The sequence below is a fragment of the Flavobacterium sp. R1_16 genome (assembly GCF_057652095.1).
Genome location: NZ_JBYFCG010000007.1, coordinates 1 through 57,671 on the forward strand (window position 1 = coordinate 1; position 57,671 = coordinate 57,671).

General features: G+C 32.7%; 57 protein-coding genes and 1 rRNA gene (1 of these 58 running past the window's edge). 23 read left to right on the forward strand and 35 right to left on the reverse strand.

What is annotated here, in order from left to right; all coding sequences use genetic code 11:
- Positions 1–74 (forward strand): 5S ribosomal RNA (rrf, locus tag AC23L6_RS11035); the annotation flags it as partial.
- 135 nt (positions 75–209) lie between these two features.
- On the opposite strand, the gene AC23L6_RS11040 is transcribed toward rrf, so the two are convergent.
- A complete protein-coding gene (locus AC23L6_RS11040; protein WP_487562959.1) occupies positions 210–566 on the reverse strand; it encodes a helix-turn-helix domain-containing protein in 357 nt (118 codons plus the stop codon).
- 665 nt (positions 567–1,231) lie between these two features.
- Between AC23L6_RS11040 and AC23L6_RS11045 the strand changes: the two genes are divergently transcribed.
- The gene (locus AC23L6_RS11045) at positions 1,232–3,379 is read left to right on the forward strand and encodes a type I restriction-modification system subunit M (protein WP_487565532.1); all 2,148 of its coding nucleotides are present in this window, start codon (positions 1,232–1,234) and stop codon (positions 3,377–3,379) included.
- A gap of 62 nt (positions 3,380–3,441) precedes the next feature.
- The gene (locus AC23L6_RS11050) at positions 3,442–4,899 is read left to right on the forward strand and encodes a restriction endonuclease subunit S (protein WP_487562596.1); all 1,458 of its coding nucleotides are present in this window, start codon (positions 3,442–3,444) and stop codon (positions 4,897–4,899) included.
- A gap of 55 nt (positions 4,900–4,954) precedes the next feature.
- On the opposite strand, the gene AC23L6_RS11055 is transcribed toward AC23L6_RS11050, so the two are convergent.
- Positions 4,955–5,389 carry a DUF4268 domain-containing protein gene (locus AC23L6_RS11055; RefSeq protein ID WP_487562595.1) on the reverse strand — a complete coding sequence of 145 codons (435 nt, stop codon included), beginning with the start codon at positions 5,387–5,389 and terminating at the stop codon, positions 4,955–4,957.
- Positions 5,390–5,467: 78 nt separating this feature from the next.
- On the opposite strand from AC23L6_RS11055, the gene AC23L6_RS11060 reads away from it, so the two are divergent.
- A complete protein-coding gene (locus AC23L6_RS11060) occupies positions 5,468–6,106 on the forward strand; it encodes an NUDIX hydrolase (RefSeq protein WP_487562594.1) in 639 nt (212 codons plus the stop codon).
- Between the two features lie 49 nt (positions 6,107–6,155).
- Complete coding sequence (locus AC23L6_RS11065) at positions 6,156–6,968, forward strand: lysophospholipid acyltransferase family protein (RefSeq protein ID WP_487562593.1); 813 nt, start codon at positions 6,156–6,158, stop codon at positions 6,966–6,968.
- 8 nt (positions 6,969–6,976) lie between these two features.
- On the opposite strand, the gene AC23L6_RS11070 is transcribed toward AC23L6_RS11065, so the two are convergent.
- Positions 6,977–7,615 carry a hypothetical protein gene (locus tag AC23L6_RS11070; RefSeq protein ID WP_487562592.1) on the reverse strand — a complete coding sequence of 213 codons (639 nt, stop codon included), beginning with the start codon at positions 7,613–7,615 and terminating at the stop codon, positions 6,977–6,979.
- Positions 7,616–7,621: 6 nt separating this feature from the next.
- A complete protein-coding gene (locus tag AC23L6_RS11075; protein ID WP_487562597.1) occupies positions 7,622–8,116 on the reverse strand; it encodes an RNA polymerase sigma factor in 495 nt (164 codons plus the stop codon).
- A 264-nt stretch (positions 8,117–8,380) separates the two neighbouring features.
- Between AC23L6_RS11075 and AC23L6_RS11080 the strand changes: the two genes are divergently transcribed.
- Positions 8,381–9,685: an NAD(P)/FAD-dependent oxidoreductase gene (locus AC23L6_RS11080; RefSeq protein WP_487562591.1), complete on the forward strand. Its 1,305-nt coding sequence runs from the start codon at positions 8,381–8,383 to the stop codon at positions 9,683–9,685.
- A 9-nt stretch (positions 9,686–9,694) separates the two neighbouring features.
- Here the strand turns inward: AC23L6_RS11080 and AC23L6_RS11085 are convergent, their stop codons facing one another.
- Positions 9,695–10,756: a DUF3810 domain-containing protein gene (locus AC23L6_RS11085; protein WP_487562590.1), complete on the reverse strand. Its 1,062-nt coding sequence runs from the start codon at positions 10,754–10,756 to the stop codon at positions 9,695–9,697.
- Positions 10,757–10,854: 98 nt separating this feature from the next.
- Here AC23L6_RS11085 and AC23L6_RS11090 point away from each other — a divergent pair, with 98 nt between their 5' ends.
- Complete coding sequence (locus AC23L6_RS11090; protein WP_487562589.1) at positions 10,855–12,318, forward strand: aminoacyl-histidine dipeptidase; 1,464 nt, start codon at positions 10,855–10,857, stop codon at positions 12,316–12,318.
- Positions 12,319–12,359: 41 nt separating this feature from the next.
- On the opposite strand, the gene AC23L6_RS11095 is transcribed toward AC23L6_RS11090, so the two are convergent.
- From AC23L6_RS11095 to AC23L6_RS11110, 4 genes are all read right to left on the reverse strand, one after another.
- The gene (locus tag AC23L6_RS11095; RefSeq protein ID WP_487562588.1) at positions 12,360–13,490 is read right to left on the reverse strand and encodes a hypothetical protein; all 1,131 of its coding nucleotides are present in this window, start codon (positions 13,488–13,490) and stop codon (positions 12,360–12,362) included.
- Positions 13,491–13,563: 73 nt separating this feature from the next.
- A complete protein-coding gene (locus AC23L6_RS11100) occupies positions 13,564–14,112 on the reverse strand; it encodes a PepSY-associated TM helix domain-containing protein (protein WP_487562587.1) in 549 nt (182 codons plus the stop codon).
- A 4-nt stretch (positions 14,113–14,116) separates the two neighbouring features.
- A complete protein-coding gene (locus AC23L6_RS11105) occupies positions 14,117–16,315 on the reverse strand; it encodes a TonB-dependent siderophore receptor (RefSeq protein WP_487562586.1) in 2,199 nt (732 codons plus the stop codon).
- A gap of 184 nt (positions 16,316–16,499) precedes the next feature.
- A complete protein-coding gene (locus tag AC23L6_RS11110; RefSeq protein ID WP_487562585.1) occupies positions 16,500–17,000 on the reverse strand; it encodes a DUF6265 family protein in 501 nt (166 codons plus the stop codon).
- Positions 17,001–17,106: 106 nt separating this feature from the next.
- On the opposite strand from AC23L6_RS11110, the gene prfA reads away from it, so the two are divergent.
- Entirely contained in the window at positions 17,107–18,180 is a 1,074-nt protein-coding gene (gene prfA, locus AC23L6_RS11115) for a peptide chain release factor 1 (protein WP_487562584.1), read from the forward strand.
- Positions 18,181–18,378: 198 nt separating this feature from the next.
- Here prfA and AC23L6_RS11120 read toward each other — a convergent pair whose 3' ends face one another.
- The 7 genes from AC23L6_RS11120 to AC23L6_RS11150 all read right to left on the reverse strand — a co-directional run bounded on the left by AC23L6_RS11120 (position 18,379) and on the right by AC23L6_RS11150 (position 23,694).
- The gene (locus AC23L6_RS11120) at positions 18,379–18,531 is read right to left on the reverse strand and encodes a lmo0937 family membrane protein (protein ID WP_487562583.1); all 153 of its coding nucleotides are present in this window, start codon (positions 18,529–18,531) and stop codon (positions 18,379–18,381) included.
- Between the two features lie 146 nt (positions 18,532–18,677).
- On the reverse strand, positions 18,678–20,465 hold the full coding sequence (locus AC23L6_RS11125) for a sensor histidine kinase (RefSeq protein WP_487562582.1): 1,788 nt from the start codon (positions 20,463–20,465) through the stop codon (positions 18,678–18,680).
- Between the two features lie 7 nt (positions 20,466–20,472).
- Positions 20,473–20,919: a response regulator gene (locus tag AC23L6_RS11130; RefSeq protein ID WP_487562581.1), complete on the reverse strand. Its 447-nt coding sequence runs from the start codon at positions 20,917–20,919 to the stop codon at positions 20,473–20,475.
- Between the two features lie 8 nt (positions 20,920–20,927).
- Positions 20,928–21,485: a helix-turn-helix domain-containing protein gene (locus AC23L6_RS11135; protein ID WP_487562580.1), complete on the reverse strand. Its 558-nt coding sequence runs from the start codon at positions 21,483–21,485 to the stop codon at positions 20,928–20,930.
- An 89-nt stretch (positions 21,486–21,574) separates the two neighbouring features.
- On the reverse strand, positions 21,575–22,021 hold the full coding sequence (locus tag AC23L6_RS11140) for a hypothetical protein (protein ID WP_487562579.1): 447 nt from the start codon (positions 22,019–22,021) through the stop codon (positions 21,575–21,577).
- Positions 22,022–22,191: 170 nt separating this feature from the next.
- Positions 22,192–22,833 carry a porin family protein gene (locus AC23L6_RS11145; protein ID WP_487562578.1) on the reverse strand — a complete coding sequence of 214 codons (642 nt, stop codon included), beginning with the start codon at positions 22,831–22,833 and terminating at the stop codon, positions 22,192–22,194.
- Between the two features lie 396 nt (positions 22,834–23,229).
- Positions 23,230–23,694 (reverse strand): hypothetical protein, encoded by a 465-nt coding sequence (locus tag AC23L6_RS11150; protein WP_487562577.1) that lies wholly within the window; start codon positions 23,692–23,694, stop codon positions 23,230–23,232.
- Positions 23,695–23,834: 140 nt separating this feature from the next.
- Between AC23L6_RS11150 and pyrF the strand changes: the two genes are divergently transcribed.
- Together pyrF and AC23L6_RS11160 are read left to right on the forward strand one after the other, a co-directional pair.
- Positions 23,835–24,659, forward strand: a complete 825-nt coding sequence (pyrF, locus tag AC23L6_RS11155; RefSeq protein WP_487562576.1) for an orotidine-5'-phosphate decarboxylase — start codon at positions 23,835–23,837, stop codon at positions 24,657–24,659.
- A gap of 9 nt (positions 24,660–24,668) precedes the next feature.
- A complete protein-coding gene (locus tag AC23L6_RS11160; RefSeq protein WP_487562575.1) occupies positions 24,669–25,454 on the forward strand; it encodes an alpha/beta fold hydrolase in 786 nt (261 codons plus the stop codon).
- A 147-nt stretch (positions 25,455–25,601) separates the two neighbouring features.
- Here the strand turns inward: AC23L6_RS11160 and AC23L6_RS11165 are convergent, their stop codons facing one another.
- Together AC23L6_RS11165 and purU are read right to left on the reverse strand one after the other, a co-directional pair.
- Positions 25,602–26,324, reverse strand: a complete 723-nt coding sequence (locus AC23L6_RS11165) for a DUF4197 domain-containing protein (RefSeq protein WP_487562574.1) — start codon at positions 26,322–26,324, stop codon at positions 25,602–25,604.
- A gap of 43 nt (positions 26,325–26,367) precedes the next feature.
- Entirely contained in the window at positions 26,368–27,222 is an 855-nt protein-coding gene (gene purU, locus AC23L6_RS11170) for a formyltetrahydrofolate deformylase (RefSeq protein WP_487562573.1), read from the reverse strand.
- A gap of 220 nt (positions 27,223–27,442) precedes the next feature.
- On the opposite strand from purU, the gene AC23L6_RS11175 reads away from it, so the two are divergent.
- The 3 genes from AC23L6_RS11175 to AC23L6_RS11185 are packed head-to-tail and all read left to right on the forward strand — an operon-like array spanning position 27,443 to position 32,370.
- The gene (locus AC23L6_RS11175) at positions 27,443–30,871 is read left to right on the forward strand and encodes a methylmalonyl-CoA mutase family protein (protein WP_487562572.1); all 3,429 of its coding nucleotides are present in this window, start codon (positions 27,443–27,445) and stop codon (positions 30,869–30,871) included.
- 27 nt (positions 30,872–30,898) lie between these two features.
- A complete protein-coding gene (locus AC23L6_RS11180; RefSeq protein ID WP_487562571.1) occupies positions 30,899–31,375 on the forward strand; it encodes a GyrI-like domain-containing protein in 477 nt (158 codons plus the stop codon).
- Positions 31,376–31,380: 5 nt separating this feature from the next.
- Positions 31,381–32,370, forward strand: coding sequence for a T9SS C-terminal target domain-containing protein (locus tag AC23L6_RS11185; protein ID WP_487562570.1), 990 nt, complete (start codon positions 31,381–31,383; stop codon positions 32,368–32,370).
- Between the two features lie 61 nt (positions 32,371–32,431).
- Here the strand turns inward: AC23L6_RS11185 and AC23L6_RS11190 are convergent, their stop codons facing one another.
- The gene (locus AC23L6_RS11190) at positions 32,432–32,833 is read right to left on the reverse strand and encodes a T9SS type A sorting domain-containing protein (RefSeq protein WP_487562569.1); all 402 of its coding nucleotides are present in this window, start codon (positions 32,831–32,833) and stop codon (positions 32,432–32,434) included.
- 183 nt (positions 32,834–33,016) lie between these two features.
- On the opposite strand from AC23L6_RS11190, the gene AC23L6_RS11195 reads away from it, so the two are divergent.
- Positions 33,017–33,889 (forward strand): AraC family transcriptional regulator, encoded by an 873-nt coding sequence (locus AC23L6_RS11195; protein ID WP_487562568.1) that lies wholly within the window; start codon positions 33,017–33,019, stop codon positions 33,887–33,889.
- Positions 33,890–33,894: 5 nt separating this feature from the next.
- Here AC23L6_RS11195 and AC23L6_RS11200 read toward each other — a convergent pair whose 3' ends face one another.
- Positions 33,895–34,212 (reverse strand): hypothetical protein, encoded by a 318-nt coding sequence (locus tag AC23L6_RS11200; protein ID WP_487562567.1) that lies wholly within the window; start codon positions 34,210–34,212, stop codon positions 33,895–33,897.
- 181 nt (positions 34,213–34,393) lie between these two features.
- Positions 34,394–34,951: a DUF1543 domain-containing protein gene (locus AC23L6_RS11205; protein WP_487562566.1), complete on the reverse strand. Its 558-nt coding sequence runs from the start codon at positions 34,949–34,951 to the stop codon at positions 34,394–34,396.
- 105 nt (positions 34,952–35,056) lie between these two features.
- On the opposite strand from AC23L6_RS11205, the gene AC23L6_RS11210 reads away from it, so the two are divergent.
- Positions 35,057–35,575, forward strand: coding sequence for a hypothetical protein (locus AC23L6_RS11210; protein ID WP_487562565.1), 519 nt, complete (start codon positions 35,057–35,059; stop codon positions 35,573–35,575).
- A 60-nt stretch (positions 35,576–35,635) separates the two neighbouring features.
- Here AC23L6_RS11210 and AC23L6_RS11215 read toward each other — a convergent pair whose 3' ends face one another.
- Positions 35,636–36,577 carry a TerC family protein gene (locus AC23L6_RS11215; RefSeq protein WP_487562564.1) on the reverse strand — a complete coding sequence of 314 codons (942 nt, stop codon included), beginning with the start codon at positions 36,575–36,577 and terminating at the stop codon, positions 35,636–35,638.
- A gap of 128 nt (positions 36,578–36,705) precedes the next feature.
- The gene (locus tag AC23L6_RS11220; protein ID WP_487562563.1) at positions 36,706–37,722 is read right to left on the reverse strand and encodes a glutamine synthetase beta-grasp domain-containing protein; all 1,017 of its coding nucleotides are present in this window, start codon (positions 37,720–37,722) and stop codon (positions 36,706–36,708) included.
- 266 nt (positions 37,723–37,988) lie between these two features.
- Here AC23L6_RS11220 and AC23L6_RS11225 point away from each other — a divergent pair, with 266 nt between their 5' ends.
- From AC23L6_RS11225 to AC23L6_RS11245, 5 genes are all read left to right on the forward strand, one after another.
- Positions 37,989–40,178, forward strand: a complete 2,190-nt coding sequence (locus AC23L6_RS11225) for a glutamine synthetase III family protein (RefSeq protein WP_487562562.1) — start codon at positions 37,989–37,991, stop codon at positions 40,176–40,178.
- Between the two features lie 96 nt (positions 40,179–40,274).
- Positions 40,275–41,159 (forward strand): OmpA family protein, encoded by an 885-nt coding sequence (locus AC23L6_RS11230; protein WP_487562561.1) that lies wholly within the window; start codon positions 40,275–40,277, stop codon positions 41,157–41,159.
- 10 nt (positions 41,160–41,169) lie between these two features.
- The gene (locus AC23L6_RS11235) at positions 41,170–41,958 is read left to right on the forward strand and encodes an OmpA family protein (RefSeq protein ID WP_487562560.1); all 789 of its coding nucleotides are present in this window, start codon (positions 41,170–41,172) and stop codon (positions 41,956–41,958) included.
- A 105-nt stretch (positions 41,959–42,063) separates the two neighbouring features.
- Positions 42,064–43,242: an AIR synthase related protein gene (locus AC23L6_RS11240; protein ID WP_487562559.1), complete on the forward strand. Its 1,179-nt coding sequence runs from the start codon at positions 42,064–42,066 to the stop codon at positions 43,240–43,242.
- 11 nt (positions 43,243–43,253) lie between these two features.
- Positions 43,254–43,847: a GNAT family N-acetyltransferase gene (locus tag AC23L6_RS11245; RefSeq protein ID WP_487562558.1), complete on the forward strand. Its 594-nt coding sequence runs from the start codon at positions 43,254–43,256 to the stop codon at positions 43,845–43,847.
- 29 nt (positions 43,848–43,876) lie between these two features.
- On the opposite strand, the gene AC23L6_RS11250 is transcribed toward AC23L6_RS11245, so the two are convergent.
- The 3 genes from AC23L6_RS11250 to AC23L6_RS11260 all read right to left on the reverse strand — a co-directional run bounded on the left by AC23L6_RS11250 (position 43,877) and on the right by AC23L6_RS11260 (position 45,768).
- Entirely contained in the window at positions 43,877–44,704 is an 828-nt protein-coding gene (locus tag AC23L6_RS11250) for a hypothetical protein (protein WP_487562557.1), read from the reverse strand.
- A 42-nt stretch (positions 44,705–44,746) separates the two neighbouring features.
- Positions 44,747–45,073, reverse strand: coding sequence for a hypothetical protein (locus tag AC23L6_RS11255; RefSeq protein WP_487562556.1), 327 nt, complete (start codon positions 45,071–45,073; stop codon positions 44,747–44,749).
- A gap of 62 nt (positions 45,074–45,135) precedes the next feature.
- A complete protein-coding gene (locus AC23L6_RS11260; protein ID WP_487562555.1) occupies positions 45,136–45,768 on the reverse strand; it encodes a hypothetical protein in 633 nt (210 codons plus the stop codon).
- 276 nt (positions 45,769–46,044) lie between these two features.
- Between AC23L6_RS11260 and AC23L6_RS11265 the strand changes: the two genes are divergently transcribed.
- Entirely contained in the window at positions 46,045–46,476 is a 432-nt protein-coding gene (locus AC23L6_RS11265; protein WP_487562554.1) for a hypothetical protein, read from the forward strand.
- Between the two features lie 285 nt (positions 46,477–46,761).
- Here AC23L6_RS11265 and AC23L6_RS11270 read toward each other — a convergent pair whose 3' ends face one another.
- From AC23L6_RS11270 to AC23L6_RS11305, 8 genes are all read right to left on the reverse strand, one after another.
- Positions 46,762–47,982 (reverse strand): peptidylprolyl isomerase, encoded by a 1,221-nt coding sequence (locus AC23L6_RS11270; RefSeq protein ID WP_487562553.1) that lies wholly within the window; start codon positions 47,980–47,982, stop codon positions 46,762–46,764.
- Between the two features lie 73 nt (positions 47,983–48,055).
- Positions 48,056–49,180, reverse strand: coding sequence for a peptidylprolyl isomerase (locus AC23L6_RS11275; RefSeq protein WP_487562552.1), 1,125 nt, complete (start codon positions 49,178–49,180; stop codon positions 48,056–48,058).
- A 4-nt stretch (positions 49,181–49,184) separates the two neighbouring features.
- Positions 49,185–49,784, reverse strand: coding sequence for a gliding motility-associated peptidyl-prolyl isomerase GldI (gene gldI, locus AC23L6_RS11280; RefSeq protein ID WP_487562551.1), 600 nt, complete (start codon positions 49,782–49,784; stop codon positions 49,185–49,187).
- 5 nt (positions 49,785–49,789) lie between these two features.
- Positions 49,790–50,794, reverse strand: a complete 1,005-nt coding sequence (locus AC23L6_RS11285) for a DHH family phosphoesterase (RefSeq protein ID WP_487562550.1) — start codon at positions 50,792–50,794, stop codon at positions 49,790–49,792.
- Positions 50,795–50,862: 68 nt separating this feature from the next.
- A complete protein-coding gene (locus tag AC23L6_RS11290) occupies positions 50,863–52,119 on the reverse strand; it encodes a chloride channel protein (protein WP_487562549.1) in 1,257 nt (418 codons plus the stop codon).
- Positions 52,120–52,183: 64 nt separating this feature from the next.
- Positions 52,184–52,576: an ExbD/TolR family protein gene (locus tag AC23L6_RS11295; protein ID WP_487562548.1), complete on the reverse strand. Its 393-nt coding sequence runs from the start codon at positions 52,574–52,576 to the stop codon at positions 52,184–52,186.
- The gene (locus tag AC23L6_RS11300) at positions 52,566–53,288 is read right to left on the reverse strand and encodes a MotA/TolQ/ExbB proton channel family protein (RefSeq protein ID WP_487562547.1); all 723 of its coding nucleotides are present in this window, start codon (positions 53,286–53,288) and stop codon (positions 52,566–52,568) included. The genes AC23L6_RS11295 and AC23L6_RS11300 overlap by 11 nt, the downstream gene beginning before the upstream one ends.
- A gap of 296 nt (positions 53,289–53,584) precedes the next feature.
- Complete coding sequence (locus AC23L6_RS11305) at positions 53,585–53,821, reverse strand: helix-turn-helix domain-containing protein (RefSeq protein WP_487562546.1); 237 nt, start codon at positions 53,819–53,821, stop codon at positions 53,585–53,587.
- Positions 53,822–53,944: 123 nt separating this feature from the next.
- Here AC23L6_RS11305 and AC23L6_RS11310 point away from each other — a divergent pair, with 123 nt between their 5' ends.
- Entirely contained in the window at positions 53,945–55,315 is a 1,371-nt protein-coding gene (locus tag AC23L6_RS11310; protein WP_487562545.1) for an RCC1 domain-containing protein, read from the forward strand.
- 18 nt (positions 55,316–55,333) lie between these two features.
- Here AC23L6_RS11310 and AC23L6_RS11315 read toward each other — a convergent pair whose 3' ends face one another.
- On the reverse strand, positions 55,334–56,386 hold the full coding sequence (locus AC23L6_RS11315; protein WP_487562544.1) for a DUF2971 domain-containing protein: 1,053 nt from the start codon (positions 56,384–56,386) through the stop codon (positions 55,334–55,336).
- Between the two features lie 366 nt (positions 56,387–56,752).
- On the opposite strand from AC23L6_RS11315, the gene guaA reads away from it, so the two are divergent.
- Positions 56,753–57,671, forward strand: the 5' portion of a protein-coding gene (gene guaA / locus AC23L6_RS11320) for a glutamine-hydrolyzing GMP synthase (RefSeq protein ID WP_487562543.1). Its footprint extends 611 nt past the window's final position; the window shows 919 of its 1,530 coding nt (coding positions 1–919); it begins with the start codon at positions 56,753–56,755; the stop codon falls past the right edge of the window.

Consider the following 57,671-nt stretch of genomic DNA (forward strand, 5'->3'; position numbering starts at 1 on the left):
TCCCGAACAGAGAAGTTAAGCCCGCCAGCGCAGATGGTACTGCAGTTATGTGGGAGAGTATGTCGTCGCCTTTCTTTAGTCAGGTTGTCCAAAAAAGGACAACCTGATTTTTTTTATAGGAACGCCCTGTTCGCAAGCTCGGTTCGTCGCCTTTCTTTTAAAAACCCTATTCATTTTTGGATAGGGTTTTTTGTTTTTATTGTTTTAGATTATTCGATTGGATTATCAGGGGAGTTTAGGATTTGTGCCATTTGTTTGAGTTTAGATAAGGGCATAGTTTTGAGTTGTTCTTGCCAATCGGTGTTGTCTTGTGTTGGGATTAGTTTGTTTAGTGGATGGTCTTTTGCGATTGGATTGCTGTTGTCAGGCTTGTAGGCGAGTAACTCGTTGGGTTCGCAGTAGAGGGCTTTACAGATTATCTCTAGATTGTCTAAACGCATGACGTGGGTGTTGTTGTTTAGGATTTTGTGAGCTGTGTGTGGGGCGATACCAATTTTTACTAGAAAGGTATATGGTTTTTCTATTTGGCGGGCTTTAAAAATGGGTTTGAGGTTGAAGTATAGCATGATGTTGTTGTTTGAGTTATAGTTATGTATTGTAAAAGTATACAATATTATAATAAAATATAAAATGAAGTTTGTAAAAGTTAAAAATATTATTATAGTATCTAAAAATAGGTTAATCAAAACTAAATAAATTATTATAATACCTAAAAATATGTTAGTATAAATTAAATGTAATATTATATTATTTAAAATTATGTTTCTATAAATTAAAAATTTTATAGTATTATTTAAAAGTATTATGTTAAAAAGCAAAAGTATTTAGATAGTTATTTGTGTAGGGATGTAAATGTATATGGGTTCTCGATACATTTTTTGTTTCGTTTTACTACACAAAAAACACTCGAACTGACGGATTTAGTGACTGCCCCTAATGGATTGCATTATAAATTGATGTATCGTATTTTAATTACCATTGAAAAAACTATATTTGCTATTGAATGAAAATAAAATTATTGATATAAACTAAAGACATATAAAAATTAGCGTTTCGCTTTAAAATCCCGCTCCTGAAAGGTCGAAAATTTCAAATAGCACGGGGAAGTAAGAGTAGAAACGCCTACGGTAAAGCGTGGGCGTTCCTTTTGCTTTGTGCTATCGGTATTCGACCACCGCAGGAGCCAGCATTTGGAATTAGCCTGCGCCTCTTTTTTGTTACTTAACAAAGCATGAAACTTACCGATATTCTTAAAGATTCTAATTACAAGCTCACTCAGTTTAATGACGAACAGATAATGAAACTTGAAAATAGTTTGATTATTAAAGAGATTAAGGGTGTTGCTGTACCCTATTGTATTTGTTTGGTTCGTAAAAAAGAAATTAAGTTAACTCCTGAGGAGGCTGTTAGACAATTGTATTTGATGGTTTTGAATGAAGAATATGAATATCCGTTTGAACGAATGGAATTAGAATATTCTGTGAGTTTTGGTAGGGAAAAGAAACGCGCTGATATTGTGATTTTTGACAAACAAAATACGACTGCTGTAAATATTATGGTAGAATTGAAGAAGCCTAAACTTAAAGATGGTAAAGAGCAATTGAAGTCGTATTGTAATGCTACGGGTGCTCCAATTGGTATTTGGAGTAATGGTGATAGTATTTCATTTTATAACAGAAGAGACCCGAATTATTTTAAAGATATTCCTGAAATTCCGAAAGCATCACAAAAACTGACAGATGTTTTAACTGAAAGGTGGACAATTGACGATTTGATTGCAAAAGATAAATTGGTAAATGAGAGAAAATCGTTGAAAGATTTAATCTTGGAAATGGAAGATGAAGTTTTGGCTAATGCAGGAGTTGATGTTTTTGAAGAGTTGTTTCAGTTGATTTTTACCAAGCTTTATGATGAACTTGAAAGCACTAGAAATAAAGCTCGATTTTTAGAATACAGAAACTATGGAGAAACCGAAACCGAGTTAAGAAATAAGATTCAGAATCTTTTTGAAAAAGCTAAAGCCAAATGGGAAGGTGTTTTTACGGATAGTTCTAAAATTAATTTGACTCCATCACATTTGGCGATTTGTATTTCTTCGTTAGAAAGTATTAAGCTTTTTAATTCTAATCTTGATGTAGTTGATGAAGCCTTTGAATATTTGATAAACAAAAGCAGTAAAGGAGAGAAAGGGCAGTATTTTACACCTAGATATGTAATTGATTTGTGTGTGAAGATGCTCGACCCCAAAGCTGAAGAAACTGTAATTGATACTGCTGCGGGAAGTTGTGGATTTCCTGTGCATTCTATTTTTCATGTTTGGGAAAAACAGTTAAAAGCCAGAGGATTATCAAAAAGTCATTTATTTACCGCAGAGGAAAAGCAACCAGAGCAAACGGATTATGTAAAAGATAAAGTTTTTGCCATTGATTTTGACGAAAAAGCAGTTCGTGTTTCAAGAACTTTAAATTTGATTGCTGGCGATGGACAAACGAATGTTTTGCATTTAAACACGTTAGATTGGGAGCGTTGGGATGATAATTATAATGATAATACATGGAGTGATGTTTATGGAAATGGATGGAAGAACTTAAGAAAGTTACTTAAAAATCCGAAAGCAGAAATAGTTACTCATGAAGAAGAAAAGAACGGTAAAATTTATATAAAAGAAACTCAGCGCTACAATTGTCAAGATTTTCAGTTTGATATTTTGATGGCTAATCCTCCTTTTGCTGGAGACATCAAAGAAACTAGGATATTATCAAAATATGAATTAGGAAAAAAACCGAATGGTAAATACCAGACGGCAGTAGGTAGGGATATTTTGTTTATTGAGCGTAATCTTGACTTTTTGAAATCAGGAGGAAGAATGGCAGTTGTTTTACCACAAGGTAGGTTTAACAATAGTAGTGATAAAAATATTAGAGATTTTATTGCGGAGCATTGTAGGATTTTGGCAGTGGTGGGTTTGCATGGCAATGTTTTTAAACCTCATACAGGAACAAAAACGAGTGTGTTGTTTGTTCAAAAATGGGATGATGTTTTGTGTCCTAAAGTAGATGATTATCCTATCTTTTTTGCTACTATGCAGGAGCCTAGTAAAGATAATAGCGGGGAGAAGATTTTTGTAAAAAAGAAAGATTATCCTAAGTTGAAAGACCTCAGGGTTATGAATCCTGCACTCCAAGAAGGTGTTGCAGAGCCTGTTGACCATTATGATGAATTGCCACAAAATATTGATGAATATTTACTTGACAGTCATGGGCATTTGATAGTGAAGCATGATTTGTTTAATCACGATGGCATGACACAGGACGGTATAGCGGAAGCGTTTATTGAATTTGCGAAAAAAGAGCGGCTTTCATTTGTGGGAAAGGATTAAGCCCTTTTGATGAAACCCGATATAGGGAATTATTGAAAGGGCTTGAGGTTAGTGTTTTAAATTTGAGTGAGATAAATCAATTTAATGATAGGTTCAGATTTGACGCAGAATTTTTCAAAAAAGAATATATTTTACTTGAAAATAAATTAAAAAAGAGAAAATATAAACGCCTTTCAAGTATAGAATGTAAAATTATTCATCCTACTGAAATTAAGCGTGAGTATACTGAAGAAGAAGGTGTTTGGTTTTTCAGAACTCAGAATATTCGTCCTTTAAAAATTGAACAGTCTAATGATGTTTTTATATCAATTGAAGATGCAGTAAAATTAAAAAAGAACATTATTAAAAAAAATGATGTAGTAATTACAAGAACGGGTGCAAATTTTGGTCAAACAGCAATCTATAATATTGATAAAACAGCAATTGGTTCATCGCATACTTTTTTATTAAGAAATGAATATTTTAATCAATCTTTTTTAGCTGTTTTTTTTAATACAATTTATGGTAGAAAGTTAATAGACAAAGGTATGTATGGTGGTGCTCAACCAGAAATTGCACCATATTATTTATCAAATATCCCAATACCAGATTTTCATTTAAAATTTCAAATAAAAATAGAAAATATTCTATCTCAGTCTCAGAAAAAAATTAAACTATCAGAAGATAATTATTCTCAAGCAGAAGAAATTTTGTTAGAAGAAATAGAATTAAATGAATCAACAATAGCTCACCTGCCTTCTAAGCAAGCGGTCGAAGGTTCGAATCCTTCTGCGTTTAAAATCAGTAAAGTGGAGAAAGAGGAATTCTCCGCTCAAAACATCAATGTAAAAAGTTTTGCAACTAGTTTTGGACTTACTGGTAGATTGGATGCGGAATATTATCAGAAGAAATATGAAATTTTTATTGAAAAAATAAGGACATATAAGAATGGGTTTGAAACATTGTTTATAGCTTGTAATTTAAAAGATAAAAACTTTAGTCCTAAAGAAGACGAGGAATATAAATATATTGAATTGTCTAACATTGGAAAGTCAGGTGATGTAAATGGTTGCACTACTGAATTAGGAAAAAATTTACCGTCTAGGGCAAGACGACTAGTAAATACAAATGATGTTGTAATTTCTTCTATCGAAGGTTCACTTCAAAGTTGTGGGTTAATTAGTGAAGAATATAATAATGCATTGTGCTCAACAGGATTTTATGTAATCAATTCAAAAAAAATTAATTCTGAAACTTTAATAGTATTGTTTAAATCACCTTTGATGCAAAGTATAATGAAACAAAATTGTTCTGGTACTATCTTGACAGGAATGAATAAGGATGAGTTTCAAAATATCTTAGTTCCATTAATTGATAAAAAAGCACAGATAAAAATTGCTAAACTTATACAAGAAAGTTTTGCATTAAAAAAACAAAGTGAGGATTTATTAGAAGTAGCTAAAAAGGCCGTTGAGATTGCTATTGAGGAAAATGAGGAAATTGCGATACAGTTTATTGAAGAGCAGTTGAATGTTAATTAATATATTGCTTCCACCAAGGCGGACAAGTCGTGCCTCGTAATGATGAATAAATTACTTACTCGATGTCCTTAATAAACTCATCGTATTCCAAATAAAACAACTCTAAAGCGCTCATTTTTTCATTGAAGAAAGAAAAAATAGTATCCCAATAGTTACGGTTGCTTACTGAAATACTTGATTGTTCGACCCAAATGCGGCTGATAGTTTTTCCGTTTTCGAGGGTGTAGTTTTTTTCGAAAACCAAGTCGGGAATGAATTCTTCTTCTAGAATGCTTTTTAAAGCTTTGATTTTTTCAAAATACGCTAATCGTTTTTCTTCGTTGCGATGTTCGATGTCAATACTTACTTGCACCTTTTTATTATCTACAAAAAACTTAAAAGAGAAATCTTTAATTTTTGTATCGTATAAGACCCATTTGCGAGGATATTTTTCTGAAAAAGTTATCCAGAATTCTTGTTTTAATTGTTGGCTTTCTTGTTTAGAATACATATCGATACACTACGTTTATAGATAATTGAATTTGTTTATATTTGTTTTTATACTATAATGCAAAAATAAGCTTTGGTTATGGATTTTAACGATTTTATTATTTGTATTCCGAAAATTGAAAATGAAACTCTTCTTGCTGAGGCAGCACATGTAAAGATGATTCCACCAGAGCGAACGGAGTTGTTAAAAAAAATAAATATTCAAGAAAATAACCCTAAGAAAGCAGCTGTATTGATGTTGATGTATCCCAAGAATTCTAAAACACATTTGGCACTGATTAAAAGGAATTCGTATCTAGGTGTTCATTCCTCTCAAATTGCTTTTCCTGGAGGTAAGGTTGAAGCAAATGATTCGTCAATAATGTACACAGCATTACGAGAAACTCAAGAAGAAATAGGCATAGCTATGCATAAAATAAAAATTATCCGAGCTTTTACAGAAGTGTATATTCCTCCAAGTAATTTTATGGTTTTTCCGTTTTTGGGTTATGCTAATGAAGAGTTACAATTTACACCCGATTCTAAAGAAGTGGCTACAATAATAGAATTACCTATCGCTGATTTTTTGGACGATACTAGGGTAGTAAACAAAAAAATGGCCACATCCTATTCAGATGATATTTTAGTTCCAGCGTTTAAAATCCAAGAACATTATGTGTGGGGAGCTACTGCAATGATTTTAAGTGAACTGAAAGAAGTTTTAAAAAAAATCATATAAGTTATAAGTTTTTGTATGTTTGTAGCTAGTGTTTATAACTTAATTTATTATGGGGTTGTTGAAGCGAAATCCTTTTGGGCATATATTATTTATAAAAAAATGGTTAATCCGTATTTTTGCGGTTTTAACTCACAAACGATATAGAGGCTTTAACGAGTTGCAAATAGAAGGTTCTGAAATTATAAAGACACTTCCAGATACGAATGTTTTATTTATATCCAATCATCAAACCTACTTTGCTGATGTTGTTGCTATGTTTCATGTTTTTAATGCGAGCTTGAGCGGAAGACAAGATACTATTAAAAATTTAGGTTATATATGGCAGCCTAAGATGAATATTTATTATGTAGCTGCAAAGGAGACCATGCAAGCTGGGTTGTTGCCAAGAATATTGTCTTATGTAGGTGCGATAACTGTGGAAAGAACATGGAGGTCTAAAGGCAAGGATGTTACAGAAAAGCGGGAGGTGAATCCTAATGATACCGAAAATATTCGAATAGCACTAGAAGATGGTTGGGTAATTACTTTTCCGCAAGGAACAACAAAGTCGTTTAAACCTGTCCGAAAAGGCACTGCTCATATTATAAAACAACATAGGCCTGTTGTAGTACCTATAGTGATTGATGGTTTTCGTCGTTCCTTTGATAAAAAAGGACTTCGCATCAAGAAAAAAGGAATTTTACAATCTTTTATTATCAAAGAACCGATGCAAATTGATTATGATAACGATACCATTGACGAAATTGTAGAGAAAATTCAATATGCCATAGAACAACACCCCTCTTTACTCAAGGTAATTGCCCCTGAGGAAGTGAAAGCGCATCAAGACTTAGATCAACTCCGTAAATGGGAAACCTATTAGTGTACCGTTTATAAATCTATTTTTTTCAATTCTTTGTAGTTTGTATGTAGTTTTTTGAGTAAAATTCCGTACAAAAGCTTGTAAAATAACCAAAACAAACCCACTAGAATTATTGTAGCAAGAGCAAGAAAACAGAAAATTAGAAGTAAGGTATAATTGCTTTTTTCATGAGCCATTTTTTCTTTTAGGGCAATCATTTGTGGATTGTAAAAGAAAGCAATAGCATATCCCACAAAAACACTTAATGTTATCATTGTTAAGTTATACCAAACATAGAAATTTACAGTCCTTCTAGTGGTTAGGATGTCTTTCATTAATTGCTTAATGGAAACGGTGGTAGAAATTTTGACGTAATTTTTGTAAAATAGGTAGATAAAAGTGAGTATTACTGCATAATTGAAATAGTTAAACACTTCAAAATAGATAATTAAGTTTTCTCCATGTATCTTTTTAAAATAATCATCAGTATTGAAACAAACACTTATAGAAGTCCACAAGAGTACTTCTAAGACACTAATAATTACTATCCATTTTACAATTGAAGACGATTTTTTATGCAACATTTTATAAATCTCAACCTCCGAGACTTGTTCGAATGTATTCTCGCTTTTTTTCCAATATTTTTTTAATAAATCCAACTCTTCCATAGCTCCTTAGGGATTTAATATTTTTTTTAATTTTCCTTTAATTCGATTCATTTTTACCCTTGCATTCACTTCACTAATTCCTAATGTTTCAGATATTTCAGTGTAATCTTTATCTTCTAAATACATAAAAACTAATGCTTTTTCAATATCATTTAGTTGATAAACAGCCTGATACATCAGCTTTATTTGTTCTTCTTCCTCAAAATTATATTCCTCTTGACTTATAAAAAATTGATGCTTTTCGTAGTCGGTAGTTTGTATCGATTTGGTGTTTTTTCTATACAAAGTGATGGCAGTGTTAAGCGCTACACGATACGCCCAAGTAGAGAATTTACTGTCGCCTCTAAACTTTGGGAAGGCTTTCCACAACTGAATCGTAATTTCCTGAAACAAATCTTTGTGCGCATCATCTCCAGAAGTATACAATCTACAAATCTTGTGGATTATATTCTGATTCTCACGCAATTGTTTTACAAAAGATTGTTCTAAACCCTCACTCATACCTCCGTTAGTAGCCAAGCACTCAATTTTGTTACAAAATACAAAAAAAATCTGAAGCACAAATTTTTCGCCAATCCTAAAAGTCAGTCCCGCTTTACGCTTAATCTTTCAGGGCGAACCACGCCCTAAAAGGATACCGCTTCAATCGGGGCTAAGGAATAAAGCTTGGGAAACTCATTAAATTACAAAATAGAACTATCAAACTATACTTCAACATCCCTAAACTTCGTATCTTTGGATAACTACAATTTTGAATAACTAAATATGAATATTCCAAATTCACCCAATCCGAGAGTTGTTATAATAGGAGGAGGATTTGCAGGGATTGCATTAGCAAAAGGATTACGAAACAAGAATCTTCAAGTCGTACTTTTAGACAAACACAATTATCATACGTTTCAACCTTTATTGTATCAAGTAGCCACTGGAGGACTTGAGGCAGGGTCAATTGCCTATCCTATTCGCAAAGTAATTCAAGAATATAAAGATTTTTATTTCAGACTGACTTCTGTTGCTGAAATTGATACCAAGAACCAAAAAGTAATAGCAGAAATAGGCGAATTACATTATGACTACCTTGTAATCGCTACAGGTTCTAAGACTAATTTTTTTGGGAACAAAGAAATTGAGCGTAATTCCATGTCCATGAAAACCATTCCGCAATCGCTGAATATTAGAAGTTTGATTTTGGAGAATTTTGAACAAGCGGTCCTAACCAAAGATGCATCAGAAAAAGAAGCCCTGATTAATTTTGTTCTTGTTGGCGGCGGTCCAACGGGAGTAGAGTTGGCTGGAGCATTAGCCGAAATGAAAAAGGCCATTCTTCAAAAAGATTATCCCGATTTGAATATTGACACTATGCAAATCAACCTCATTCAGAGTGGTGATAGAATTTTGAATACCATGAGCGAAAAATCTTCAGAAGAAGCAGAACGTTTCCTCAAAAATTTAGGAGTAAAAATCTGGAAAAATGTTCGTGTTACCAACTATGATGGTCGCACCATAACCACAAATTCCGATTTGACTTTTGAAACGGCTACTGTAATCTGGACAGCAGGAGTAAAAGGCGCTTTAGTTTCTGGACTTGATGCCCAATCGTTAGTCGAAAATGTAAAGCGCATTCGCGTTAATGAATACAATCAGGTGAGAGGATATGAAAATATCTTTGCTATTGGCGACATTGCTATGATGGAAGCAGAACATTTCCCTGAGGGACATCCCATGATGGCACAACCTGCTTTGCAACAGGGTAAATTGTTAGGTGAGAATATTATACGATTACTTAACAAACAAAAAATGATTCCTTTTGAATATAATGACAAAGGTGCCATGGCAACTATAGGACGAAATAAAGCTGTTGTCGATTTACCAAAGTATCATTTTAGTGGCGTTTTTGCTTGGTTTGTTTGGATGTTTGTGCATTTGTTTTCACTCATCGGATTCAAAAATAAAGCGGTAGTTTTCTTGAATTGGGTGTATAATTATGTTAAGTTTGATCGTGAAGGACGCTTAATCATTCGTCCTTATAAAAAGAAAAGTTTTGTTACGTTTACCACTGATGAAGTGTAATACTGAAGCTTATAATTGTTTCTCTGAATAATAATTCACTAACAAATCCACAAATTTGCTATAACTCTCTAAACCGTCTTTTTGTTGATTTATCTTTAAGAAATGGTCATAAAAAATTTTGAATCCCGTTTCAACGAAACTTTCGTACTGTTGCCAAAATACTTTATCTTCTTTGAAATTTTCTAGAATTCCGGGGTTTAATTTTTTTAAAAACAATTGAGCTTTAGTTTCATCTTGCGCTTGAATAGCACTCAAACAATATTTCAAAGCCAAAGCATATCCAGAATATTGAAAATACAAATCCTTATTTTTAATAGTAGCCAAAAATCCAATAAAATTGCATTCACTTTCGCTGGCATAACCCATTTGATGTGCCATTTCGTGACAAATTACTATTGGGAAACCATATATTGGTAATTTGTCATTTACCTGAGCTTCATTGGTAAATGGATTCAAATAACCACCAAAACCCATATAGGTTAGAGGCAAACTATACAGTGATTTTTTAATACTTGGCGTTTCATACTTAAAATAAGAATATTCATTTCCCAGAGCAGTATATCCATTTTGTGTCATGGCAAAAAGCTGTTCTTGAGAGTAAGGATTTACCACTTTCAATGCTTTATTTTTGGTAATTTTAAATTGAATCACATTGGTTTTTGCAATTAATTTATCGGTAAAAGTCAATAACTCTTTTGTGGTGTAGTCTCTTTTAATTTTCATTTTTTCAAAAAGAGGCTGGCGGTAATAATTCAATCCCCAAAGCAGATGAAAGAAAAAATAAAATACAGACAAAGCACTCAAAACAGTTAAAAGATTATTTTTCCATTCCTGTTTCCAAGATCTTCTTTTATTCCATATCCATCTGATTATTATGAAGATGAGAACAGAGTATATTGCATCTCCAACTGAAAAAGGGATTCTGCCAAGTGTAAATCTGAAAAATTCTGAAATAATCGGATAGCATCCATTGCTGTAAAAATGTTCAATACTTTCAGGGAAAAAGGAGAGTAGTTGCAAGACAACAATTTGTACAAATAATAGAAAAGGAAGAATATGCTTGCGTTTCACATCATCGAATTTGATTCGTAAATATAATTACAAATCAATTAGTATCGAATAAGAAATGAAACTTTGTAACTTTGGAAAATACAAATTAAAAATATACAATGAGTCAAGAAATAAGAAACTTAGAACCTAAAGCCCTTTGGAATAAATTTGCCGATTTGAACGCGGTTCCTCGTCCGTCAAAAAAGGAAGAACGTGTTATACAATTCATTAAAGACTTTGGAAATCGTCTCGGATTAGAGACTTTTGAAGATGAAATAAGAAATGTTATTATACGAAAACCAGCCACTTCGGGAATGGAAAATCGTAAACCAATAGTACTGCAAGGGCATTTGGATATGGTGCACCAAAAAAATAATGATACTCATTTTGATTTTGATGCACAGGGAATTGAGATGTATGTTGATGGGGATTGGGTTCGCGCTCGCGGTACAACGCTTGGTGCAGATAATGGTCTTGGAGTGGCTGCGATTATGGCAATCTTAGAGAGTTCAACTATTTCACATCCAGCAATTGAAGCGCTCTTTACTATTGATGAAGAAACGGGAATGACTGGGGCTTTAAACCTAAAAGGCGGAATTCTAAAAGGAGAAATTCTTTTGAATTTGGATACCGAAGAAGACGACGAAATTGATATTGGTTGCGCAGGTGGCGTTGATGTTACTGCAACAAGAAGTTATAAAGAAGAAGAAGTTCCAGAAGGTTCAGTTGGGTATACCATTACCGTAAAAGGATTAAACGGCGGACATTCGGGAATGGATATTCACAAAGGTTTGGGAAATGCCAACAAAATCATGAACCGTTTATTATTTGATGGTTTTGAGAATTTTGGATTGCAAATTTCAGAAATTAATGGTGGAGGTTTGCGTAATGCGATTCCGCGTGAAAGTATAGCAAAAGTGATTGTAGCTTCTATGTATGACGAGGCCTATATATTTGACATGCAAGAAATTATTAATGATATTAAATTTGAATTTAAAACCACAGAACCTAACCTTACTATAGAAATCGTAAAAAGTGATTTGCCTCAAAAAGTGATGGATTTAGGGGTACAAGAAGGCTTGCTTCGGGCTATTTATACCGCTCACAATGGAGTATATAGAATGAGTGCTGATATGGCTGATTTGGTGGAGACTTCAAATAATATTTCTAAAGTTGTGGTAAAAGATGGTACGATTTCAATACAAAATTTGACACGTTCTTCTGTTGAAAGTTCTAAGATGGATTTGGCCAATGCCTTGCGATCGGCCTATGAATTATTTGGTTGCGAAGTAGAATTTTCAGGAAGTTATCCTGGTTGGACTCCAAATGTACAATCGGAAATACTTGATGTTTTGGTGCATATTTATGAAAAACAAAATAATGAAAAGCCAAAAGTTGTGGCATGTCACGCCGGATTAGAATGTGGAATTTTAGGGACGAATTACCCTGATATGGATATGATTTCTTTTGGGCCAACGATTCATGGAGCACACAGTCCTGATGAACGAGCAAGTATTTCGTCTTCTCAGAAATTTTGGAAGTTTTTAGTGGAGATATTGGAGAATATCCCAGAAAGAAAATAGAATTTTAAATGATTGAAAACCGCTCATCACTGAGCGGTTTTTTATCTCAAATCATTTTTTGTCTTACCATTCTTTTGACTAATAAAATGTTCATTTGGTAAATAAAATTGTTTTAATTCTTTTAAATCCGATATTACTTCAATTTTACCTTTATAGTTTTCTGGCTTTTCAAATAAATTAGCAATCATTTGTATAGTCGCATTTGGATCTTGATATATAATTTTTTTAATTTTATTCGGATGCATTTTATTAAATAGAAATTGATCAATATTTCTGTTGAAAGCAGGAAAGGAATAGCCAATAATTATTAAAACATCTGTTTGATGCATTACTTCAGATATTTTTTTTAAAAAAGAATCTTCTAAATTATCATCTAAATTATGCTCCCAAGCATATTTAATATGACCATTAAAATCTGTTGATTTATCAATTACTGCTTGATGTAAATTTTCATTATTAATCCAATAATTATCTAATGTATTAAATCGATTTTCTGAAACTCCTTCGGTAATATTATAAAACCCTCTGTGTCCATTTAAATGGAATACGTCATTGACTTCTTTATTATCTTCTTTAAATTTAAATTGATTATCGACATCACTACAATTTATATCATTATTTTTCAAAAACATTTTAAATGTTTCTTCTAATTGTAAATCATAATTCCATGATATAAACTTGAAATCATTGTTTAATTTGATTTTTCCATTATTATCTTTGTCAAGTAGTATTGAAAATAAAGATTTATATCTATTGTCTATTTTGTTGAATTTTAAATTTTCATCTTTGATTTTTCTTGAATAAGATTCGAAATAAAAATTTTCCCATAGATCAAAAAAGATGCTCACGCTCATTTTTAATAAGTTTAGTTCATTTTCTTCACCATTTAAGAATAATTTTCTTGCATATGTATCAATTGTGTTATACTCTTTTGCCATTTCACCAAAATGCCCCATCCACCATAAAATCTTATATTCATTCTTATTAGAAATACTGAGATGGCTTTTATCAATAAAGTCATAATTTTTCCATACACCATCACTTATTTGCATTATAGCTAATCTACTTATTTCCTTGTTAGCAATTTCGATCATCTTCTCAGCTTGTTCTTCCAAAATTGGACATGCATAATAACTCGCACCAGCTCCTAATAAATATGTGATTTTTGTCATTGATTCTTCTTTTTTATAAAGATAGATATTATTTGCAAAAAAAAACACCTCAAATATGAGGTGTTTCTCTATTTTATACGAACAAAAGAATTAAAAGCGGTACTATCAATCCCGCCAAAGCCAACTTCCAACCGCGTTTGCTAAAAGTATTTTTACCAACTTTAATCATAATGGCACCTGTGATGGCGATTGTAATTAAAGAAATTCCAAAAATATCACTGTAGTAAATCCACCAATTAGAATTGTTTTTATGCAACTTCATAGTTTGACTTATAATTGGTGTTTTTGAAAAGGTAACAATTTCACCTTTACCCGTTTTTAAATCAATTTCCACATCATTTTTTTCAAAAGAAATTTTCAATTCGTCTTTTTTAACTTTATGACGGCGTATTTTGTCATCGATACCTAACTGCTTTCCAAGTTCTTCGGCATACTTCTCAGTAATTTCAGTATCTCTTGGAATGTTGACTGATATTTGTCTGGTTTGAACAGTATATTTTTCGGGATGCCAGTGTTCTCTGTGATTCATTAAGATTCCTGAAAAGGCAAAGGAAATAATTAATCCGATGTAGAAATAGCCTAAATCGCGGTGTAAGTTTCTAGTATTTAATTGTGAAATCATATTTTTAAAATTTGTATCGTAAAGAGGTTAGTATTTGTCTAGGTGCAATTGGATTTACACTGTAATTTTCATGTACAGTATAGTTTAATTCGTTTGTAATATTAGATAATTTGCACAACAATGAAAACTGTTTCCAATTATATCCAACAGAAAAATCAATTGTAGTATAATCTGAAAGTGGAATTTCTCTATCATTGATACTAGTTTCAAAGGTAGTTGGGTTTACTACAATTTGATTGTTCCATCCACCAACACGTTTGCCTATATAATTCCCAATTGCTCCTAATGAGATACCTTTTAACTTTCCGCTAGGCAAAGTATAAAAGAAACTCAAGTTTGCTGTATTTGCAGGAGTTCTCACTAACCTGTCACCAACAATAAAGCTTCCGTTTGTATTTGCCGTTTTAGTATATCTCATATCATTGTAACTGTAACCAGCATTGATGTTTAATCCTTCTAGTGGTCTTGCGGTGATGTCAATTTCAATTCCTTTGCTTTTTGTTTCTCCGCCCAATACTTTTATTGTTGTATCGGTATTGATTGAACCATCTGCCTTAAATTCAGCGGTTTGTGCTAAATTATTGTTGGTTATTTGATACAAAGTTACATTTGCGCTGAGGAAATTTTTCCAGAAATCATTTTTAATTCCTACTTCGTATTGGTCTATTATTGATGGATCTAAAACTTTTCCATCTACAGTTGTTCCAGTGTTGGGAGTAAAAGAATCAGAATAGCTGGCAAATAAGGAAGTGTTTTTTGTTGGTTGATAGACAATTCCAACTTTTGGTGAAAAAGCTACATCTTTTTGTTTCACACCATCAATAGTTTGATTAGGATTTACTGTCAAATTATACGTTACAGGTTGTGATTCTTGCCAAGACCAACGTATTCCAGCAAGAACTTTCAGCTTCTCTGTTACAGCAATTAAGTCTTGTGAATAAACTCCAAAACGATTAGTAGTTGTTTTTACGATTCTAGTATTGGTGCTTTCTGGAATACCAGTTCCTTGATTAAAATTATCAAAGTCGAAAATGTTCCCACTGCCATAAGTTGTTGGATTAAAAACAAAAGTATAGGTCTGCGCAAAAGAATTTTCAAAATCGACTCCAGTGAATAATTGATGTTTTAATTTACCAGTTGCGAAATTACCTTGTAAACTCAATTGTTCTGAAGCAATTGCCTCTTCATTTCTATTTTGACCTAATGGACGGCTCCAGCTTCCGTCTGTATTTGGTTGAATACGCTCCGTTCCTTTAGAAATTCGAGTATAATCTTGAAATGAGGTATTAAAGTTTAGCTTCCAATTAGGATTAAAATCATGCTTTACTAAACCAGAAATACTTGTTTGTTTGGTTTGCCCATTTGACCAAGTTGCTCCCATATAGAGGTTACGTGGTAAATCGATTATTTTTTTTCCAATGATAGCCGTACCAAAATCGGGTGTCCAATCATCATGCAGATAATCTCCTTGCAGAAGAATCTCCGTTTTTTTGCTTACAGCGAAAAGTAGGGAAGGATTTATGTAGTAACGTTCCTTTTTAACGATATCTCTAAAACTCTCGGAATTTTCATAAGACCCATTAAAGCGATAGGCGATAGTTTTATTTAATGGTCCATAAAAATCTAAAGAAGGTTTGTAAAAACTATAACTTCCTGCTTGCATTGCAATCTCTCCTCCTTTATGAAAAGACGGAGATTTAGTCACCATATTCAATATTCCTCCTGGTGCGACATTTCCATATAACAAAGCAGCACCTCCTTTAAGAATTTCAACTCTATCTAATGACGATACCTCAGGAATGGAACCACTATTAAAGCGAAAACCATTTTTAAACATATTGTTAGCAGTCATATCATATCCTCTAGACCAAAAGGATTCTTGAGCGCCTCCTCTTGCAGAACCAATATAAACACCATTGGCATTTCTGATAACATCACTGAGTCTTATAGCTTGTTGTTGTTCTATTATTGTACTTCCAATAACTTGGAAATTTTGTGGTAAATCCATTGGTTTTATCCCAGAACGAATTACGGAAGGATTTTTTTGTTGGTTTGCCGTAATGGTAATCTCTTGTAAGGTACCGCCTCTTTTTTTCACGGTATCGTTCGAGGCATAAAGGTCTTCATAATTTTCTGTTTCTTGTGCGAAACTAGCGACTCCGAAGAATAGAGCAATGAATGGAAGTACTGTATGTATTTTCATTTATTTAGATTGATTTAAAATAATAATGCAAATATATCTAGCTGTTTTGAATCTACAAAATTTATTTAGACTAATTATAAATAAAAATAAAAAATAGTTTATAAGGTATTGAATAGTAGAAAAATAGAAGAAGATAAAATGTGTTGGTGGTTGTAAATTTTATGACTTTTTAAAATAGTATATACTATTTTCTATTCATTGGATAGCTATCTGAACACAGTTTACCTTCTAGTATCCCTGAAATAGTAGCGACTAAATTATTGTTGTCTACTTTTTTATAAATTATCTTCTGAGGATAATCATGCGAAGGGTTTTCAAAAGTATAACTGTTATCAGTTAGGGTAGTCAATTTAAAATCAATTGACTTATCATTATTCTCACCAATTATTTTTGCTGAGTAAGTGATGACATCATTTTTTTGAGTGAGTAAAATGGTTTCATTATGCAGTGTGTCTTCCTCCTTTATAAAAAAACTTCTGGCTGAAAATGTGCTATCGTTTTCTTTAACCCAAATTTCTTTTAAAGTTCCTTCGGGCATTTTATTTTCCCAAGTAGCGATGAGCCAATCCATTTTTCCTAGTTGCTCGTATTTATTTTCAGATTTATTTTGACAAGACACGAGCACAAGTAAACCTGAAGAGCAAACCAAAACGATAAATACAACAATTCTATTAGTAAATTTCATATTACAGTTTTAAACACTACAATACTATAAAAAATCTATCAACTTTACACGTTCAACTGAAGACTTTTTACTATTTTTGCACTCCAAAAACAGAAAGTGTAAGAGCATGTTAGAAAGATTGCAATATGTAAAACAACGTTTCGACGAAATTTCAGATTTGATTATTCAACCTGATGTTATTGCCGATCAAAAGCGCTATGTTCAGTTAAATCAGGAATATAAAAGTTTAAAAGCGTTGATGGATAAGCGTGAGGAACTTATAAATATTACCGGAAATATTGAAGAAGCCAACGAAATTATTGCTGATGGTTCCGATGCTGAAATGGTAGAAATGGCAAAAATGCAATTGGATGAAGCAAAAGAAAGATTGCCAGAACTTGAAGAGGAAATTAAATTCATGTTAATTCCTAAAGATCCTGAGGATGCTAAAAACGTGATGGTTGAAATACGTGCAGGAACGGGTGGAGATGAGGCTTCAATTTTTGCTGGAGATTTATACAGAATGTATACTAAATATTGTGAAAATAGAGGTTGGAGAACTTCTGTGGTTGATATGAACGAAGGAACTTCTGGTGGTTTTAAAGAGGTTATTTTTGAAGTAACTGGTGAAGATGTTTATGGGACATTAAAGTTCGAGGCGGGAGTACATCGCGTTCAACGTGTGCCGCAAACAGAAACACAAGGGAGAGTTCATACTTCTGCTGCTACGGTTATGGTTTTGCCTGAAGCCGAAGAATTTGATGTTCAAATTGACATGAATGATGTGCGTATCGATTTTTTCTGTTCGTCAGGTCCAGGAGGTCAGTCGGTTAACACTACAAAATCGGCAGTTCGTATGACGCACATACCAACAGGTCTTGTGGCGCAGTGTCAAGATGAAAAATCGCAACATAAAAATAAAGATAAAGCACTGACCGTATTACGTTCTCGTTTATATGAACTAGAATTAGCTAAAAAGCAGGATGAAGATGCTAAAAAACGGAACTCACAGGTAAGTAGTGGAGATCGTTCGGCTAAAATACGTACCTACAATTATGCTCAAGGCAGAATCACAGATCATCGAATAGGTTTGAGTATTTTTGACTTAGATGGATTCATGAACGGAAATATTCAGAAAATGATTGATGAACTCCAGTTGGTTTCAAATACCGAAAAATTAAAAGAAAGCGAAGTTTTTTAATAGGAAGTAAAACAAATATTTACAGAGAAGATAAGGGAGTCTCAAAACAATGAGATTCCCTTTTTTGTTTTTTTCTTTAACAGAAAACAAACAGAAATAGTCTGAATTAATTTGAAAATAGGTTTCATTTTGAGTATTTCATTGAGAAATTCTCATAGAAAATTTTGATTTTTTAGTTGTGAGACAGCCTCATTTTTATTACAAGTCCTTTCCTTTAATAACCCTTAATAGTATAGCAATAATTGCAACTACTAAAAGAATATGTATTAACAATCCAAGGTCGTAAATAAAAAAACCTATGCCCCACAATAGTACTGATATTGCTGCTATTGAGTAAAGTGAATTTTGCATGAATTTTATTTTTAAATTAATAAATTATATAAAATTGCATTACAAAGTTGCAAAATAATAGAATAATCTTATTTACATTATTTTCAAATTAAGTTACATAACTTTATTATGAATAACGGATTTAATAAACAAGTTATAGAGTTCTTTTATATTACAGGTAGATAAATAGTGAATTTTGAACCCATATTTAGTTTGCTTTCAGCAAAAATATATCCTCTGTGGTTATCGGCAATTTTTTTACATATTGCTAATCCGATTCCAGTTCCTGAATATTCGTTTTTGTTGTGAAGTCTACTAAAAAGCATGAAGATTTTTTCAGCATATTCTTGTTCAAAACCAATTCCGTTGTCTCTGAAGGTAATTTTATGGAATTTTAAGATTGTTTTAGTTGAAATTCGTTCATCAGTCTCGGAATTAATTTTCTCATATAAGATGTTAATAACTGGAGCTACATCTGTTTTGCTGTATTTTAAGGAATTGCTAATGAGATTGGTGAAAAGCTGTTGAATTTGAAACGGAATAACTTTTGAAGTTGGTAATTTTTCACAGGTAATAATCGCTTTTTTTTCTTCAATGCTTTGGGATAATTCTTGTTTTGAATTTTCTAAAAGCCTATTTAAATCAATATTTTCAAAAACTTTTTCGGTTTTATTAGTTCTTGAAAATTGTAGTAAATCGTCAATTAACAATCGCATTCGATCAATTGCATTTTGAATTCGAGTCATGTATTCTTTTCCAGAATCACTAAAATTGTTTTCTTCTTTGTCTGCAATTCTTGAAATAAAAGTTTGTATTTTTCTCAGAGGCTCTTGTAAATCATGACTCGCGACATAATTAAAAGCAGATAATTCTTTGTTGTTGGCTTCTAATTCTTTATTTCGTTCTTCAATTAATTGTGTTGCTAAATATTCTCGAGTAATATCATTAGTTATTCCAATAATTATTTTATTTCCTAATCGGTCTGTTAAAGACCTTGCAATATCACTTAAATATCTAATTTCTCCATTTTCTTTGATAATTCTATAGGTGTAAGAAGGTAAGTCTTCATTCACAATCATTTTATTAACATTATCAACAACTTGATTGTAATCTTCTGGATGAACATATCTTAAAAAATTTTCTAAGGTTGGTTCAAACGAATTTGGTTCACAACCAAATAATCGGTATTCATTATCTGAAAAAAAATATTTATTTTTCTCTAAATCATATTGCCAGCTCCCAAAATTACCCACAATTTCACCCATTTTACTTGACTCATCAGCAATAACTAATTTAGAATTTGAAGTTTTTAGACGTTTCAAATCCTTACTTATTCTAATAAATGAAATAAAAATTAAGAATAGGGTTATTAATAAAGTAAAGTAAATAATAATCGGTGTGAATTGCATAGTCGATTTATAATCTGCAGTCCTAGTTTTGAATAGATAATCTTCAATTCTATTCATTTCATTAATATGATTCCGAATACTATCCATCGTTGTTTCTCCAATTTTTAGATTGCGAAGAAATTCATTTTTTTTATTTTGGGTGTTTAAAAAAAGATAGATATTTTTAGATAAATAATTTTTACATTTATTAATTAAAAATCTAAGTTTTACAATATTTCTTTGTTGTTCGGGATTATCTTTTGTTAACTCAATTAATTTTTTAAAGGACTTTTCAATTTTAATTCTAGATTCATTATAGGGTTTTAAATAACTAGAATCTTTAGAAAGTAAAAATCCTCGTTGTCCTGTTTCTGCATCTTTTATGTATGAAATTACCCTCTCTAATTCTAAGGAAACATGATAGCTTCGCTCTACATAATAAGAAGTTTTTTTAATGGATATTAAATGTTTTAATGTGATTCCCGATATGAAAAATATTATGAAAATGGATAATACAAAAACGAATTTAAAAAAAACAGGAGAATTATATAAGTTATTGATTTTCATAAATGAATTACATTCTTAATAAAAAATTGTCTTTATTTAATCCTGAAGTATGGTATTGCCAGTTTATAGTAACTACATCTGAGAGTATTTTTTTAAGCACACTAAAATCGTTAGGTTTTTTTATGTAGATATTGGCTCCTTGCACAAAAGTATCTTCAATATCTTCTTCAGATGAAGAAGTTGAATAAATAGCAATTGCAATATCTTGAAACTTACTATTAGACCTAATTTCAGAAAGGCACTCTTTCCCTGATTTTCTTGGCATATTCAAATCAAGAAACAAAATATCAGGCAAAATAGCATCAGGCTGATTAAGGTAATTCATAAGATCAACACCATCATTATAGGTTTGAACTTTTGTACAAATCTTTAATTCGCTAAAAGCATCTTTAAAAAACAATTGGTCGTCTTCGTCGTCATCGGCTAAAATGATATAGCTATATTCTTTGGCCATTGAATGGATTATTTTTGGTTGGCAATTTCTTTCCTTTTTTGAATTATTCGTTGGAAAACCGAAGGTGTAATTCCTGTGGTGTTTTTAAATTGTGTGCTCAAGTGCGCCACACTTGAATAGTTTAGCTTATAGGCAATTTCGGTCAAGGTCAATTCGTTCGAAATAATCATTTGTTTGGCTATTTCAATTTTTTGAATGATAATAAAATTTTCAATGGATGTATAAGTTACTTCAGAAAAGACATTTGAAATATATCCATAACTGTTCTGGAGCTTATCCGATAAATATACCGAACTTTTTATCGAAATTGATTCTTGGTTTTGAATCATTTCGATAATAGCATCTTTAATTTTTTGCACAAATATTCTCTTCTGACTTTCGACAATTTCAATCCCGTTTTGAGCAAAAATAGTATTGATTTCGAGTTGTCTTTCCACTGATAATTTGTCTAATAGCTCAATTTCTCCAAAAGCCAAACATTTATAGCGAAAATTGGATTCCTTGAGTAAATGCTCCAAATAATTTTTTACAATCGTATTAAAATCGAATTTTAAAAATAATTTCATTAATTAGGTTATTTCGGTAAATATACTAAATTAAAATGTATCTGCTTAGCAAGGTTAGCCTAGCAGATACATTAATAAACTCGATTTAGTTAGTGGTCTTTTTTTCCATTTCCATGCCCTCTGTTTTTTCCATTTCTCCGATCATGATGTTTGTGGTATTTTACTTCTCGATAGGCAACAACTCTTTCAGGGTGTCCGGTAAAATACTTGACTTTATGCCTTTTATGATAAGCATAAGGTCTAGTTCCTCTGTAATCAGTTAAATAAACCACATGACCAGCATGCAAATTATAATTTCTGCAGCGCGGTGGTAAATTTACCGAACGAATCCAAGATCCATTTGATAAATAAATAAATCTAGCTTGAGGAACATCATAATATACATCAATATCAGGAAGGTAATAATATTGCACTTCTACTCGATCTGCAGGTGCCCAAACAGGGGGAGTTCCTATATTAACATTGATACTCACTTGTGCATTTGCTGTTGAAAAAACGCAAATTAGAACGGCGGTTATGGTTAGAAGCTTTTTCATGATAATTACATTTTAAAGTTATTATTCAAAAGTAAAAACTGTTAACAACAAGTCTGTTATATAATTTTTTTGATAAGTTGTATAATTTTAATGAAAAAGAAAATGGAGTTAATTCGCATCAACTCCATCTTCAATTGGTCAAAAACCTAATTTTTGAATGCGTGTTAATATCAAAATCGATAACCTAGAGCTAGCTGGATCACCTGATTTTTATAACGTGGAGTTGTGCTGTTTCCATTAGCGTCAGAACTGCTTATATCCCAACCAGCGCGACCAGAAATCAAAAAGTGATCAATGTTGAAATCGGCTCCAACAACAAAACCCAATATGTTTTTTTTGTAGTTTTCTTTGTTAATTGCTTCTTCTTGAGTGGTCGTGATATTTCCGTTGAAATTATTTTTTGTTTTTAATAAATACGAAAACTGAGGGCCGCCAACAAAAGTTATTGATGGCACAGGTTTGATTTGCAAAAGCAAAGGCAAATCAACAAAACTGGTTGTTCGGGTATATTTGTAACTGTACAACACATTTGATTCAGTGGATTTAAATCCTTTTTCAGAGTACATTAATTCGGGTTGAATCCCGAAATATTTCCCCAAAGGAATCGATAAAAATCCACCGATGGCAAATCCAGTTTTTCCCTCAGCAACAAAATCCTGATTTTCTTCATCATAAACATTAGAAAAATTAATACCTGCTTTGGCACCTAAACTAAATTTTTCTCGATCATCTTTTACTATTTCTTGGGCTAATGTAAATTCAGAAATAAATAGAGCTACAAATATTGCCATTTTTTTTGCTTTCGTTTTCATAGTGCATAGTTTTAAAAACATATAATATAAAGTTGCATTATTAAAAAAGTTGTATGTATCACAGATAATGCTTTATCTACTAGAATTATAAATTTAAATTTTATTCAACATGTTGTTATCAGGATAAACATTGTTTTGTTGTTTTTTACTGTTCATATCATAACTATATAAGTCTAAGTATTAAATAATTGAACTATTGTTGAATATTTCGAATTCATATCTTTAGGACTTTAAATTTTTCCAATTATGATTTTTAGTCAACGTTTATCTAATAGATGACTACAAACTTCAAGTTGAGAAACTCTATTAATACAACTTTTGAAAAGGCTATAATGGTATTTTCAGAGACATATCTTACAAGCCAACAATAAGAAACATGTATTCAAGGCATTTCTTTTAAAAAGCATATCGGATAGCTATTCCACCAAAACCTGAGCCAAAGCCATCATAATCACCAAACTCCAGTGAAGGCTGCCAATCGATAGACATATTTATTGGAGCTCCCTTGAACTTATAATCAAGACCTAAAACTCCATCAATACCAATGGAGGTACCTCCATCATAGTATTTATTATTGTAAAATCCGATGTGAGCTCCAGGTCCAATGTACCACTTTAAACCTGGTGCGTTATTGATGTTACCATGAAATTCATAGAGTCCCGTAATTCGATTACCTCTTTCCCAAAAATAACCAATACCTTCTAAAGCTGCATTTGATTTCACAAAGTGCTTAACAGTAATTGCCCCTGGGTAAAATTTTACACCAATTGCCGTTGAGTATGATTTTCCATAAGCTTGGGCAATAGTTTTTTGACTTGAAAAGGCGATTAATAATAATGCCAATACGATTACTTTCTTCATAATATTGAATTTTAAGTTAAATTTTATTATACAAATTTATATTAGGATGAATAGTGTGTTGTTATATTTAAAATGTAAAATGTTCTATAATTTAAAGGATTAAATGATGATGTTTGTATCTTTGTGCAACAACTTTCAAAATGACAAGACAACAACTCATTGAACAAATTCATCTAAAAAAATCTTTTCTCTGTATCGGTTTAGATGTTGATTTGACCAAGATTCCACAGCATTTACTCAAACTCGAGGATTCCATTTTTGAATTTAATAAAGCCATAATCGATGCCACGCACGATTTGTGCGTTTCCTATAAACCCAACACCGCTTTCTATGAAGCCTATGGAATAAAAGGTTGGAAATCGCTTCAAAAAACAATTAATTATTTAAACGATACGTATCCTTCAATTTTTACTATTGCAGATGCCAAAAGAGGCGATATAGGCAATACATCATCAATGTATGCTAAGGCTTTTTTTGAAGATTTAAATTTTGATTCAGTTACTGTGGCTCCATACATGGGTAGGGATTCAGTTGAGCCTTTTCTTGATTTTAAGGACAAGCATACGATACTTTTAGCATTGACATCTAATGAAGGAGCTTTCGATTTTCAGACAAATACTTCCGAAAAAAGAGAATTATACCAACAAGTTCTTGAAACATCAAAGAAGTGGAAAAATGCTCAGAATTTAATGTACGTTGTTGGAGCTACAAAATCACATTACTTTGAAGAAGTCCGTAAAATAGTTCCTAATAATTTTCTATTAGTTCCCGGTGTGGGCGCACAAGGAGGTAGTCTTTCAGAAGTATGTAAATTTGGTATGAACAAAGATGTAGGACTACTAATTAATTCCTCAAGGGCAATTATTTACGCCTCCTCTGAATCCGATTTTGCTGCAAAAACCAGAGAGGAAGCGTTGAAAATTAAAGCCGAAATGGAAGTCATCTTGAAACAATTATATTTATAAAAATACAAATTGATATCCTATACTTTATACGAAAACAAAAATAGCTCTCAGTGGGTGACTTTTGTTCATGGAGCAGGAGGAAGTTCCTCGATTTGGTTCAAACAAGTTCGGGATTTTAAAAAAGAGTACAATGTTTTGTTGTTGGATTTAAGAGGTCATGGCAATTCTAAATCCATTTTAAAAACGACTTTTACTTCAAGATACACGTTTAAATCAATTGCAAATGATATAATAGAAGTATTCGATTTTTTAGCAATTCAAAAGTCTCATTTTGTGGGAATTTCATTAGGGACTATCTTGATTCGTCAATTGGCTGAAATGCAACCAGAGCGCGTCGAGAGTATGATACTTGGTGGAGCCATTCTAAAAATGAATTTTCGGTCTCAGATATTAATGAAACTTGGAAACATATTTAAATATGTTATGCCCTATCTACTATTGTATAAGTTTTTTGCTTTTGTGATTATGCCTAACAAAAATCACAAACAATCTAGATTGTTATTTATACATGAGGCAAAGAAACTGCGCCAAAAAGAATTTATTAGATGGTTTCAGCTCACGGCTGAAATTAATCCTCTCCTTAGACAGTTTCGCCAAGAAGAATTAGGAATCCCAACATTTTATATTATGGGAGAAGAGGATTACATGTTTTTACCCTCTGTATCTGAGGTTGTAAAACGACACTATAAATCATCAAGTGTTTTTATTATTCCTAGCTGTGGTCATGTAGTCAATGTGGAACAGTCTATGATTTTTAATACTAATGCCATTTTGTTTCTTCAATCATTAAAATAAAAAGAGCCAATATCATTATAAATATTGGCTCTTTTTCAACTAACTCTAAAACAAATAATAAAACCTTTTATTGCTTTACAAATGTTCTAAATAATTATGAGTTAGGCTGTTAATTGTATGTTATTTTAAACTTCTTTTTATGTTAAATTATTTTTTGTCCTGTAAAGCAAAAACACTTTTTAATACATCTGATGTTCTTGAAGAGAGCTTTTCTCTAATATTTTTTTCCTCTACGGCAATCATTTTAAAAACACCATCCATAGCTTTTGTGGTTACATAGTCTGTGATGTCTGGATTTACTTTATTGACCAGTGGAATGGTATTGTATTTTTTAATTATTGAATTCCAAATAACATCTGCGCCTACTTTCCCAATAGATTCCTGAACTACCGGATTGAATTTAGCATACAAATCCTTTGTTGTAGAATCTTTTAGATAGGTTGTTGCTGCACTTTCATTGCCAAGTAAGATACTCTTGGCATCTGTAATATTTATATTTTTTATCGCATTAACAAAAATAGGAGTGGATTCTTTTACAGCCTCTTCTGCAGCACGGTTCAACGATTGAATACCGTCATCTACCAAATTACCCATTCCTAATTTTCTCAACGTAGCATCTACTCTTTGTAATTCTTCAGGAATCAAAATTTTTACGGCTTCATTTTTATAGAATCCATCAATGACCGTAAGTTTTGAAACTTGTTCTGTAACTCCTTTGTTTAGAGCTTCTTTGAGGCCGGCACTAATATCAATGGTGTTGGTAACATTGGTTATAGTTGGGATTTTAACCTTTGTCTTTTTGACTTTCTTTTTTGTTTGACCAATTGTAATTAGTGGAATTAATAACAGTAAAATAAATAGTTTTTTCATTTGAAGATTTTTTTTCTAGCTTTAAAACAAAGATTATACCGTTTTATGAAAAAATAACAGTTTTGTTGCTATACACCATTGTTTTTCTTTCAGCATGTAGTTTAATGGCTCGCGACAAAACGATTCGCTCCAAATCTTTACCTTTCATAATAAAATCTTCAATAGAATGACTGTGTGAAACTCGCGTTATATCTTGTTCAATAATTGGTCCTTCGTCTAATTCTTCAGTAACATAATGACTCGTGGCACCTATGATTTTTACCCCTCTCTTAAAAGCCGAATGATAAGGTTTTGCTCCAGGGAAAGCTGGCAAGAACGAATGATGAATATTGATAATTTGATTCTTATACAATCCTATGAGATTTGGAGTGATAATTTGCATATATCGTGCCAATACGATAAAATCGATTTCATGTTTTTGCAACAATTCAATATGTTTTTTTTCTCCAATTTCTTTGGTTTCTTTTGTAAAAGGCACATGATAAAACGGAATATTAAATCGCTCAGCAATTGGCTTTAAATCGTTATGATTACTTATTATTAAAGGAATCTCAAGCGATAATTCCCCTGCGCTGTATCTTCCTAAAATGTCAAATAAACAATGTTCGTATTTGGAAACAAATAGAGCCATTTTAGGTTTTTGGTCTTTGTTGTATAACTGCCAAGACATATTAAAATCTTTGGCTATAGATTGCTGGAAATCTAATTTTATGGCTGCCACAGTCCAATTTTCATTCATCAATTCGCATTCTAACCGCATAAAAAAAACATTTTGGTCAACATCAACGTGTTGGTCAATATAGGTAATGTTTCCTTCCACTTTTAGAATAAAATTAGTCACCGCAGCAATAATCCCTTTTTGATCTTCACAATGAATGAGTATTGTAATATTTCGCATGATGGTTTAGATTCTGTATTTTGTTATCTGAATGAATTAATATGATATACGGTATCTTACATTGAGTTTTTGGATAGTATGATTCTCAATAATTTTTTCAAAACTAATCTTATTTTTTTTAAAAAAAAGTCTGGCTTGGAATTTTTGTGTAATATAAGACTTTGAAGGGTGTTATTTTTTTAATTTGCGTAAATTGCGAACGCAAATTATCACATTCATAATGAAACCACAAATTCCTTACATCCCTAAAAATAAAGTCCGAATTGTAACTGCAGCCTCTCTTTTTGACGGTCACGATGCTGCTATCAATATTATGCGACGAATTATTCAAGCAACAGGTGTGGAGGTAATTCATCTTGGACATGATAGAAGCGTTGAAGAAGTGGTAAACACTGCCATTCAAGAAGATGCTAATGCTATTGCCATGACATCATATCAAGGCGGACATAACGAATATTTCAAGTACATGTACGATTTGCTCAAAGAAAAAGGAGCAGGGCATATCAAGATATTTGGCGGTGGTGGTGGTGTAATTTTGCCTTCTGAAATTTCAGAATTACACGAATATGGAATCGAGCGAATTTATTCTCCAGATGATGGGCGTGCTATGGGATTGCAAGGAATGATTAACGATTTAGTGCAACGTTCCGATTATCCAATTGGTGATAAATTGAATAATGAGCTAGAACAAATTGAGTCTAAAAATCCTACTGCCATTGCAAGATTAATTTCTGCAGCAGAAAATTTTCCTGAAGTTGCCAAACCAGCATTTGATTTTATTCATAAGAAAAATGAAGCTACTAAAATTCCTGTTCTCGGAATTACAGGAACTGGTGGTGCTGGAAAATCATCGTTGGTTGATGAGTTGGTTAGAAGATTTTTAATCGATTTTCCTGAAAAGACTATCGGATTAATTTCTGTTGATCCATCCAAACGTAAAACTGGTGGTGCACTTCTTGGTGATAGAATTCGTATGAACGCCATCAATAATCCTAGAGTTTACATGCGTTCGTTGGCAACACGTCAATCCAATTTGGCTTTGTCAAAATATGTAAACGAAGCCATTGAAGTGTTGAAAGCTGCCAAATATGACATTATTATTCTTGAAACTTCTGGAATTGGTCAATCGGATACTGAAATTATAGAACATTCGGATGTTTCTCTATATGTTATGACGCCAGAATTTGGTGCTGCAACACAATTGGAAAAAATCGATATGTTGGATTTTGCTGATATGGTGGCTCTAAATAAATTTGATAAACGTGGCGCTTTAGATGCAATTCGCGATGTGAAAAAGCAATACCAACGCAATCACAATCTGTGGGATGCTGATGTAGATACCATGCCTATTTTCGGGACTATAGCTTCACAATTTAACGACCCAGGAATGAATACGCTCTACAAATCTATCATGGATAAAATTGTAGAAAAAACAGGAGCCGATTTAAAATCTACGTTCCAAATCACTCGTGAAATGAGCGAGAAAATATTCGTAATTCCGCCGCATCGTACACGATATTTATCTGAAATTGCTGAGAATAACAGAAAATACGACGAAATTGTTTTGACTCAATTTGAAGTAGCTCAAAAATTATACGGAATTTACAAAACAATAGAAAGTGTTTCTAATAAAGAACTTTCTATTACAAAATCTGGTATTGACGACTCTTTTGTCATTCTGACGAAGGAAGAATCTCATCCTTTTTTACAATTATTATTAAAAGAATTCGACCGAGTTAAGATGAATTTAGATCCTTACAATTGGGAAGTGCTGCTAACTTGGGATGAAAAAGTAGCGAAATACAAAAATCCGATTTATAGTTTTAAAGTACGTGATAAGGAAATCAAAATCGCAACGCATACCGAGAGTTTGTCGCATTTACAAATTCCGAAAGTGGCGCTGCCAAAATACCAAGCTTGGGGCGATATTTTAAAATGGAATTTACAAGAAAATGTGCCTGGCGAATTCCCATTTGCTTCCGGATTGTATCCGTTTAAACGCGAAGGTGAAGATCCATCAAGAATGTTTGCCGGTGAAGGTGGACCAGAGCGAACCAACAAACGGTTTCATTATGTTTCTGCAGGTTTGCCAGCTAAACGTCTTTCAACGGCTTTTGATTCGGTTACTTTATACGGAAACGATCCGCACGTTCGTCCTGATATTTATGGAAAAATCGGAAATGCAGGTGTTTCAATATGTTGTTTGGATGATGCTAAGAAACTATATTCTGGTTTTGATTTAAGTCATCCATTGACTTCGGTTTCGATGACCATTAACGGACCAGCACCTATGTTGCTTGGTTTTTTTATGAATGCGGCAATCGATCAAAATTGTGAAAAATACATCATTGAAAACAATCTTCAAGTTGAAGTTGAAGAAAAAATTAATGAAATATACAAGAAAAAAGGAATTGTTAGACCAAGTTATCAAGGTGAATTGCCAGAAGGAAATAATGGTTTAGGATTGATGCTTTTGGGTGTAACTGGAGATCAAGTATTGCCTTTGGAAGTGTACAATGATATCAAGGTTAAAACCTTAGCACAAGTTCGTGGTACGGTTCAAGCCGATATCTTGAAAGAAGATCAAGCACAAAATACTTGTATTTTCTCTACAGAATTTGCATTAAGATTGATGGGTGATGTGCAAGAATATTTCATCCAACAAAATGTTCGTAATTTCTATTCAGTTTCTATTTCGGGCTATCATATTGCTGAAGCAGGAGCGAATCCAATTACGCAATTGGCATTTACGTTGGCAAATGGTTTTACTTACGTGGAATACTATTTAAGTCGCGGTATGAACATCAACGATTTCGGTCCAAATTTATCGTTCTTTTTCTCTAACGGAATCGATCCAGAATATGCTGTGATTGGTCGTGTGGCGCGTAAAATTTGGGCGAAAGCCTTAAAAAATAAATACGGCGCCAACGAAAGAGCACAAATGTTGAAATATCATATTCAAACATCGGGTCGTTCGTTACACGCACAAGAAATTGATTTCAATGACATTCGTACAACGTTGCAAGCATTGTATGCGATTTATGATAACTGTAATTCTCTGCATACAAATGCGTATGACGAAGCGATTACGACTCCAACAGAAGAATCAGTACGAAGAGCTATGGCAATTCAGTTGATTATCAACAAAGAATTAGGTTTAGCGAAAAACGAAAACCCAATTCAAGGTTCGTTCATTATTGAAGAATTAACCGATTTAGTAGAAGAAGCCGTGTTGCAAGAATTCGACCGAATTACAGAACGTGGTGGTGTACTTGGTGCCATGGAAACGATGTACCAACGTAGTAAAATTCAAGAAGAAAGTTTGTATTACGAAACCTTGAAACATACAGGTGAATTTCCAATTATAGGTGTGAATACATTTTTGAGTTCGAAAGGTTCACCAACGGTAATTCCCGCTGAGGTAATTCGCGCTACTGAAGAAGAAAAGCAATACCAAATTGTAATGTTGGAAAATCTTCATAAAGCTAATGAGGATAAAGTTGCAGAACAATTGAACACCATTCAAGAAGCGGCCATCAACAACCAAAATATTTTTGAAAAATTAATGGAGGCTACCAAGGTGTGTTCGTTAGGACAAATTACTAATGCGTTGTTTGAAGTGGGTGGGCAGTATCGAAGAAATATGTAATACTAACCTATTAGGATTATTAATTTTATGAACCCAACCATCAAAACCTTCCCTACCACAAAATTCATAGGCAAAAACCTCATTTTTACCTATGCTGATTATCGTGCTTTTGAATTATGGAGTAGTTTTATGCCAAGACGAAAAGAAATTCAAAATGCTGTTGGAATGGAGTTGTACAATATCCAAATCAATCCCGAGGATTTCGATTTTAGTCCTAATACTCCTTTTACTAAATGGGCTGCAGTCGCTGTTTCTTCTTTCGATTTTGTGCCAGATGGAATGGAAACAGTAGAAATTCCAGAGGGCTTGTATGCGGTTTTTAATTACAAAGGCAATCAGGCTGGTGCCGCTACTTTTTTTAATGCTATTTATACCCAATGGTTACCTAATTCCGATTATGAATTAGACAATAGACCTCAGTTTGAAATTCTTGGCGAAAAGTACAAGAACAACGACCCCAATTCTGAAGAAGAAATCTGGATTCCAGTGAAACAAAAACAGTAAATTCGATGATTACTAAAAGCAGAATGTTGCTGTTATTGGTTTTTGCTTGTGTTTCAGTACACTCGTTTGCTCAGGTTTTGGGATGCACAGACAAGTTGTCTAAGAATTATAATCCCTTAGCCACTAGTAACGATGGCAGTTGTTGTTACCTAAAAAAGTCTATACGTTTGTATTCATCAGTAATATTAAATGAACAACTTCACGAAACTTCTGGTTTGATTTTTTGGAATGGGTTTTTATGGACGCACAATGATGATACGGACACGAATTTGTATGCCTTAGATTCTTTGTCGGGAGCCATCGTAAAGAAAATTCAATTGAGTCATGTTGTCAATAAAGATTGGGAAGAGATAGCTCAAGACAGTGCTTATCTATATATTGGTGATTTTGGAAACAATTATAAAGGCAACAGAAAAGATTTGAAAATACTGCGAATTGAAAAACAATCTTTGCGATTGAGTCAACCAAAAATCGATACCATTGCTTTTGCCTATCCCAATCAAACAGATTTTACACTTCAACATTCGAATCGTACCAATTTTGATTGTGAAGCTATGATTGTCACTAAAGATAGTTTGTATTTGTTTAGCAAGGAATGGAAAACGAAAAAGACAAGCCTCTATTCCTTGTCTAAAATTCCCGGAAACTATGTAGCAGATTATAAAGCAACCTTCAATGTTAGAGGTTTGATTACTGGAGCAACTTTTTTACAAAATAAAAAATTGTTAGTCTTGTGTGGTTATTCTAAAAAGCTACAGCCTTTTATTTATGTATTATATGATTATAAAGGGAATACTTTTTTTTCAGGCAATAAAAGAAAAATTAAGTTGAAACTTCCGTTTCATCAAATAGAGGGCATTGCTACTAATGACGGTTTGCATTATTACATGAGCAATGAAAATTTTACAAGAAAACCTTTTATCGATGTTCCACAACAAATGCATTTTCTAGATTTGAGTGATTATTTAAAAACGTATTTAAGTACGTTTAAATAGTAGTCATAAAAAAACAGCCCATAGTAGAGCTGTTCTTCTGTTGAATTGAGTTTTTTTAGAATTACAAGATAGCCAAAGTTCCTTTTTTGTTGCTCAAAGCTTCTTTGTAAACTTCTGTAACCGCTTTTTGAGACAATAAAGCCATGTTGTTCGTTACGGTGATTTCATAACGCACTTTTTTTACTTCATTTTCTACTTCTAGAAAATAGATTCCCGATGGCAATTCTTCCAGACGATACGTTCTTAAAATACCTTCTTTTCCTGAGGCATTCTCAGAATAAATCAAGTTGTTTTCTTTGTCGTATAGTGCTAGGTTAATTCTTTTAATTCCATTTAATGAAAATCTAATTTCTTTTTCATTTCCTTTTTTTACATATAGTAAAAAATCACCTTCGCTTGCAAAGGTAGTCATAGTAGTCATAGCTACTACTAGTACCAAACCGAATCTTAACATCTTTCTCATAATTGTAGCTTTTAAATTAATACTAATAATTTGATGAGGCAAAACTAGGGCAAGAAACTGTAGCATAAAGACACTGTATTTTCCAATTTGTATGCTATTTTAACATTTCGAAAACGATATAGGTTAAATCATGATAAAAATGAATATAATCATGCTAATTTTGTATACATTTAGTTTGAAAATATGAAAACAATAGCCCCATCATTAGAAATTATTACACCCTCTTACGGAAGTTCTTTTTATTACTCAAAATATGAAGAAAACACCAATATCAAGTCGCATGTTTGGCATTATCATCCTGAAATAGAATTGGTTTTTATTAATGGAGGTTCTGGAAAAAGGCAAATAGGAAGTCACATATCTTATTATACTGATGGAGATTTGATACTTATAGGTAGTAATTTACCACATTGTGGATTTACAAATGATCAAACAGGAAATACCAATGAAACGGTGATTCAAATGAAACCTAATTTTTTGGGAGATAATTTTTTTGAAATTGCCGAATTGAAAAACATACAAAATCTTTTTAGTCAAGCTAAAGCAGGAATTGCTTTTACGGGAAATGTAAAGAAAAATGTTGGTCAACAAATTGAAGCAATGGAACATCAGCCGCCAATGGAACGCTTATTTTCGTTACTTACCATCCTCAGTGAGCTAGAACGTACCGATGACTATAAAATTTTAAATGCTGATGGATTTTCAATGGAGCTGCAAACACAGGATAATGATAGAATCAATAGTGTTTTTAATTATGTTAAAGATCATTTTCAAGAGCCTATTGCCTTAGAGGAGGTGTCTAATTTGGTAAGCATGACAACTCCTTCTTTTTGTAGGTATTTTAAAAAAATTACGAATAAAACCTTTACCGCCTTTGTTAATGAATACCGATTGGTTCACGCTTCCAAACTTTTGGCAGAAAAACCAATGAGCATTTCTGAGATTTCATTTGAAAGCGGATTCAATAATTTCAGTCATTTTAATAAATCATTCAAAGCCTACACGGGGAAAAGTGCATCGCAATACCGTCAGGAACTAAAAACAATTATAAAATAATTGCTTTATTGCTTTACATTAGGCAATTGGTTGAAAAATGAGGCCAAATTATGAATAGGATTAGCCTGAGAAAGCATAGTGTCGTCCTTGAAAAACTCTATTTTGGCACTAAAATCAGGAGTAAATTCTGAATCAGCGTCGGTTTGAATGGTGTTTATTGTAGCAATAGTTTTGTTCCTAATTTTAGTGAGTGATATACTCTCATTGGAGTTAAGTTGTTGTAGGTAAGGAGCTAAGTCCGTTTTACATTCTTGTAATTTCTGCATTATACCATCAATAATCGTTTGAGGAATTTCGATATTGATTTGGCTTTCAGTGTTCATATGATTTTCTTTGAATTATTTACGCAAAATTCCGTTTTTTAATTGGAAAAGTAATAGTGTTTTGTTTTATTTTAACATTATTATTGTGTAATCAAAAAGAAATCAAACCATCAGTATTTACAGTTTTTTGTGTTGAAAATGAACTTTAATAGGCTACAAAAACAATCATAAATGATACGATTTATTTCAGTTTATCAAGTTTTAAATAACCAATATGTAATTCGTCTTTAATCATGGAAGTGGTGTTTTTAGAAATCTTTAATTCGTATTTTTCCTTTAATTCTGGAGGTAAAACATCTTTCACTTTGTGAATATCATCTACATCGACTCCATACTTGTCATCAATGTGAGATTCACCTCCACCTTTAAAATTAAAATGTTTGTAGAATAAAGCCTTTTTTGCCTTTTTAGTTACTTCAGCGAGAGAAGTCCCCGTTAGAATCATTTTGTAATGATACTCTTCAAAGTCGTTTTCTTTATAGCCTCCAAGATTAATAAAGTAAAGTTGAGATTCGTTTTTTGAAACGGTGTTTTTTGTTACAATTTCAACACAAAAGTTTTCCACACAAGTAACTTCTCGCCATGCATCAATATGAATTTGCCCATTTGCTTCTGGCCAAAATTGATTCATTTGCGGTATTAATTCTTTTAAAGAGTTACCAATTCCAAAAAAAACATCGTGTTGCTCAGTGAGACGGCCTTTAGGAGTGCATCCCAATAATATCATATATAGCTTCATATTTGTAAAAATACGGAATTTTATTTTTATTAAAATTTTGAAAAATTATTTTTTGGTTTGATTTTTGGAATACATTTATAAATTAATCAATTAAAATCAATCATCATGAAAAAAATAGTTACAATGCTAGTATTGATAGGGATAACGATACTGTCAAGTTGTGAAGGACCACAAGGACCTGCGGGTCAAAACGGGTATAGTGCAGAAAGTGAAGTTTTTGAACTTAAAAATATAAATTTCGGTCGCAATGATGTAGACGGATATAATATATATCAGACTTTTAGAACTCAAATTTATTCGTCGGATAATATTTTAATTTATAGACTTTCAGGTACTATAGATAGTTCAACTCCTATTTGGCAATTGATACCTAGAACATTGTATCTCAATCAAGGAGAATTAGATTACGATTATGATTTTAGTAGGGAAGATTTCAAGATATATGCTGGTGGAACATTTGATTTAACATTGGCTCCACAGTACATCCAAAATCAAACGTTTAGAATTGTCATCATACCAGGTTATTTTTCAGGAAGATCCAGTAAAAAGGTGGATAAAAATGACTATAATGCGGTTATCAAAGCCTATCACATAGACGATAGTAATGTGAAAATACTAAATTAAAAAATAGTTTTCTAAGATAAAAAGCAGCTCATCAACTAGCTGCTTTTTTTATGAATTAAATTAATCTTTCTTAGCCATTCGTAACGAAACAAGAACTCCTGTGATCAGTGATAAGGCAATAAATGAAAGAGAAAACCACTCTGGAATTTCTATTAGACTGTGCAGAAGCATTTTTATACCAACAAAACTTAGTATTGCAATCAAACTATATTCTAGATAGCTGAATTTTTCCAACATATTTGCTAAAAAGAAATACATAGAGCGCAATCCGAGTATTGCAAAAATATTGGAACTAAAGACTAAAAAAGGGTCTGAAGTGATAGCCAAAATTGCAGGTACACTATCTACAGCAAATAGTACGTCCATTACTTCTATAACTACTAAAGCAACGAATAGGGGAGTAGCATAGGTTTTAGACTCTTTTTTAACGAAAAAATGGTCTTTCTCGTTGTGATGCGAAATGGGAATTATTTTTCCTAAAATTTTATAGACTAAGGAATTTTTAGGTTCAAAGTCATTTTCTTCATTTGTGAAGAGCATTTTTAAGGCGGTGAAAATAAGGAAGATCCCAAAAACATAAGTTGTCCAACTGAATTTGTTTATCAGTAAAACTCCAAAATAAATCATCAAACCTCTAAAAACAATTGCGCCTATTATTCCCCAAAACAAAACCCGATGTTGGTATTTCTTTGGAATTTTAAAAGATGAAAAAATAATTGCAATGACAAAAATATTATCAACACTCAACGACAATTCGATTAAATATCCCGTGATGTATTTAATCATTGCTGTTGTTGGCTTTAATCCATCAGGATTGGACACATAATTATTCGAATACAGCCAATAAACAACACCTGAAAAAGCGAAAGACATCGATATGAATATGAATGTCCACTTACTGGCTTCCTTAGTGCTAATTATATGAGGTGTTTTATTGAATACGCCTAAATCAAGAGCAAGAAAAATGAAAATACTTAGCAGAAAGAAAAACCAAACAATCATAATTGAAATTTTTTTGAACTACAAATATACTTTTTTGATTTAATAATTAACAGGGATATAGCTAGAGTAGTAAATAAAAAAAATGCCTTCAAGATAGAAGGCATTTTAAAAAAAATATTTTAGGATTATTAAAGTGCAGATTTAACTGTTTTAATAATTCTTGCAGCAATTTTGTATGGATCACCATTAGATGCAGGTCTTCTGTCTTCTAACCAACCTTTCCATCCTTTTTGAACTGTCATTAATGGGATACGAATTGAACATCCTCTGTCGGATACTCCGTAAGAGAAATCGTGAATAGAAGCGGTTTCGTGTTTACCAGTCAAACGTTGTTCGTTATATGCTCCATATACAGCGATATGTTCTGCAGTAACAGGTCGGAAAGCCTCACAGATTTTCTCATAGGTTTCTTTAGAACCACAAGTTCTTAAAACAGAGTTTGAGAAGTTAGCATGCATACCAGAACCATTCCAATCAGTATCTCCAAGTGGTTTAGGGTGGTATTCAATGTAGTAACCATATTTTTCAGTCAAACGATCTAATAAGTAACGAGCAACCCAGATTTCATCTCCTGCTTTTTTAGCTCCTTTAGCAAACAATTGGAATTCCCATTGTCCACATGCTACTTCTTGATTAATTCCTTCAAAGTTAATTCCAGCGGCTATACACAAATCAGCATGCTCTTCAACTAATTTTCTTCCGTGAGTATTTTTACCACCTACTGAACAATAGTACATTCCTTGTGGTGCTGGATAACCTCCTACTGGGAAACCAAGAGGAAGTTGAGTTTTTGTATCCATAATGAAGTATTCTTGTTCGAAGCCAAACCAAAAATCATCATCTTCATCGTCAATTGTAGCTCTACCATTTGAAGGGTGTGGAGTTCCATCAGCATACATAACTTCAGACATTACTAGGTATCCATTAATACGAGTTGGATCAGGATAAATAGCAACAGGAACTAATAAACAATCAGAAGAACCTCCTTCAGCTTGTCTTGTTGACGAACCATCAAAAGACCAGTTTCCTATTTCTGCCAATGTTCCTTTGAAGTTTTCGTGCTCCTCAACTTTGGTTTTACTTCTTAAGTTTTGTGTTGGTTCATAACCATCTAACCAAATGTATTCTAATTTTATCTTAGCCATAATAATAAATTAATTTTATGATTTAAATTCTGGACAAATATAGCTCAATTTTTTTAGGCTTAAAAAAAAGGGGGTATTTTTTACATTCTAACTGGTTATTTTTCTCATTACTGCATTTTTGATAGGGGTATATTTTATAATTAGTAATTTAGTGTGCCTATAAAAATTAATTTCATAATTATCAACAGGGTCGTTTTGTGTTTTTAGAATGATTATATTTGTTTTTCGATATAAAATCTTAAGTAGTAACATTTAAAATTGCTCACATGTCAACATTACGTTTTCAAGCTTTGAAAGAAGCATCGTCAAGAAATCAAATTAAATTTGAAGAAACTGATAAAAAGTCCATTATTTTTGGTTCTAATGTATTTAATGAAAAAGCAATGAAGCAATATTTAACTTCAGATGCTTTCAAAGCAGTTCAAGGTGCCATACAATATGGAACTAAAATAGACAGAAAGCTAGCCAACTATATTGCCATGGGTATGAAAGAGTGGGCGTTGTCAAAAGGGGTGACTCATTACACCCATTGGTTTCAGCCATTGACAGGCACAACTGCTGAAAAACATGATGCTTTTTTTGAGACTTCATTTGACGGTAGTGACCCTGTCGAAAAATTTGGAGGTGCCCAATTGGTTCAACAAGAACCTGATGCGTCAAGTTTTCCAAATGGAGGTATCAGAAATACTTTCGAAGCAAGAGGATATACCGCTTGGGATCCAACCTCTCCAGCGTTCATTTATGGGACTACTTTGTGCATACCTACAGTATTCATATCCTATACGGGCGAAGCTTTGGACAATAAAATTCCATTGTTAAGAGCCTTATCTGCCATGGATGAGGCCGCTACTGAGGTATGTAAGTATTTTGATAAAAATGTTAAAAAAGTAACAGCTACTCTAGGTTGGGAACAAGAATATTTCCTTGTTGATAAAGCCTTGGCCAATTCACGTCCTGATTTAATGATGACTGGTAGAACTTTGCTTGGACACACTTCTGCGAAAGGTCAGCAATTGGATGATCATTATTTTGGTTCTATTCCTACTCGAGCTTTAACGTACATGAGGGACTTAGAACAAGAATGTATGCTATTGGGAATTCCAGTTAAAACCCGTCATAACGAGGTTGCTCCTAATCAATTTGAGTTGGCTCCCATTTTTGAAGAAACCAATTTGGCTGTCGACCACAATTGTCTATTAATGGATATAATGCAAAAAGTGGCTGAGCGTCACGATTTGAAAGTATTACTTCATGAAAAACCTTTTAAAGGAGTTAATGGGTCGGGTAAACATAATAACTGGTCGTTAGCTACAGATACTGGAGTTAACTTATTGAGTCCAAGTAAAACACCAATGAGTAATTTACAGTTTTTGACTTTCTTTGTCAATACAATCAAGGCTGTTAATGATTATGAAACGTTATTACGAGCTTCTATAGCAACCGCCAGCAATGACCATAGACTTGGAGCTAATGAGGCGCCACCAGCAATTATTTCCGTTTTTATAGGTGAGCAGTTGACCAAAGTTTTAGCCGAACTCGAAGGTGTTACCACTGGAAAACTTTCGCCAGAGGAAAAAACAGACCTAAAGTTGAATGTGGTAGGGAAAATTCCAGATGTGCTTCTTGACAATACCGATAGAAACAGAACGTCTCCATTTGCCTTTACTGGAAATAAATTTGAGTTTAGAGCCGTAGGTTCTTCTGCAAATTGTTCTAATGCGATGACTACTTTAAATACTATAGTAGCCAAACAACTAAAAGATTTTAAAATAGCTGTCGATGCATTAATTGAAGAAAAAGACTTGAAAAAAGATGAAGCTATTTTCAATGTTTTGAGGGAATATATCAAGCAGTCTAAAAGAATACTTTTTGAAGGAGATGGTTACAGCGAAGCTTGGCAACAAGAAGCGGCTAAAAGAGGATTGAGCAATTTCAAGACAACGCCCGAGGCTTTAAAAGCGAGAGCTTCTAAACAAGCTTTGGATTTATTTTCAGAAATGGGCATCATGAATCATGTTGAGGTAGAAGCTCGCTATGAAATTGAATTAGAAGAGTATACCAAGAAAATTCAAATTGAAGGAAGAGTATTAGGTGACATTTCTAGAAATCATGTGATTCCTACAGCCATTCGCTATCAAAATACTTTGATTGAAAATGTAAAAGGGCTCAAAGAAATCTTTGGTTCTGATTTTGAAAAAATTGCCAAAGAACAAATTATCTTAATCAAAGAAATTTCGAGTCATATAGAAGGCATCAATTCTAAGGTGGAAGCCATGACGAATGAAAGAAAAAAAGCCAATAATTTGACAAATGCTCAAGAAATGGCAGAGGCGTATTGCAATAAAGTGAAACCTTACTTTGAAGACATCAGAAATCATTGTGATAAATTGGAATTATTGGTCGATGACGAAACATGGACATTGACAAAATACCGAGAATTATTATTTACAAAATAAACTTTAAACGCTGAGGCATGCACCCGAACTATTTTGAAATGGTTCGGGTGTTTTTGTTAGTTTTTTTTGTAACTTTCGTTAATCAATATACGCAAAATGAAATTTTTTATTCTGGTACTCCTTTCCTTAAGTTTTTCTACCTTAGCAATAGGTCAAAGCCAATTTTCGATATATTTTGACAGTAATAAATACGAATTAACTCCCTTAGAAACCAGTAAATTAAATCAGTGGATTTCTTTAAATCCTAAAGTTAAAATCGTTGGAATACACGGATTTTGCGATGAGGATGGCAGTAGCAGTTTCAATGATACTTTAGCCAAAAACAGAATTAATTTTGTTTACACATTCATTAAAAACAAGATTGCCATTCGAGATGATTTCAAAACTAGAAGTTTTGGAGAATTACATAGACTGTCTAAAATAAAAGCCGAAAATAGGAAAGTAACTTTGTTTTACAATGAAGCCAATGATTTATCTAGAGAAAATGAAATTTTAGGTATAAAAGAAGAGCCAATTCAACTACCCAAAGCCGTTATAAAATATCCTGAAAAATTGGTTTTTGACAACCCTGATGGAAGTAAATCGGAATACAAATTAGATGTAGATTTTATGCAGAAAATGACTGAAGCGGGTGTTGGACAAAAATTGAAACTTGAAAATTTAAATTTTATAATTAACACCTATATAGTTGTTCCTCAGTCAAAAGGGAAAATGTATGAGCTATTATTGGTAATGAAAAACAATCCTAATCTCAAGATCGAGATTCAAGGACATTTGTGCTGTATGCCAACGGACAGATTGGATTTATCAACGCAGCGGGCGAAAGCTGTAAATAATTTTCTAGTTGCCAACGGGATTAATGAGGAAAGAATTACTTTTAAAGGATTCGGAAGTACACAACCCATTTATGTGCTACCTGAAAAAGATGAAGCCCAACGCTCTGCTAACAGAAGAGTTGAGATTTTAATTGTTGCGAATTAAAAAAATTATAATGAAACAACTGACTTTTATTTTCTTCTTTTACGCGCTATCACTTTCGGCTCAGGAGAAGATAGAAGTCTTTTTTGACTTCAATAAATCCGATATTACTACTGCATCCCAACAAAAGTTAGAAAATTGGATGGGCACCAACAAAAACATTGAAGTTACTAAAATATACGGTTATTGTGATTGGAAAGGAACCAACAATTATAACGATACTCTTTCGCTTAAACGAGTTAAAGCAGTATATGATTTTCTTATTAAAAGTAAAATAAAAGTTCTTGATACTTATGAAGTGAAAGGTTTTGGCGAAGATTTCAAGCAATCCAAAGTGCAATCGGAGAATAGGAAAGTGACTATTTTTTATCAAGAAATTAAAAAAACAGAACCAGCACTTGCTGAAGTAGATGAAAGTAAAACGCTTGAGGAGAAGGTTAAAAATGCAAAAGTCGGAGATGTTATTGTACTGAAAAATATTTATTTTAAAAATCGTTCGCCACGAATCGTCCCAGAGTCGAAACCAACAATGTATGAATTGCTATGTGTTTTAGAAGACCATCCCAATTTAAAAATCCAAATACAAGGTCATATTTGTTGTCAGCTAGTTGGAGATTTTGAAGACATTTCAACATTAAGAGCCAGAGCGGTTTATACCTTTCTTATTCAAAATAAAATCAATAGAAAAAGACTTTCCTACAAAGGTTTCGGTATTACAAGACCTATCCATCCCATTCCCGAAAAGTCAGAACAAGAAGCGAATGAAAATCGTAGAGTAGAAATTTTGATTTTGGAAAATTAATTGAAAATAAATCCCAAATCTGAAATCTTAAATCCCAAATCATATTCCTATCTTTGCCCAACAACAATTTACCTGTCGGCTGACAGGCACAACTAACTACAACAAATGAGTTCAGATACTTCAAAACGATATGCACTTCGTGGCGTTTCGGCTTCGAAAGAAGATGTGCATAATGCTATAAAAAACATCGACAAAGGTCTATTTCCAAACGCTTTCTGTAAAATTGTCCCTGATTATTTAACCCAAGATGAGGAGTATTGCCTTATCATGCATGCAGATGGTGCCGGAACAAAATCGGCATTGGCCTATATGTACTGGAAAGAAACAGGAGATATATCGGTTTGGAAAGGGATTGCACAAGATGCTTTAATTATGAATATTGACGATTTATTGTGCGTAGGTGCAACTGATAATATAATGCTTTCCTCCACCATTGGCAGGAATAAAAACCTCATTCCAGCAGAAGTAATTTCGGCTATTATCAACGGAACTGAAGAATTAATTGCTGAATTAAAAACTTTTGGAGTAACGATTCATTCTACAGGTGGCGAAACAGCCGATGTTGGCGATATTGTTCGAACCATCATTGTCGATTCAACTGTTACAGCCAGAATGAAGCGCAGTGATGTAATTGATAATGCCAATATTCAAGCGGGTGACGTTATAGTAGGTTTGGCCTCTTTCGGTCAAGCCAAATATGAAAAAGCCTATAATGGCGGTATGGGAAGTAACGGACTAACATCTGCACGACATGATGTTTTTGATAACTATTTGGCTCAGAAATATCCAGAGAGTTTTGACGCCTTGGTGCCTGCGGAATTAATTTATTCGGGTAAGGTAAAATTGACCGATGCCGTTGCCAATGCTCCTTTGGATGCTGGTAAATTAGTGCTATCGCCAACACGAACGTATGCACCTGTCATTAAAAGTATTTTATCTAAATATACCGCAAAAGACATTCACGGAATGGTACATTGTAGTGGTGGAGCCCAAACCAAAATTTTACACTTCATAAATCATCTTCATATTATAAAAGACAATTTGTTTCCAGTTCCGCCTTTGTTCCAACTGATTCAAGAGCAATCCAAAACCGATTGGAAAGAAATGTATCAAGTATTTAACTGTGGTCATCGCATGGAGTTGTATTTGCCAGAATCTTTAGCCAATGATATTATCTCCATTTCAGAGTCGTTTGGGATTGATGCACAAATTATCGGTAGGGTAGAAGCGTCAAATTCTAAAAAGCTTACTATTAAAAGTGAATATGGAGTATTTGAATATTAATTACATTTTTAATGACTATACCTTCTAATCTAGTTCTCGAGAATGAGGCTGTACTGTTAAGACCTCTACAGGAAACGGATGTAAAACATCTTTTGCCTTTTTCTATCAACGAACCAGAGCTTTGGAAGTATTCTTTAGTTCGGGCGAATGGAAAGGAAAATTTAGAAAATTACATTCAAATTGCATTGCGAGCGAGAGCCAATGGAACAGAATTTCCTTTTATTGTATTTGATAAACGTACAGGGAAATATGCAGGTAGTACTCGTTTTTATGATATCAATTATGGTTTTAAAACAATTCAGTTGGGTTATACTTGGTACGGTAAGGATTTTCAGGGAACGGGTTTGAATAAAAATTGTAAGTTTCTCTTACTCGAGTACGCTTTTGAAACTTTAGGAATGGAGCGCGTGGAATTTCGTGCCGATAATGGTAACGAACGAAGCAAAGCTGCGATGTTGAGTATTGGTTGCAAGGTTGACGGTGTTCTACGAAGCAACATGCCCACTTTTGAAAGTGAGCTTCGGCGCGATAGTATTGTACTAAGTATTCTGCGAAAAGAATGGTTTGAGGAAGTGAGAGACCTTTTAAAGAAAAAGATGGAATAAGTTTTTAGGCCACAAAAGCAACTTAAATTTTAATCGGAACGGATGTAGCTAATGGTTTGCGCTTCGCTACCAAAACTGACATACTCAATTTGAATGGAATTGTTATCCAGTTGTGTTACAAAACAATTATAAGGAGGCCAATTGGCCATATAACCCGAACCTAAGAGGGCGGTTTTTGAAACATGAGTACCAAATTGGTAAATAAAACTGGGATTGATGTGCAATTCGAGTTCATTGATTGAATTGATTTTAAATTCAATTTCTTCGTTGGATACTTCTTTGGGTTGCTTTATGGATTTCCATTTTCCTATGAGTTTTGAAGGGACAATGATATCTTTTTTGGAGTAAGGAAAACAATTCAATTTTTGCTGTTCGATAAAGCCTTCACAATCGTAGCTCTTTTTATAAACCAATTTGTTTTTGGTTTTGAATAGTTGCGGTCTCCAACCGAAAAGATTGATTTTTCCTGTTGTTCCAAGCTGAATGGAGTAGCATTTTTCTACGATTCCATTTTTTGTTTTGAATTTCACTCCTATTATAGACCAGCCGGGATAAATGGCTATCTTGTTCTCACATCTGTCCCAATAGGTATCAGCGACACAGCTTTGATTTTTGAACCAATTGGTTATGCTATCAAGAGCGGGAGTAAAGTTGGTTTGATAGCCACTGCCTGCTCCATTGTAATAGCGTTGTCCGTTTTTATGATGTCGCACTTGTTGCTTGAGCAAGCACTCAATTTTTTTGAAATGCTCTTTTTCAATGGCTTTGCAAAATTTTGTATTGCTTTGACCCAATGTCACATGCAAAGTACATCCTAAAAGTAGCGAGAGTATTATTTTATTGAATGTGATTTCCATACAAGGAGTTTTTGGGTGTTGTCCGCGCTATCGGGGTTATGTTTAATCTTCTAAACTATTTATTTTTTCTCGTATTTGCATCAATAATTTGCTCATATCTCCTCCAAAATACGATGGGCGACAAAACTCTTCATAAATTACTGCTCTTCCGTAATCAGAAACGTCAGGTCCACCAGTGTAAAGTTCATAAACTTCCCAATTATTTCGAACGTGATGGTCAGCCAAACGGATTGCATTATCCATTTGTCTTTCAGCATCACTTCTTATTTTTTTATTTTTGCCATTTCTGTAAGTCGGATATGAAAGTAAAAAATCGGAATGAGTTCTATCAAGAATATTGTATAAATCTTGCCATTGTTTTTTAGTCATAATTTTAATTTTAGTTGATTTTTATCATAGAATGCGCTATCGGTTATCAGGTCTATCAGGTTTTATTTTTGATTTTTCTCCAATTCATTTAATTTTTCGTCCATTCTATTTAAAAATAGTTGGTAATACACATCATTTTTGTAGATGTTTAAAGTCCAAATGGTTGATATTGATTCCGGAGTTCTTTGTGAAATAATTTCGAATGTTGTTGTTTTACCTTTGTAAACTTTTATTATTTTATTTTCTTCTAATTCTGAACTCACTAATTGACAACCAAAACTTTTTATTGAATTAATATATTCAAAATATTTAGTTTTATCTATAATTTGTAATGACGTTACACCGTCATCTATTTCCGTATTATATACAAATCCTAGTATTGAACTTTCTTGTATTGGATAGTAGTTTTTGTTATAAACAAAAGTTAAAATTAAATTTCCATTTTCTTCTATTTTTTTGGTTTGATACAAATCCCAATTATTCTTTATTAAATATCCTTCAGCAAATTCTACTCCTTTACCTCTTATTTCTAAAATTTGATTTAAACTTAAATTTTGTGAATATGACACAAAACTTATGCAAAATGCAAATAGAAAATAAATTTTTTTAATATTTTTTAAAGTATTAAAGATTTTAATTTGTTCTTTTCTTCTGTTAATTTGATTGAATCGCTTCGTTTGTAGTGAAAATGTCATAAATTATAATTTAAGTAAAATTTTAAATGTTTTGAAATCTTTTTATTTAGGTATTTCTGTCGCTCGAAACTGTCTGCCAACTCATAAATTGGCGCATGTCCCAAATATAATTACTTACAAGCGATTATAGTCGTTTGTACTTGTTTGTATTTTCAAAAGTAAACAAATTTAAATTGTATGAGACATGTCTTTTTATTTCTTCAATAAGATTCTATTTTGAACTTTGAGAAAAATTCATCTCAAAAAGGAATACCTTTGAAAAAAATAATATACAATATGAAAATAAATCTAAAATCAGGAATTGACAAACTCTTGTTTGGGATGAAACAGAGTGATGTTATTGCTATTTATGGAAAGCCAGATAAGAACTATAAAGACGAAGACGATAATGTGATTTTTGTTTATAACGCTCAAAAAATGCGTTTGACATTTTATCAAGAGGAAGCGTTACGGCTAGGCTATATTGTGGCTTCGAGTGTAGCGTTAGACCTAATGGGTGTTTCTGTTATTGGTAAAACTATTGGAGATGCCAAAAAAGAATTGGCTGAAAAAGGACTTGTGAAATTCACTCAAGAAGCATTTGATACTTTTGAAAACTATTTTAATGAAGACAACTGGCTTATTCTGCAAACGGAATTTGATGAGGTGGTAAAAGTAGAGGTAGGAGCTATTATTACTAACAAAGATGAATTTGACTGGAAGTTTTGATTAGTGGTCAGTTGGCAATGGTCAGTGTTCAGTAAGCAGGATTGGTGAGGATACAAAAAAAGCGTAGAAGATTTTTCTACGCTTTTTCTAATACCGATTATTAATATAAGACAGGTTTATTTTTTTGAACCATTAAGAAAGTTAAGTTTGCTTCGCCTGCTCGTCTCGAAAGCTTTTGCAAATCGGGTTATTAAGACTTAATTTTCTTAATTGTTTAAATTTTTAATGGTTGCTTTTATTAGACTTATTAATAAACATAAATGGTATACATCTGCTGATAAGAACTTACTTTTTCTCAGGTATGGACTCTAATAATTCTACTTCGAAAATGATATTGGCATTACCTGGAATTACGTTTCCTGCTCCTCTTTCTCCATAACCCAATTGAGATGGAATGAATAAAATGGCTTTATCTCCAAAAGATAAATTGCTAATTCCTTCTAAGAATCCTGGGATTAAACCATCTTTTTTTCCAGCAGTGAATGGGAAAGGGTTGTAGCCGTTTTGGCTGGCTCTGTTTTGGTCAAATTTTCCATAAGCTTTGGCAACTTCTTCCACACTACTGTCAAAAAGGCTACCGTCTTCTAAATAGCCTGCATAGTGAATGTATATGGTTGAGCCTTCAGCTGGTTTTTTACCTGATCCCGTTTGAGTAATTTTACTTTCTAAACCTGTCTCTGATTTGGTTGCTGTTGCTCTAGCTGCTGCAAAATATTTTACTTTGTCCGCTTTTACAGGAGCATATTTTTCGTCGTATATTTTTTTAGCTTCAGCTTCTTGCTGTGCTTGTTTGGCTCTGGCCTCAGCTTCAATAGCAGCTTGTTTTTTATCATCTTCAGCTTTGTTAGCAAAATAATCTGAAAACACTTTTACAGCATCAAATTTTTTAGCTTCAACTCCTTTTCTGACAATGGTGATTTTGTTCATCACATCGTCTTGAGCAATGGCGTTTACCACATCTTGTCCAGAAGTTACATAACCAAAAATGGTATGCTTTCCATTCAACCACGGTGTGTCTTTGTGTGTGATAAAAAATTGGCTACTGTTGGTTCCAGGACCTGAATTTGCCATGGCTAGAATTCCAGCTTTGTCAAATTTCATTTCAGGAATAAATTCGTCTTTAAAACTGTAACCAGCTCCACCAGTACCGTTTCCATTAGGGTCACCACCTTGAATCATGAAATCTTTAATCACTCTGTGAAATTTTAATCCATCAAAATAGGGTTTGCCCTTTAATTTTTCATCGGTTACAAAAGTGTTTTTTCCTTCTGCTAGTGAGATGAAATTGGCAACAGTAATTGGTGTTCTTTTGTATTCCAGCTGAATTACAATTTTGCCTCTTGCGGTTTCAATTTCTGCAAAAATTCCTTCATTTGATGCTGCAGGGGTTGTTTTTTTTGCTGGTGTTGTAGTCACAGCTTTTTTGGTTCCAACTGGTTTTTTTGTATTTTGAGCGAAACCACTCATCATTCCTAAAAATAATAAAACGATAACTTTAATTTTCATTTTTCACTGATTAATATTCCTTACTTAATTCGCAAATGCAGGGATTTTCAGGTTTTTCCCTTTTATAAATTGATTATTGTTGAGTCATTGTTTCTAGAAGTTCTACTTCAAAAATGATGTTGGCATTTGGAGGAATAACTCCGCCAGCACCTTGTTCACCATACGCCAAATTCGATGGAATAAATATAACGGCTTTGTCTCCAAAGGACAGTTTCTCTATTCCTTCTATAAATCCCGGAATCATTCCATCTTTTCTTCCTGCCTCAAAAGGAATTGGAATGTATTGTTTTGCCTGAGCTCTTTGAGCGTCAAATTTACCGAAACTTGCCGCCACATTGGCAACACTGCTATCAAACAATTCACCATTTTCTAGAAATCCAGAGTAATGAATGTATACGGTTGTTCCTTCTTTTGGCTTTTTACCAGTTCCTTTGGTTATGATTTTATAGCGCAAACCAGAATTTGTTTTAGTAGCTGATTTTTTAATGGTTTCAAAATAGGCTACTTTCTGGTCTTTAACAATCTTGTATTTAGCATCATAGATTTTTTTATTTTCAGCATCGATCAGGGCTTGTTTTTTTAAATTTTCTGCTTCATGAACAAAAAAATCAGTGAAATATTTAACGGCATCAAAGCGTTTTGCTTTTTCTCCTTTTTGGATGATAGTGATTTTTTTAATGAAATCATCTTGTTCTATTTTGTTGACCACGTCCATTCCGTTTTCAACCACATGACCAAAAATAGTGTGTTTCCCTTCTAGCCAAGGTGTGGGAACATGAGTGATAAAAAATTGACAGCTATTGGTTCCTGGACCTGAATTTGCCATAGCTAAAACACCTACATCATCAAAACGCAAATCGGAGATTTCATCTCTAAATTTGTAACCTGTATCACCAGATCCATCTCCAAGAGGGTCACCACCTTGAATCATAAAATCTTTAATCACTCGGTGAAATTTCAATCCTTCATAGAAAGGTTTGCCTTTAAATTCTTCGCTTACAAAGGTATTTTTACCTTCTGCGAGGCTTACAAAGTTAGCTACTGTTATTGGTGCTTTTTCAAAATCAAGTTGAACGACAATAGACCCTTTATTGGTTTCAATGTCTGCATATAAACCATCAGGTAGTTTACTGTGTTTGTCTTTGCAGGAGATAAATAAAGTACTTAGAATCAGTAGTAGAGAAATTGTTTTTTTCATTCTTTTATTCAGTTGTTGTTTTAATTTGTTTTACAGGCTCATCATTGACTACTGACTCTGGTGCAAAATCATTCAAGGTTACCGTATAAATAAGAGGTTGGTTATGACCAATTCTTCTATTGTCACCATGATATCCATAGCCCATGTGCGATGGAAATAGAAAGGTAACCGTTTCATTTTTTCGCATCAATTTTAGCCCATGTCGTAAACCCATAATCATTTTTTGCTCTTTATCTACATGATAGGTTTGTGGTCTTAGTTCAAGTTCAGAGTAAATGACGTTTCCGTCTAAATCTTTAATTTCATAATTAAAATGAGCGATATCTCCTTTTTTAGGACGTAAAGTGTCTCGGGTGTTTTTGGTATCGTATCGGTACCAATAGCCTTTATTAGAGGCAATATATTTTATGCTAGGATCACTTTTAATGATAGAATCAATCTTGGCTTCTTCTACTGAAACTAGTTTTTTGTTTCTTTCAATAGATTCTTTTAAAAAAGTTCCAGAGGATTGAGAAATAGGTCTGCGTGCTTGCTGCTGTTGCGAACAACAAGAAAGAATGACAGCCGTAAAGATGGCGAATAGTATTTTTGTAATGAATTTCATTTCAGTTATATTTTTATTTGGGTGATTAGTTGTTCAAATTTGGAGATGGTATCGTTTAACGACAGATTCGATTTACCTCCTGCAGCATTAATATGTCCACCACCATTAAAATGTTCTCTCGCAAATTGATTTACATCAAAATCACCTTGAGATCGGAACGAAATTTTTATGATTTTTTCATCTTTATGTTCGATGAAAATGGCAGCAAAAACGATGCCTTTTATTGTCAATCCATAATTAACTATTCCCTCAGTATCACCTTTTACATAATGAAAAGTATCTAATTCTTGTTGAGAAAGAGATATGTAGGTGGTTTTGTATTTTGGAAAAACTTTCATGTTCTGTAAAGCTCTTCCCAATAACTGTAGGCGTTCGTAAGAATTATTATCGAAAAGAAGCGTTGGGATTGTAGTGTTTTCGGCACCTAAATCAATTAAATCAGCAATAATTCTATGGGTTGTTCCTGTTGTTTTCGGAAATCGAAATGAACCCGAATCGGTTAGAATTCCAGTATAAATACAGTTGGCGATTGTTTTGTCGAGCAACTCTTTTTTGTCAAGTTGCAGGATGAAATTGTAAATCATCTCACAAGTAGAACCAAAATTGGTATCGGAATAGGTAAATTGAGCAAAATCATCAGGACTTTGATGATGGTCAATCATAATAAAAATGGCTTTTAGTTTGTTTAAAACCTGTTCCATTTCACCAGTGCGATGTAGCGCATTAAAATCTAATGTAAATACAAGTTCTGCTTCCTGTAAAATTTTAGTAGTGTTCTCTTTATCATTTTCATAGACTAAAACATTCTCAGCAGCAGGTAACCAATCTAAGAAACTAGGAAACTCATTTGGCGCAATAACGGTGGTATTGTGACCTAATTTTAAAAGAAAATGATACATGGCCAAACTAGACCCCATGGCATCTCCATCAGGGCTTCGGTGAGGAATAATTACTATTTTTTTTGGAGTTAAAAGTAATTCACTCAGTGCTGTATACTCTTCTTTTTTCATAGGCAGCGAATTTACATTTTTTTAGCCTAATCTTGAAAATATTTAAGAATAATCTAAGATTTCAAATTTTATAAATCTTCCAAATCATTCTTTCTCCATTTTTGATACAGATGATGTTTAGGCCCCTTCACAATTTGTGAGCCATAAATACCGATTCTTCCAGAAAAGAAGTAGGCAGTAATACAAGCAATTGCAATATAAATACCATATTCCACCCCAAAAAGTTCCATTCCCATAACCGTACAAGCGATAGGTGTATGCGTTGCACCTGAGAAAACAGCAACAAATCCCATTCCCGCCATAAGAGCTATTGGTAAAGGGATTATAACTGATAGCGCACTTCCTAATGTCGCTCCAATAAAGAATAGCGGAGTTACTTCGCCTCCTTTAAAACCCGCTCCAAGAGTAAATCCTGTGAAGAGAATTTTGAGTAAAAAATCAAAATTTGCACTAGGATGCTGGAAAGCTTCCAGGATAACTGGAATTCCTAAACCGATATATTTAGTTGTGCCAATTAAGTAGATGCTAAATGCAAGTAGTATCCCTCCTACAAATGGACGAATTGGAGCATAGCGTATGGATTTAGAAAACAAACGATGCCAGAAATGCGCAGTTTTAGAGAATAGCATGGCAGTTAGACCAAATAGAATTCCAGAAAGAATAATCCAGAAAAGGTTCAGCCAGTTGGTGTCAGGTAAACTGTTTATTGCATAATGAGTATGTTGTACTTGCCAAAATTCAACGGTATGAAATGCTACGTAGGCCACCAAGAAAGTAGTCAAGATGCTTTTAAAATTAATCTTACTGAAATAAACAACTTCTAAAGCAAATATAGCACCTGCCAAGGGTGTCCCAAAAACGGAAGCAAACCCTGCACTAATTCCCAGAATCAAAATCGTTTTTCGCTCAGAATTATCGAGTTTGAATAGAGATGTGAATTGGTCAGCTATTGCTCCGCCCATTTGCACAGCGGTTCCTTCACGACCTGCTGAACCTCCAACAAGATGAGTTATTAAAGTTCCCACCAAAACTAATGGTGCCATTATTAGAGGAATCGGTTTTTTAGGATTTTCGTATTCTTCTAACAGGAGATTGTTCCCTTTTACAGCTTCTTTTCCATAGTAATGATATAGGAAACCAATCAGTAATCCGCCCAAAGGAAGTAGTGTAATGAGCCATGAATTACTTTCTCTGTAATTTGTAATCCAATGTAAAGAAACCAGAAAAACTGTCGATGCCGAACCCGAAAGAATTCCAATTATTAAACAGATTATTATCCATTTAAGAAAAGTTGTGATTGAAAATTTCTCAGTTAACGAAATCAAATTAGAATTTTTTAAGGGAATAAAAATATAAAAAAACCTATCAAATTTGATAGGTTTTATAATCTTATTTTGTTGTTGCAATCACGAAATTCAGTTTCAATTTGACTCCTAGTTGCATCAAGTCAACTAAATCTTGCACTTTATTATCTGCAGGAACTCGAACCACAACAACTTTGTCATTAGCTGCGGTTGTTTTTTCGTATAAAACCTGTTCTAGTTGTTCAAAAGGAACCTCTTCCTTATTGACATAATAGATTTTATCCTCGGTTACAGATAACGAGATATGGTCTTTGTTTGTAGTTTCGTTTGATTTTGCTTTGGGCAACGTTAATTTTATAACGTTAGGATTTGCTAAAGTGGATATAATAAGGAAAAACAAAAACAAAAAGAACATAATATCGCTCAAAGACGAAGTAGGTATTTCGGGATGAAAACGTTTATTTCTCTTAATTGCCATTTTGTGGTTCTTGAATTACATTAATGATTTCTAATGTTTGTCTTTGTACTTTCAATGTAAAATTGTCAATCATCATATTGAATAAATGGTAAGCGCAGTAAGCAATAACACCAACGACTAGACCAGCACCACTACTAATCATTTTTTCATATAATCCTCCAGAAATAGTTTGGATATTTAGATTTCCTGTATTAGAAATGGTATGAAAAATTTTGATAACCCCTGATATGGTTCCAATGAATCCAAGAATTGGTGCGATACCTGAAATTAATCCTAAATGACCCAATCCTTTTTCCATTTGAGCAATTTCGATATTTGCCGTCTTTTCCATGGCAGATTCAATTTCGCTGATTGGTCTTCCAATGAGGGAAACTCCACTTCTTAAGATATTCCCTGATGCTGTATTTTCTCTACTACATAGCATAATGGCATTGTCCAATTTGCCGGCTTTTAATTGCATTTTGATATCATTAACCAAATTGATATCTTGTTTTGACGCTTTTTGTATCGATAAGTAGCGCTCAATAATTACGTAAACACAATAAAAAAGCAGTACGATTAGCGGGAAAATCATTACCCCACCTTTTAGTAAAAATTCTAAATAAGAAATGTTTTCTGTAATACTAACATCAGTGGTTGCTAGATTTGTAGCAGCAGTAGCAAGGCTGTCGGTTACTGGATTTGCTTGCAATAAAAAATTTAAAATTACCATAAAAAAGTGTAGTTATTTAATACGTTTACAAAAATGCATAAATTTTCAAAAAGCTACTGTAAAACGAAATTTATTTATGAACAGTCTTTTTTTCATAATGTGAATAACGAAATATTTTTTAAATAAGTATTTTGGTTTGCAATAAATAAATGGAATAATAAGAATTTGATTATAGTAGTTCAGTAATTATACAAATAATTTTAAATAAGTTTATTCTGTTACAAAAACAAAGAGAATAAAAGATAAATATTGTAATGATTAAAGATATTATTTTTTTTTGGAAGTATGGAATTCTTTTATTTTTCCTTTTCAAATTCAAACATTAAAGCAGTTTGAATTTCTAAACCAATTGCTAATGATTTTATTGTACAAATAGTTGGGTTTATTGTGCCTCTTTCAATTCGGGTGATTTGTGGCAGAGATACTTCTGCTCTGTTAGCAAGTTCTTCTTGGGACATATTTTTTCCCTCTCGCATTTTTTTTAAATGCTTACCGAATTTAATTAGATACTCTTTGTCTTTCGTGTAAATCAATTATTACAGGAACTATTGTTTTAGTTCTGTAAAAATCCTCTAATCCTTTACGATTTATATAATCATACATGATTAGTTTGTAATATATTTATATATTTGGGGTGGAAATTAAAAATTAAAAGCATGAAAATAAAAACTACTTTATTTTTTTTAGTATTATTAAATACTATGGTTTATGGCCAATGTTGGCAATCTATTACTGCGAGTGGTTTACAAAATAATGCAATAAAGACAGATGGAACATTGTGGGGTTGGGGTTTAATCGAAGGTGCAGGCTATACTCCGATGGAACTAGATACAAACACAGATTGGCAATCAATTTCAGCAGGTATGGGACACTCTCTCGCAATAAAAAAAAATGGAACATTATGGTCTTGGGCAACAGATTCAGGAGGTATTGGTAATCTTTATGGGCAATTAGGCAATGGTACAAATACCAATCATATAACACCTACTCAAGTTGGTAGTGACTTTGATTGGAAATATATAGCTGCTGGATACGCTCAAACATTTGCTATAAAAAATAATGGAACCTTATGGGCATGTGGAAACAATTCTCAAGGCCAATTAGGTGATGGAACACTTCAAGACAAAAATACTTTAATTCAAATAGGGAACCATAACAATTGGCTTTCAATTGCTCATACATCAGGAAGCAACTTTACAATTGGTTTGAAAACAAATGGTACATTGTGGGGTTGGGGTAGTAACAATGTTTTTCAGCTAGGTGACGGTACAACAATAGATAAAATTATCCCTGTTCAAATTGGAATAGATAATGATTGGCAATCTGTTTCAACTGGCAGTACTCATGTAATTGCTATAAAAAATAATGGAACTTTGTGGGCTTGGGGTAATAATGAGTATGGACAATTAGGTGACGGAACAACGGTAAACAAGAAAATCCCTACTCAAATTGGCACTCAAACAAACTGGAAAACAGTTAGTGCTGGTCAAAATTTCAGTATTGCTATAAAATCTAACGGAACAATTTGGTCATGGGGTTATAACTATTTAGGTCAATTAGGGAATGGAACAGCCGTTTATAGCAATAGTAAACCAAATCAAATAGGTATTGATGAAAATTGGCAATTTGCAATTTCAGGGGCATATCATACAGTTGCTATAAAAGCTGATAATTCAATATGGTCTTGGGGTTATAACATACATCGTCAATTAGGATATAAAACAGGCGCACAAATAAGTTCATATGTGCCTGCTCTAATAAACTGTGCAAATCTTAGTATTAAAGATATCATCATGAATAATCGTTTTTTTGTATATCCCAATCCAGCAAAAGATTTAATTCAAATAGATGACATACGAAATAAAAATATTATGCAGATAAAAATAATTGATACTTACGGAAAGATTGTTTTACAACAAAATAAGGACTTTTCGCACATTAAAGTACAAAATTTACAAAGCGGAATATATATAATTCAAATCCTTTCTGAAGATAGTAAATACGATGTTAAATTCGTTAAGGAATAACTCTCCCACCCAGAGCGGTTACTCATAATGAATTTTATTATCCTCAATTTTTAAAATTTTTATTTCTTTTTCTCTGTAAGAAATAGAATTTGTAGTTGATTGACTATCATTACTAAATAAAAATCTTATCCAAATAATTTGGATTCCCATTTCGTAAATTTTTTCAAAAAATTTAAACTTCTTTTTTCTTTCAATAATATAGTCTTCTCTAATTGTTTGATTATGAGAAAAATCAAACATATTATTGTCTATTATTTCAAAATCAGTAAAAAAATTATGCCCTAGATAGACTGTATTTATAACATTTATATCAATATCAATTAACCTTGATTCAGCTTTTTCCTCATGCATTTTTTTATAATGGATAGGAGATTTAAAGGGTCTTACTGATTGATAAACAAATCTCCATTCCTTTTCCTCCGCCCAAAATTTATTTTTAACATTGGTTTGATATAATTTACATAAAACATCATCATATTCATTTAAATCAATAGATTTCATATTTTTTTGATAATGAATTGGAAATGGACCATTCATTAACTCCATTTTTTTCAATTCATTTGTATTAAATTTAAAGGAAACTCCTTTGTGATTTGTATAATATGACCACAGTCTATAATTTTTATACGAATCACAAACGCAGAAAATCCCTATGAAAGCATAAAATTTCTGTCTAAAATAAAATTTTGATTTCTTAATTAAAAATTTCTTTTTCTCCGGATTACTAAAATAATCGCTTAGCTCTTGAAAAGGTATTTTTAGAAATGTGTCGCCTTCTTTTAATTCTAAAATTTTTGCGAAGTCTTCTTTGCATATTTTATCGAAATCTATTAAAAAATCGGCACAGTCCATTGGATCGTTAAAATCATTTGGATGTGATAAAAAGATTTTTGATTTTTCTAATAATTCTATTGCTCTATCAAATGAATAGTATTTATAAAAAAAATCTGGAACTGTTATATTTTTGTTAGGTACAATTTTTTGTTCATGAACTATTTTATCCTCAATTTCATTTTTTTCGATTGTATACTTCCAGCCATTAATTTTATAAGTTTTTTTCTTTTCTTTCATTTAGAAATTGTTTTAATAAAATTAATACTTTTTGAAAATACATTTAAATAAAGTTATCAACGAAAAATACATTTATAACCCATTCATTTTTTTCTGTAACGTAACAAAGCTTAAATAATCTTAAATAAAAGAAGATGAAATCTTTGGAGGAGAAAAACCAATAAACATCGACTTTAAGATTATAATCTGCCCCAATAACTTTACAAATTAGAACTTTAAATATAAAAAGTTGTCTTTTTTGGTTTCTAATAGATTACGATGAATAGTATTAATTTCAAGACTGAACAAAGTATAGGTATCTAAAATAAAAAACTACTTTTTAAATATCCAAATTTTAAAATTCGAATATAAAAGGTATTTTTGCGCATGCAACACAACGTACTTATTTTAGATTTCGGGTCACAATACACACAACTTATTGCCCGACGAGTTCGCGAATTAAATATATTCTGCGAAATTTTTCCCTTCAATCATGTTCCTAGTGATTTATCCAGTTACAAAGCGGTAATTTTATCAGGCAGCCCTTATTCGGTGAGGTCTGAAGATGCCTTACATCCAGATTTGTCTGAGATAAGAGGTAAATTGCCCTTACTTTCTGTTTGTTATGGGGCACAATATTTGGCTCATTTCAGTGGTGGTGAAGTAGCTCCATCTAATACGAGAGAATATGGGAGAGCCAATTTATCCTACATAAAAAGCGACGAGCAATTTTTTGAAGGAATTCCTGAAAATTCTCAGGTTTGGATGTCTCATAGCGACACCATCAAAAAACTACCAACTAATGGAATTCGATTGGCGAGCACCCACGATGTTCAAAATGCAGCCTATAGAATTGAAGGAGAGACTACTTATGCTATTCAATTTCATCCAGAGGTATATCATTCTACCGATGGAAAGCAGCTATTGGAAAATTTTTTAGTGAATATTGCTCATGTTCCTCAAAATTTCACGCCCAATGCTTTTGTCGAGGAGATAGTAACCGAAATGAAAGAAAAAATCGGAAACGATAAAGTGGTTTTGGGACTTTCAGGAGGAGTAGATTCAACTGTAGCTGCGGTCTTGTTGAATAAAGCTATTGGTAAAAATTTATATTGCATTTTTGTTAACAACGGTTTACTTCGTAAGAATGAATTTCAAAACGTTTTGAATCAATACGAAGGAATGGGCCTGAATGTGAAAGGAGTAGATGCGTCGCAACGCTTTTATGATGCTTTGGCAGGAATTACCGATCCAGAGTTGAAAAGAAAAGCTATTGGAAATGCTTTTATCGAAGTTTTTGATGATG

Coding starts and splice junctions, on each gene's coding strand:
- AC23L6_RS11090 (WP_487562589.1), top strand. CDS start 10,855: ATGAGTCAAGAAATAAGAAACTTAGAACCTAAAGCCCTTTGGAATAAA.
- AC23L6_RS11135 (WP_487562580.1), bottom strand. CDS start 21,485: ATGAAATTATTTTTAAAATTCGATTTTAATACGATTGTAAAAAATTAT.
- AC23L6_RS11210 (WP_487562565.1), top strand. CDS start 35,057: ATGAAAAAAATAGTTACAATGCTAGTATTGATAGGGATAACGATACTG.
- AC23L6_RS11055 (WP_487562595.1), bottom strand. CDS start 5,389: ATGTATTCTAAACAAGAAAGCCAACAATTAAAACAAGAATTCTGGATA.
- AC23L6_RS11225 (WP_487562562.1), top strand. CDS start 37,989: ATGTCAACATTACGTTTTCAAGCTTTGAAAGAAGCATCGTCAAGAAAT.
- AC23L6_RS11070 (WP_487562592.1), bottom strand. CDS start 7,615: ATGGAAGAGTTGGATTTATTAAAAAAATATTGGAAAAAAAGCGAGAAT.
- AC23L6_RS11165 (WP_487562574.1), bottom strand. CDS start 26,324: ATGAAAAAACTATTTATTTTACTGTTATTAATTCCACTAATTACAATT.
- prfA (WP_487562584.1), top strand. CDS start 17,107: ATGTTAGAAAGATTGCAATATGTAAAACAACGTTTCGACGAAATTTCA.
- AC23L6_RS11150 (WP_487562577.1), bottom strand. CDS start 23,694: ATGAAGAAAGTAATCGTATTGGCATTATTATTAATCGCCTTTTCAAGT.
- AC23L6_RS11110 (WP_487562585.1), bottom strand. CDS start 17,000: ATGAAATTTACTAATAGAATTGTTGTATTTATCGTTTTGGTTTGCTCT.
- AC23L6_RS11240 (WP_487562559.1), top strand. CDS start 42,064: ATGAGTTCAGATACTTCAAAACGATATGCACTTCGTGGCGTTTCGGCT.
- AC23L6_RS11215 (WP_487562564.1), bottom strand. CDS start 36,577: ATGATTGTTTGGTTTTTCTTTCTGCTAAGTATTTTCATTTTTCTTGCT.
- AC23L6_RS11100 (WP_487562587.1), bottom strand. CDS start 14,112: ATGATTTCACAATTAAATACTAGAAACTTACACCGCGATTTAGGCTAT.
- AC23L6_RS11200 (WP_487562567.1), bottom strand. CDS start 34,212: ATGAACACTGAAAGCCAAATCAATATCGAAATTCCTCAAACGATTATT.
- AC23L6_RS11255 (WP_487562556.1), bottom strand. CDS start 45,073: ATGACTAAAAAACAATGGCAAGATTTATACAATATTCTTGATAGAACT.
- AC23L6_RS11195 (WP_487562568.1), top strand. CDS start 33,017: ATGAAAACAATAGCCCCATCATTAGAAATTATTACACCCTCTTACGGA.
- AC23L6_RS11065 (WP_487562593.1), top strand. CDS start 6,156: ATGGGGTTGTTGAAGCGAAATCCTTTTGGGCATATATTATTTATAAAA.
- AC23L6_RS11245 (WP_487562558.1), top strand. CDS start 43,254: ATGACTATACCTTCTAATCTAGTTCTCGAGAATGAGGCTGTACTGTTA.
- AC23L6_RS11315 (WP_487562544.1), bottom strand. CDS start 56,386: ATGAAAGAAAAGAAAAAAACTTATAAAATTAATGGCTGGAAGTATACA.
- AC23L6_RS11295 (WP_487562548.1), bottom strand. CDS start 52,576: ATGGCAATTAAGAGAAATAAACGTTTTCATCCCGAAATACCTACTTCG.
- AC23L6_RS11205 (WP_487562566.1), bottom strand. CDS start 34,951: ATGAAGCTATATATGATATTATTGGGATGCACTCCTAAAGGCCGTCTC.
- AC23L6_RS11175 (WP_487562572.1), top strand. CDS start 27,443: ATGAAACCACAAATTCCTTACATCCCTAAAAATAAAGTCCGAATTGTA.
- AC23L6_RS11300 (WP_487562547.1), bottom strand. CDS start 53,288: ATGGTAATTTTAAATTTTTTATTGCAAGCAAATCCAGTAACCGACAGC.
- AC23L6_RS11130 (WP_487562581.1), bottom strand. CDS start 20,919: ATGGCCAAAGAATATAGCTATATCATTTTAGCCGATGACGACGAAGAC.
- gldI (WP_487562551.1), bottom strand. CDS start 49,784: ATGAAATTCATTACAAAAATACTATTCGCCATCTTTACGGCTGTCATT.
- AC23L6_RS11285 (WP_487562550.1), bottom strand. CDS start 50,794: ATGAAAAAAGAAGAGTATACAGCACTGAGTGAATTACTTTTAACTCCA.
- AC23L6_RS11060 (WP_487562594.1), top strand. CDS start 5,468: ATGGATTTTAACGATTTTATTATTTGTATTCCGAAAATTGAAAATGAA.
- AC23L6_RS11095 (WP_487562588.1), bottom strand. CDS start 13,490: ATGACAAAAATCACATATTTATTAGGAGCTGGTGCGAGTTATTATGCA.
- AC23L6_RS11080 (WP_487562591.1), top strand. CDS start 8,381: ATGAATATTCCAAATTCACCCAATCCGAGAGTTGTTATAATAGGAGGA.
- AC23L6_RS11265 (WP_487562554.1), top strand. CDS start 46,045: ATGAAAATAAATCTAAAATCAGGAATTGACAAACTCTTGTTTGGGATG.
- pyrF (WP_487562576.1), top strand. CDS start 23,835: ATGACAAGACAACAACTCATTGAACAAATTCATCTAAAAAAATCTTTT.
- AC23L6_RS11140 (WP_487562579.1), bottom strand. CDS start 22,021: ATGAAAAAGCTTCTAACCATAACCGCCGTTCTAATTTGCGTTTTTTCA.
- AC23L6_RS11120 (WP_487562583.1), bottom strand. CDS start 18,531: ATGCAAAATTCACTTTACTCAATAGCAGCAATATCAGTACTATTGTGG.
- AC23L6_RS11075 (WP_487562597.1), bottom strand. CDS start 8,116: ATGAGTGAGGGTTTAGAACAATCTTTTGTAAAACAATTGCGTGAGAAT.
- AC23L6_RS11230 (WP_487562561.1), top strand. CDS start 40,275: ATGAAATTTTTTATTCTGGTACTCCTTTCCTTAAGTTTTTCTACCTTA.
- AC23L6_RS11185 (WP_487562570.1), top strand. CDS start 31,381: ATGATTACTAAAAGCAGAATGTTGCTGTTATTGGTTTTTGCTTGTGTT.
- AC23L6_RS11125 (WP_487562582.1), bottom strand. CDS start 20,465: ATGAAAATCAATAACTTATATAATTCTCCTGTTTTTTTTAAATTCGTT.
- AC23L6_RS11235 (WP_487562560.1), top strand. CDS start 41,170: ATGAAACAACTGACTTTTATTTTCTTCTTTTACGCGCTATCACTTTCG.
- AC23L6_RS11260 (WP_487562555.1), bottom strand. CDS start 45,768: ATGACATTTTCACTACAAACGAAGCGATTCAATCAAATTAACAGAAGA.
- AC23L6_RS11220 (WP_487562563.1), bottom strand. CDS start 37,722: ATGGCTAAGATAAAATTAGAATACATTTGGTTAGATGGTTATGAACCA.
- purU (WP_487562573.1), bottom strand. CDS start 27,222: ATGCGAAATATTACAATACTCATTCATTGTGAAGATCAAAAAGGGATT.
- AC23L6_RS11310 (WP_487562545.1), top strand. CDS start 53,945: ATGAAAATAAAAACTACTTTATTTTTTTTAGTATTATTAAATACTATG.
- AC23L6_RS11275 (WP_487562552.1), bottom strand. CDS start 49,180: ATGAAAAAAACAATTTCTCTACTACTGATTCTAAGTACTTTATTTATC.
- AC23L6_RS11180 (WP_487562571.1), top strand. CDS start 30,899: ATGAACCCAACCATCAAAACCTTCCCTACCACAAAATTCATAGGCAAA.
- AC23L6_RS11145 (WP_487562578.1), bottom strand. CDS start 22,833: ATGAAAACGAAAGCAAAAAAAATGGCAATATTTGTAGCTCTATTTATT.
- AC23L6_RS11270 (WP_487562553.1), bottom strand. CDS start 47,982: ATGAAAATTAAAGTTATCGTTTTATTATTTTTAGGAATGATGAGTGGT.
- AC23L6_RS11250 (WP_487562557.1), bottom strand. CDS start 44,704: ATGGAAATCACATTCAATAAAATAATACTCTCGCTACTTTTAGGATGT.
- AC23L6_RS11190 (WP_487562569.1), bottom strand. CDS start 32,833: ATGAGAAAGATGTTAAGATTCGGTTTGGTACTAGTAGTAGCTATGACT.
- AC23L6_RS11040 (WP_487562959.1), bottom strand. CDS start 566: ATGCTATACTTCAACCTCAAACCCATTTTTAAAGCCCGCCAAATAGAA.
- AC23L6_RS11045 (WP_487565532.1), top strand. CDS start 1,232: ATGAAACTTACCGATATTCTTAAAGATTCTAATTACAAGCTCACTCAG.
- AC23L6_RS11105 (WP_487562586.1), bottom strand. CDS start 16,315: ATGAAAATACATACAGTACTTCCATTCATTGCTCTATTCTTCGGAGTC.